The organism is Burkholderia cepacia, assembly GCF_001039005.1.
Taxonomy (GTDB): Bacteria; Pseudomonadota; Gammaproteobacteria; order Burkholderiales; family Burkholderiaceae; genus Burkholderia; species Burkholderia theae.
The window spans coordinates 1-57,150 of record NZ_LDWR01000073.1 but is presented as its reverse complement, the minus strand read 5'-3'; the positions used below and the strand labels follow the sequence as shown (position 1 = coordinate 57,150).

Genomic DNA, 57,150 nt, shown 5'->3' with positions numbered 1-57,150 from the left:
AGCAGACCGCGTACGCGCGCGTGCTGTCCGGCGAGATTCCGATCCTGCTCGACTACGACTTCGATGCGTATCGTGCGAAGTACAAGGACAGCGCGAACGTCGAATTCGTGATCCCGAAGGAAGGCACGATCGCGGTGCCGTACGTGATGAGCCTCGTGAAGGGTGCGCCGCACGACGCGAACGGCAAGAAGGTGCTCGACTTCGTGCTGTCCGACGAAGGCCAGAAGCTGTGGGCCAACGCGTACCTGCGCCCGGTGCGCGCGCAGACGCTCGGCGCCGACATCGCCGCGAAGTTCCTGCCGGCGAGCGAATACGCGCGCGCCAAGTCGGTCGACTTCGGCAAGATGGCGGCCGGCCAGCAGGCGTTCGGCCAGCAGTATCTGCAGGTGATGCAGTAAGCGGCGGAATGCAATCGATGCTCGACCTGACTTTCCCGCTGCGCTGGCGCGTCGCGCTCGTCGCGCCGGCGCTCGCGGTGTTCGCCGCGTTCTGGCTGCTGCCGATGGCGGCGCTCGTGCAGGTGTCCGCCGACGGCGCGTTCTTCTCGCAGTACGCGGCGCTGCTCGGCAATGCGCGCTACATGAAGAGCCTCGGCGAGACCGTCGCACTGTCCGCCGGCGTCACGCTCGCGACGCTCGCGCTGTCGACGATCTCCGGCCTGCTGCTCGCGCGCCGCGAATTCGCGGGCAAGCGCGTGCTGCTCGCGCTGCTCACGTTCCCGCTCGCGTTCCCGGGCGTCGTCGTCGGCTTCATGGTGATCATGCTCGCCGGGCGCCAGGGGCTGATCGGCATGCTGTCCGCGAAGCTCACGGGCGACAAGTGGGTATTCGCGTATTCGGTCGCGGGGCTGTTCGTCGGCTACCTGTACTTCTCGATTCCGCGCGTGATCGTCACCGTGATCGCGGCCGCGTCGAAGCTCGACGCATCGCTCGAGGAAGCCGCGCGTTCGCTCGGCGCATCGCCGTGGCGCATCTTTCTCGACATCGTGCTGCCCGCGCTCACGCCGGGCCTGATCGCGGCCGGCGCGATCTGCTTCGCGACCGCGATGGGCGCATTCGGCACCGCGTTCACGCTGGCCACCGACCTGAACGTGCTGCCGATGACGATCTATACCGAGTTCACGCTGAACGCGAACATCGCCACGGCAGCCGGCCTGTCGATCGTGCTCGGCATCGTCACCTGGGCCGTGCTCGCGCTCGCGCGCCGGTTCACGGGCCACACCGCCGCCGCCGCGGCCTGAGGATTCCTTCATGCAATCGCTTTCCGGCTCTTCCGCGCCGTCGCCGGCGCCCGCTCCCGCGCAGGCGAACGGTGTCGCCCGCCGCGCGCCGCGCGTCACCGGCGCGCGCGCGATCGCCGCGCTGCAATGGGGCGTCACGCTGCTGCTGTGCGCGTTCCTGATCGTGCCCGTGGTGATGTCGGTGCTCGCGGGCCTGACCGTCAATTATTTCCGCGGAATCTCGAGCGGCCTCACGCTGCGCTGGCTCGAACAGGTTTGGCAGCAGTATCACGGCTCGGTCGCGCTATCGCTTTACGTCGCGTTCGCGACGCTCGCGATCGTGCTCGTCGTCGGCGTGCCGGCCGGTTATGCGCTCGCGCGCAGCAAGAGCCGCATCGCGCGCGCGATCGAGGAAGCGCTCGTGCTGCCGGTCGCGCTGCCCGGCCTCGCGTCGGCGCTCGCGCTGCTGGTCGTCTACGGCGGCTTCACCGCGTTCCGGATGAGCCTGTGGTTCATCGTCGTCGGCCACGTCGTGTTCACGCTGCCGTTCATGGTGCGCGCGGTCGCGGCGGTCGCGGCCGGCGCCGACCTGCGCACGCTCGAGGAAGGCGCGGCGAGCCTCGGCGCATCGTTCGTCACGCGCTTCGTCACGATCGTGCTGCCGAACCTGCGCCCCGGCATCGTCGCGGGTGCGCTCGCGGTGCTCACGCTGTCGATCGGCGAATTCAACCTCACGTGGATGCTGCATACGCCCGACACCAAGACGCTGCCCGTCGGGCTCGCCGATACCTATGCATCGTTGCGTCTCGAAGTCGGCAGCGCGTACACGATCCTGTTCCTGCTGATGACGCTGCCGCTCCTCGTCGCGATGCAGTGGCTCGGCGTCGACCCGTCCGGCACACGCGCGCTCAAGCGCCGCCCTCGTTGAACCCACCATGAAACTCGATTCCACTCCCATCACCCTGACCGGCTGCGCGAAGACGTTCCGCGGCACGCGCGTGCTCGAACCGCTCGACCTGTCGATCGGCGCGGGCGAAACCCTCGTGCTGCTCGGGCCGTCGGGCTGCGGCAAGACGACGACGCTGCGCCTGATCGCCGGCCTCGACACGCCGGATGCCGGCGGCACGATCGCGTTCGGCAACGACGATGTGACGTCGCTGCCGATCGAGCGCCGGCAGGTCGGCATGGTGTTCCAGAACTACGCGCTGTTTCCGAACCTGACGGTGCGCGGCAACGTCGGTTACGGGTTGAAGATCCGCAAGACCGAACCGCGCGCGCTGCGCGAACGCGTCGACGAGCTGCTCGCGATGATGCGGCTCGACTCGCACGCGGACAAACCGGTCGATCAACTGTCGGGCGGCCAGCGCCAGCGCGTCGCGCTCGCCCGCGCACTGGCCGTGCGGCCGCGCGTGCTGCTGCTCGACGAGCCGCTGACCGCGCTCGACGCGAAACTGCGCGACGTGCTGCGTCGCGATATGAATGCGCTGCTGCGCGAGCTCGGCGTGACGACGGTCTACGTGACGCACGACCAGGCCGAAGCGATGGAGCTCGGCGACCGGATCGTCGTGATGGGCGCGGGCCGCATCGAACAGATCGGCACGCCGCGCGACATCTACTACCGGCCGGCGAACCGCACGGTCGCGCAGTTCATCGGCACGCTGAACCGGCTTGCGGGACAATGGCGCGATGGCAAGCTCGTGACGACGGGCGGCGCGATCGTCACGCCGCATGCCGCCGACGAGTGGTTCTTCCGCCCCGAGGACGCGCAACTCGCCGATCCCGCGCATGCACCGCTGCGCGGCGCGGTCGGAGCGTGCGCGTTCCTTGGCGAGCGCACGCGGCTCACCATCGAGCACGCGGCGCCCGATGCGCTCGTGATCGACGTGCCGGGCCGCATCGCGCTCGCGCAGGGCACGGCGGTCGGGATTACGATCGCACCGGAAGGCCTGATCGCGCTCGGCGCGTGATGCAACAATCACGCAACACCCAAGTCATACTCAGGCATCACCCATGCACCACCCCACCGCGGCGCACGACGCCGCCCCCACAATAACCAGACGATTCCGAGGAACGACGATGCTGCTTGCTCAAATCAGCGATCTCCACATCAAGCGTCCGGGCCAGCTCGCGTACCGGCGCGTCGACACGGCGGCCGCGCTCGCGCGCTGCATCGCGAAGCTGAACGCGCTCGAGCCACGCCCCGATGCCGTGCTCGTCACCGGCGACCTGACCGACTTCGGCCACGACGAGGAATATGCCCACTTGCGCAACCTGCTCGCGCCGCTCGAGATTCCGTACTACCTGATGATCGGCAATCACGACGACCGCGCCGGGCTGCGCCGCGCGTTCGCCGATCGCGCCGAACTGCAGGACGGCGAATTCGTGCAGTACGCGCTCGACCTCGGCGCGGTGCGCGTGCTCGCGCTCGATTCGCAGGTGCCCGGCGCGAGCCACGGCGACCTGTGCGACGCACGGCTCGGATGGCTCGCCGCGCAGCTCGACGCCGCGCGCGATCGCCCGGTGATCGTCGCGCTGCATCACCCGCCGTTCGTATCGGGGATCGGCCACATGGATGCGCTGCGTCTCGCACCCGCCGCCGCCGCGAAACTCGACGCGCTGCTGCGCGGTTATCCGAACGTCGAGCGCGTGCTGTGCGGCCACGTGCACCGCACGATGTTCACGCGTTTCGGCGGCACGCTCGCGTCGGCGGTGCCGGCGCCCGCGCACCAGGTCGCATTCGACCTGCGGGCCGATGCGCCGTCCGCGTTCCGGCTCGAACCGCCGGCGTTCGCGGTGCATCGTTATGCGCCGGATACGGGAATGACGTCGCACCACGTGTATGTGGACGAAGGCGCCGGGCCGTATCCGTTCTATGAACCGACGGGCGAGCTGGTCGACTGACGGTCTGAAACACGCACGATGACGGGCGGCGGCCGGCGGGTCGTGCCGGTTTGCCGCCTGCCCGGCAGGATTCACGGTGCTCCGGTAAGATCGACAGCCTCGACCGGCAACCGGCCCACCGGCGCACCCGACGCGTGCGCCGCACGCCGCGCCGTCCAACTCCGCCCGCGCTGCCATGTCCACCGCTTCCACCGACCGCCCGACCGACGCCGCCTCGCCCCACTACTCGCGCAGCCTGCTGTTGTTGCTCGCGACGATCGCGGGCGTATCGGTCGCGAACATCTACTACAACCAGCCGCTGCTCGACAGCTTCCGCGCAACCTTTCCCGACGGCGCGTCATGGATCGGCGCGGTGCCGACCGCGACGCAGCTCGGCTATGCGGCCGGCATGTTCCTGCTCGCGCCGCTCGGCGACCGGTTCGACCGCCGCGGGCTGATCCTGATGCAGATCGCCGGCCTGTCGGTCGCGCTGATCGTCGCGGCCACCGCGCCGTCGCTGGCCGTGCTTGCCGTCGCGAGCCTCGCGATCGGCGTGCTCGCGACCATCGCGCAACAGGCCGTGCCGTTCGCCGCCGAAATCGCGCCGCCGGCCGAACGCGGACACGCGGTCGGCACCGTGATGAGCGGCCTGCTGCTCGGCATCCTGCTCGCGCGCACGGCCGCCGGTTTCGTCGCCGAGTATTTCGGCTGGCGCGCGGTATTCGCCGCGTCGGTCGCGGCGCTCGTCGCGCTCGCCGCCGTGATCGTGCTGCGGCTGCCGCGCAGCTCGCCGACGTCGACGCTGCCGTACGGCAAGCTGCTTGGCTCAATGTGGCATCTGGCGGTCGAACTGCGCGGGCTGCGCGAGGCCTCGCTGACGGGCGCCGCGCTGTTCGCGGCGTTCAGCGCGTTCTGGCCCGTGCTCACGCTGCTGCTCGCCGGCGCGCCGTTCCATTTGGGCCCGCAGGCGGCCGGCCTGTTCGGTATCGTCGGCGCGGCGGGCGCGCTCGCGGCGCCGTACGCGGGCCGCTTCGCGGACAAGCGCGGCCCGCGCGCGATCATCTCGCTCGCGATCGCGCTGCTCGCGCTGTCGTTCGTGATCTTCGCGCTGTCGGGTTCGAGCCTCGTCGGGCTCGTGATCGGCGTGATCGTGCTGGATGTCGGCGTGCAGGCCGCGCAGATCTCGAACCAGTCGCGCATTTATGCGCTGAAGCCCGAGGCGCGCAGCCGCGTCAACACCGTGTACATGGTGTGCTATTTCATCGGCGGTGCGCTCGGTTCGTCGGCCGGCGTCGCCGCATGGCACGCGTTCGGCTGGATCGGCATGTGCGCGGCCGGGTTGCTGTTCACCGCGCTCGCGGGCTGGTTCCACCATCGCGGCGGCCGGCACGGCTGAGCGCGACCGGCCACGGCGGCGTCACGCGTCGGCGCGGCGCGCGGCCGGTTCGTCGGCGGGCGGCGGTGCGAACGCCTGCGCCGGGTCCATCACGGCCGCGGGATCCATCACGGCAGCCGGAACCGGCACGGCAAGCGGGACGGCCGAAGGCGTCAGGATGGGCGCCGCATCCGGTATCGCGATCTGCTCGGGCGCCGACGAAATATCCGCAGCTGGCGCGGCCGCTACGGTCGCCACCGCCGGCGAACTTACGGCCGCCGCGCGCGCCGCGGGCCGGCGGGCCGGATCGAACAGGAACGACAGCCCGACGCTGCCGAGGATCGCGACGGTCGCGACCACGGTCGCCATCGTCACCGGTTCGCCGAGCAGCAGCGCACCGAGCGCGACCGCGACGATCGGGTTCACATACATGCAGCTGCTCGCGATGATCGGGCTCGTGTGGCGGATCAGGTAGCCGTACGCGACGTACGCGGCCATCGTGCAGAACACCATCAGGTACAAAAATGCGAACACCGGCCCGGCCATCACGTGTTCGATGCGTTCGCCGATCAGCCATGCGACGAGCGTCGAAATCAGGCCGCCGAGGCCGATCTGCAGCGACGTCGACAGAAACAGGTCGGACGGCAGCTTGAGCCGCGTCGCGAGGTGCGCGCCGCCCGCCCAGAACAGCGCACCGGCCAGCACGCAGATCGTGCCGAGCGCCGAATTCCGGGCCGCTGCGCCGCCCGAATTCAGCACGACGATGCCGACCATCCCGAGCGCGATGGCCGCCCACTCGCCCTTCGTCACCGGCCGCCCGGCGACCGCCGCGATCACGGTCGCGAACAGCGGCACCGTCGCCACCATCACCGCGGCCGAGCCGCTGCTGACCGAGCTGATCCCGAGCGCGATCGTGCCGGACGACAGCGCGACGAGCATTGTGCCGACGATCCCCGCATTGCGGATCTCCAGCAGCGTCGGCCATTCGGGCTTGCGCCTCAGCGCGAAGATGAACAGGCCGATCCCGCCGAGCAGGTTGCGCAGCCCCGACAGCAGCAGCGGCGGGAACGACTGCAGCGCGAAATGCAGGCCGCTGTAGGTCGAACCCCAGACGAAATAGATGAACACGAGCGCCAGCGCGACGCGGCCGCCGCGGCTTTGCGGCAGGCGGATCCGGAACGAAAGGCGGGCGAGGAAATCGAGGAGGCGGTCGAGCGGCGTCATCGTGCGACCCGCCCGCACGTCGCGCCGCGTGCCCCGCTGAAAAACGCCGGCAATGCCGGCAAACGGTCCTGACGGGACCGGGAAGGCAGAGCGAACGTGCGGAACGACATGACGGTGCGAACGGCGACGAAAGAGAACCGGCAAGCGGCGGCAGAGGGACAAAAAAACGCGCGCAACCGTTTCGGCTGCGCACGCTCGGCATTATGGCATCAAGGATTCGAAAGCATCGTCAGACCTGTCTGAAAGGATAGGGACTGATGTTTCGGCGCGACATTATCCGGCCGGCGGGCTTCCGGTCGGCGGGCCGGTGAAATCCGGGGCCGGATTCACAATGCGCGCGCGTCGCCGGCGTCGATGCCGATTCCACTCGCAATCCATCGCAATCCGCCCCGCTCGAACCAACCATCGGCCGGACGGCCAATCATGCGCGCCGGCCGCTGCTTCGCGCTTATCGTGACGGTCGACACGCCCTCTTCTGGCGGCCCACAACCTCCATTCGAAACCCACACCATCCATACAAAATTTTGTATAATCCAACCATCCTTCCGCCGAAGCCGGTTGTTTTCGTCGGCAGCGCGCTTGACGATCTTCGTGGCTTCCCACTGCCCGCGCGGCGCGACGCCGGCCACCAGATCGACCAGGTACAGCGCGGCCTCGCGCCCGACGACTGGAAGCCGATGCGCACCATCGGCGTCGGCGTGCGGGAAATTCGCCTGCGCGATGCGAGCGGCGCGTTCCGGATCGTCTACGTCGCGACATGCGCCGATGCCGTCTACGTGCTGCACTGCTTCCGGAAGCAATCGGCACGCACGAGCAAACCCGATATCGACCTGGCCGCCCGGCGTTATCGCACGCTGATGATGGAGTTGAAACGATGACCAATGAACGCTACACCAACGTCTGGGACGCAATCGAAGGCCAGCCGGCCGAAGCCGAGAACATGAAGCTGCGCTCCGAGCTGATGATCGCGCTCAAGCAGCGCATCGCGCAGCTCGAGCTCAGCCAGGCCCAGGCTGCGCAACGGCTGGGTGTCACGCAGCCGCGCGTCTCCGACCTGCTGCGCGGCAAGATCAACCTGTTCGGGCTCGACGCGCTCGTGAACATGGCGGCGGCAGTCGGCCTGCGCGTCGATCTCCAGGTGCGCGAATCGGCGTGACGCGTGAGCGCGTCACGCGCGCCGCTTACGATCCGCCGAACCAGTTGTACCCCTGATCGACCCAGTAGCCGCCCGGATACGTATCGGTCACGAAGATTTCCATGATGTGCTTCGGGTTCTTGTAGCCGAGCTTGGTCGGCATCCGCAGCTTCATCGGGAAGCCGAATTCCGGCGGCAGCCGCTGGCCGTCGTAGTCGAACGCGAGCAGCGTCTGCGGATGCAGCGCGGTCGGCATGTCGATGCTCTCGTAATAATCGTCCGCGCACTTGAAGCCGACGTATTTCGCCCGTGTGTCGGCACCGACGCGTGCGAGAAACGCGCCGAACGGCGTGCCGCCCCAGCGGCCGATCGCACTCCACCCTTCCACGCAGATATGCCGCGTGATCTGTTCCGCGTGCGGCAACGCATACAGCTCGTCGAGCGTCCACACGCGCTTGCCCGTCACGCGGCCGGACAGCACGAGCCGATACGTCGACGCATCGACGTGCGGCACGTCGTCGATCCCGTAGAACGCGTTGAACGGGAACGGCCGCGTAATATCGGCTTCGGTGTAGGTCGGCGCGAGCCGTTCGCCGCTGAACAGCCAGGCCTGCACGCGATCGTTCATGCGCGACACTTTCTCGAGGAACGTGTTGACCGATGCGTCGTCCTGCAGCGTGCAGCCGGTGAGCATCGTCAGGCCACCGAGCGTCAGCACGCGCCGGTTGAAGAGGCGCCGCGACGGCATCTCGAGCTCGCGGCGCACATCGAGTTCGAGCGACTTCCGGTCGAGCGTCCAGCGCGGCTCGCCGCGCCTGTTTTCGGATTCCGACATGATGATTTCCTTCGCCCGCGGCTTGCGGGTCAGCGGCCGCGCAGCATCGCGAGCAACGAGCGCGGCACCAGCAGCGCCATCGCGACGTGGACGACAAAGAATGCGACGAGCAGCGACATCGCCCAGAAATGCACGACACGCGCGTTGTCGTAGCCGCCGAACAGTTCGCGCAGCAGCGGGAATTGCACGGACTTCCAGATCGTGAGCCCCGACAGCACCAGCACGACGAGATCGACGATCGCGGTCAGGTACGCGGCACGCTGCACCGCGTTGTAGACGCTCAGGTCGTTGTGCGACAGCCGCCCGCCCAGCGCGGCGCGCACGTCGCGCCACACGGACGCCGGCGTGACGGGCAGCATCTTGCGCGCGAAGCGCCCCGTCGCGATCGACATCGCGAGGTAGAACAGCCCGTTGCCGACCAGCAGCCACATCGCCGCGAAATGCCATTGCAGCGCGCCGCCGAGCCAGCCGCCGATCGTGATGCCGTGCGCAAACGTGAACGACGGATAGATCGGCGACGCGTCGTAGATGCGCCAGCCGGACAGCGCCATCAGGATCGCCGCGAGCGCGTTGAGCCAGTGGCTCACGCGCACCCACGGCGGATGGATCGGGCGCGCGGGTGGCGTCGCGGGCGCGCGATCCGTTGCGGGAACGGTTTGCATGATGAAGACTCCAGGGGTGATGCGACGGGACGCGATGCGCGCGTGCAGCCGGCTGGCCGCGCCCCGCGCGCATCCGTCAGTTCGACGGGCTCATTGCGTCCTTCTTCATCGCGTCGCCCTTCGACATCGCGTCGTGGCCCATCGCGTCTTTCTTCATGGCGTCCTTCTTCATCGCGTGCTTCTTCATGCCGTCCTTCTTCATCGCGCCATCCTTCGCCATCGCGTCGTGGCCCATCGCGTCCTTCGACATCGACGTGCCGTCCTTCGACATCGCATCGTTCTGCGCATAGGCACCCGTTGCGATCGTGGCAAGAGCGGCGACGCAAGCGGCAATCAGTACGTTTTTCATGACATCTCTCCGAAACATGGGTTTGAGGAGCCGAATAGACGGACGACGTCGCGGGAAATGACAGCCGCGCTGAAAATATTTTTTATGCCGGCCGGACAACCCGTCATGCTGCGCCGCTCGGCCGCCGCCGATCGGGCTGCCGGACCGAACGGCAAAGGCATGCGCTGCGGTGCACCCGGCCTGCCGCGCCGCCCGCCATGTTGCGGCTGCACCGGGATAACCACTCTACGCCCGGTTGAAACCGCCGCAAACCCGGTGTATCGTGTGCCCTTGCTAACGCGGGGGTCCTGCAATGCGCTCGGTCAAACAACCGGCATTGCGGGTGAGAAATACCCTTTGAACCTGATCTGGATAATGCCAGCGCAGGGAAGCGTACGGATTTCGCCGCCATCCTTCTGACGAAATCCGCCGCCTCACCAAGCCTCGTCTCCTGCTTAGCTCGAGCCCCACATACGTCAAGGGCTCCGGGCAAGCGCCGACGCGCCTGTCCGGCGCTCACACAGGAGATTGCATGAACGCCAATCCGAAGTTTCTGTCCGCCGACGCTCATGTCGACGCCGCCGCTGTCGCGCCGCTGCCGAATTCGCGAAAGGTTTATGTAACCGGCTCGCAGCCCGACATCCGCGTGCCGATGCGCGAAATCACGCAGGCCGACACGCCGACCGGCTTCGGCGGCGAAAAGAATCCGCCGATCTACGTGTACGACACGTCGGGCCCCTACACCGATCCGGAAGCCACGATCGACATCCGCGCGGGCCTGCCCGCGCTGCGCCAGGGCTGGATCGAAGCGCGCGGCGACACCGAAGGGCTCTCCGGCCTGTCGAGCCAGTACGGCCTCGAGCGCGCGGCCGACCCGGCCACCGCCGACCTGCGTTTCCCGGGCCTGCACCGCAACCCGCGCCGCGCGCAGGCCGGCAAGAACGTCACGCAGATGCACTACGCGCGCCAGGGCATCATCACGCCGGAAATGGAATACATCGCGATCCGCGAGAACCAGCGCCGCGCCGAGTACCTCGAGAGCCTGAAGTCGAGCGGCCCGAACGGCGCGAAGCTCGCCGCGATGATGGGCCGCCAGCACCCGGGCCAGGCGTTCGGCGCCGCGGCCTACGGCGCGAACGCGCTGGCCGAGATCACGCCCGAGTTCGTGCGCGACGAAATCGCACGCGGCCGCGCGATCATCCCCGCGAACATCAACCACCCGGAATCCGAGCCGATGATCATCGGCCGCAACTTCCTCGTGAAGATCAACGCGAACATCGGCAACTCGGCCGTCACGTCGTCGATCGGCGAGGAAGTCGACAAGATGACGTGGGCGATCCGCTGGGGCGGCGACACGGTGATGGATCTGTCGACCGGCAAGCACATCCATGAAACGCGCGAGTGGATCATCCGCAACAGCCCGGTGCCGATCGGCACGGTGCCGATCTACCAGGCGCTGGAGAAGGTCAACGGCAAGGCCGAGGACCTGACCTGGGAAATCTTCCGCGACACGCTGATCGAGCAGGCCGAGCAAGGCGTCGACTACTTCACGATCCACGCGGGCGTGCGCCTGCAGTACGTGCCGCTCACCGCGAACCGGATGACCGGCATCGTGTCGCGCGGCGGCTCGATCATGGCGAAGTGGTGCCTCGCGCATCACAAGGAAAGCTTCCTGTACGAACACTTCGAAGAGATCTGCGAGATCATGAAGGCGTACGACGTGAGCTTCTCGCTCGGCGACGGCCTGCGTCCCGGCTCGATCTACGACGCGAACGACGAAGCGCAGCTCGGCGAACTGAAGACGCTCGGCGAACTCACGCAGATTGCGTGGAAGCACGACGTGCAGGTGATGATCGAAGGCCCCGGCCACGTGCCGATGCAGTTGATCAAGGAGAACATGGATCTCCAGCTCGACTGGTGCAAGGAAGCGCCGTTCTACACGCTCGGGCCGCTGACGACCGACATCGCGCCGGGTTACGACCACATCACGTCGGGCATCGGCGCCGCGATGATCGGCTGGTTCGGCACCGCGATGCTGTGCTACGTGACGCCGAAGGAGCACCTGGGCCTGCCGAACAAGGACGACGTGAAGGAAGGCATCATCACGTACAAGCTCGCCGCGCATGCGGCCGACCTCGCGAAGGGTCACCCGGGCGCACAGGTGCGCGACAACGCGCTGTCGAAGGCGCGTTTCGAGTTCCGCTGGGAAGACCAGTTCAACATCGGTCTCGATCCGGACAAGGCGCGCGAATTCCACGACGAGACGCTGCCGAAGGATTCGGCGAAGGTCGCGCACTTCTGCTCGATGTGCGGCCCGCACTTCTGCTCGATGAAGATCACGCAGGACGTGCGTGAATTCGCCGCGCAGCAGGGTGTGTCGGAATCCGAAGCGCTGAAGAAGGGGATGGAAGTCAAGGCGGTCGAGTTCGTCAAGACCGGCGCCGAGATCTATCACCGTCAGTAAGCGAACGCGGCGATCCGCACCGGAAACGCATCGCACGATGCACGAAGCCCGCTCTCGAGCGGGCTTTTTTGCGCATGTCGCGTACCTGCGAACGTACGGGAAACAAATGATTACGAAACCGCGCGAGCCTTAACAAGTCCTTACAGCAGCGTCGCGGGGCGGCGCGTAGATTGGGTTCATGCGTGGCCGCCAGCCGGTCGCGCGTCCTCCATTCACACCCACAAGGACAACGATCATGAACTCGATTCGGCGTATTGGGGTATGTGCGCTCCTCGTTGCGACGGTGGCCAGTTTGTCGGCCTGCGATTCGATGTCGAGGCGCCAGCGTGACACGGCAATCGGTGCGGGGGTCGGCGGCGTCGCCGGCGCGGCGATCGGCGGTAGTGCGCTGTCGACGCTGGGCGGCGCGGCGGCCGGCGGCATCATCGGTAACCAGGTCGGCAAGTAAGCCGGCCACGCGCCGCGACAGTCGGCCGGGCGGCGTTTCCGCGGTGCGGAAGCGCCGTTTTCGCATGCGGTGCCGCGATACGCGCGGCAGTGGCCCGGAAATGATCCGTTACCGTTTTGCACACCGTGTCATCGGTGCGCGGCCTAAGCTTAAGCATCTGCCGATTGCCGGCTCCGCCGGAGAGACATCATGAACAGGACCTTCGTCGCAGCGGCGCTCGCCTGCGCGACGCTCGCCGGCTGCTACTACCCGTACGGCTACTATCCTGGCGGCTACTACACGGCCGCACCGGTGCAGCCGGCGCCCGTGTACGCCGATCCGGGCCCCGTCTACTACTACCCGGCGCCTGCGTATGCGCCCGCGTGGGGCGGTTATTGGGGACCGGCGCTATCGCTCAATTTCGGCTTCGGCGGACGCGGCGGCTGGCGCCATCACTGAGCGGGCAGCGCCGCCGTCAGCCGGTGAAATTCCCGTTTCTTGTCGTTTCATCGAATCGTGAAACGACGGCGAGGTAACGGGGTGTAAGATTCTCCGCATCCCGTCCTCCTCCGCCCCCTCGATCGATGTCGCCCAAGAACGCCATTCTGCTGACCGTGCTCGCTGCCCTGTGGGGCGCATCGTTCCTGTTCATCCGGGTCGGCGTCGTCGATTTCGGCGTCGCGCCGCTGATGGCGCTGCGAGTGGGCATCGGCGCGCTGTTTCTCACGGGCTTCGCGCTGACGCGCTTCAAACCCGCCGATCTCGGCGCCCGGCTGCGCCGTCACGCATGGCCGTTGTTCGTCGTCGGCGCGCTGAACTCGGGCATTCCGTTCTGCCTGTTCGCGTTCGCCGAACTGACGCTGTCGGCCGGCCTGACGTCGGTGATCAACGCGACGACGCCGCTCTGGGGCGCGCTCGTGGCGTACCTGTGGCTGAAGGACAAACTGTCGCTGCCGCGCGCGCTCGGCCTCGTGATCGGTTTTGCCGGCGTGCTCACGCTCGTGTGGAACCAGATCGCGAATGCGCACGGCGACACGGGCGCCAGCGCAACCGCACTCGCCGCCGCCGCGGCGCTCGGCGCGACGCTGCTGTACGGCATCGCGGCCAATTACACGAAGCGCAAGCTCAGCGGCGTCGATCCGCTCGTCAACGCGGCCGGCAGCATGATCGGCTCGACCGTCCTGCTGCTGCCGTTCGCGATCGCCACCTGGCCGGCCGCGCCGGTCAGCGCGCACGCATGGGGCGCCGTGCTCAGCCTCGGCGTCGCATGCACGGGCATCGCGTATTTCATCTTCTTCTACCTGATCGCGCACGTCGGCCCCGCCCGCGCGATTACCGTGACGTTCGTGATTCCCGTGTTCGGCCTGCTGTGGGGCGCGCTGTTCCTCGGCGAACACGTGACGGCCGTGATGATCGAAGGCTGCGCGATCGTGCTCGTCGGCACCGCGCTCGCGACCGGCGCGATCAAGCGGATTCCCGGTCTCGGGCCGCGAGGCGGCGAAGCGACCTGAGGATTCGGGCGCACGCCGCCCGCCTCACGGTGAGCGCCGACGGCCGAGCAAAGTCTGTTCGCCGGCATGCCGGCATTCTTCTGACGGTGACGCGCGCACGTGGTCGAGCCCCGCTGCGGGGATTTCCCGCACGACCTCACTCACGAAACGTCCACGGCGCACGGTCATGCCACCGCGATGCCGCCGGATTGTCATGCGCTTCGGCGGCGCCGGTCACCACTGCGTGCCGGCGCCGGCCATGGCCTCAGCCGCGCACCGGGTGCGTCTGGAATTTCCCTGATACGCGGGCCGCCGCATTCCAGTTACACTTCGAACACTCATCCGCAGAAGGCGGTCACGATGCCCCACGTTCTTTCGCGTCCACCTTCGCGTGCGACTGCTTCAGCGTGGCGGCGCAACGCAGCCCCGCCGCTCGCCCCTGGGCACCGTTGACATGAAGCCCGCCCGCGACCTATCCCTCGAATCCCTGCTCGAACGCCTCACGCCGACGCCCAGCGGCTGGCTCGCCACCTATCGCACCACGACGCTGCGCAGCGTGTTCCAGCCCGTGCTGTCGATCACGCACAAGCGCGTCGTCGGTTACGAGGCGCTGCTGCGCGTCGTCGACGCGAACGGTGCGCTGGTCTCGCCCACCGCCCTGTTCGACAAGACACGCGGCGAAGCCGATGCGCTGCTGCTCGATCGGCTTGCGCGCTGCCTGCACACGGCCAACTTCGTCGCCCAGGGCATCGGCGACGGCTGGCTGTTCCTGAACGTGACGCCGCGCGTGCTCGATTCGGGCCTCGTGCAGCGCGAGTTCGTCGAGGCGCTGTGCCGGCATTTCGCGTTGACGCCGAACCGGATCGTGCTGGAAGTCGTCGAACAGCCGTCACGCGACGAAGCCGCGCTCGCCCGCACGATCGACATGATCCAGCATCGCGACTTCCTGATCGCGATCGACGATTTCGGCACGGGCTTCTCGAACTTCGACCGCGTGTGGCGTGCGCGACCCGACATCGTCAAGCTCGATCGTTCGCTGGTCGAGCGCTCGACCGGATCGGCCGACGATCGGCGCATCATGCATCACCTCGTGTCGATGCTGCACCAGGCCGGCGCAATGGTGCTTGCCGAGGGCGTCGAAAGCGACGACGCGTTGCAGTCGCTGATGGAGGCCGACATCGATTTCGTGCAGGGCTTCCAGTTCGGCCAGCCCGATATGTCGATCGCACACGCGAGCGCGACGGCACCCGCGATGCTCGATGCCGCGTGGCAGCGCTTCATCGCCCGCCGGCACGCGCCGGCCATTGCCGAACAGCCGGGCTTCGACGCAATCGAGCGGCTCGTGCTCGCCGGCGCGGCCACGTTCTCCGCGAGCGGCAGCCTGCAGGACGCCGCGCAACGCGTGTTCGCGGTACCGGCCGCGCGCCGCGTGTTCGTCACCGACGAGATCGGCGAGCAGTTCCTGCCATCGATCGGTGCGCGGTCCGACGACGGCCAGCCGAACGTCGCCCGCCTCGCGCCGCTCTTTCCGGAAACCCACAGCAACTGGTCGCGGCGCCCGTACTTCCAGCGCGCGATCGCCGCCCCCGGGCGCGTCGCGTTGATGGGCCCGCACTTCTCGCTGACGGAAGGCCGCGATTGCTATACGGCCGCCGTCGCGATCCGCGCACAGAGCCGGCTCGTCGTGTTCTGCGTCGACTTCGTGCTCGACAGCGCGGGCACCGTGATGCGGTAGCCGGCGCCGCGGCGTGCGCGCGACCGCGATGCCCGCGGAACGTCCGGTCAACCGTGCGTCAGTCGACCACCTTCCCTCGTCCCGATTTCACCACGCTGCGGCGCGACTTGTGCTCGAGCCGCCGTTCCTTCGACGCGCGCGTCGGCCGCGTCGCGACCCGTGCGCGCGGCGTGTACGCGACGCTGCCGATCAACGTGTCGAGGCGCGCCAGCGCGGCGTCGCGGTTCTTCTCCTGGGTGCGGTATTCCTGCGATTTGATCACGACGATGCCGTCGCGCGTGATGCGCTGGTCGGACAGCGCGAGGAGCCGCTCCTTGATGACAGGCGGCAGCGACGACGCACGGATGTCGAAGCGCAGGTGAATCGCGCTCGACACCTTGTTCACGTTCTGCCCGCCCGCACCCTGTGCGCGCACGGCCGTCCATTCGACTTCGGCCGGATCGAGCGTATAGCGGATCATCATCGCGAAGCCTCCGTGCGGCGCCGTGCGAGCGCTTCGTCGACGCGTGCCGCGAGCCCCGAATCGCGCTGCGTGCGCGTCGCGACCGCCTGCGCCAGTACGCGCCGCGGCCCGATCACCTGCACGCGCGTACGTGCACGCGTCACGGCCGTGTAGACGAGTTCGCGCGTGAGCACACGACCGAACGATGCCGGCAGCACGAGCGCGGCTTCGTCGAATTCCGAGCCCTGCGATTTGTGGACCGTCAGCGCGAACGCGGTTTCGTGCGGCGGCAGCGCGGCCGGCGACACCGCGCGCACGGTGCCGTCCGCGCGCCTGAACCACACGCGCAGCACGCCGTGCGCGTCGGGCAGCGCGATGCCGATGTCGCCGTTGAACAGCCCGAGTGCATAGTCGTTGCGCGTCACCATGATCGGCCGCCCGGTGAACCAGTGCGCACCGACCGCGAGCGGCACGCGTGCCGCGTGCCGCACATGCGCGGCCACGAGCGCATTGACGTGCTCCGCGCCGCGCGAGCCGCTGCGGATGGCGCACAGGATCCGGAACCGGTTGAGCGCGTCGAACAGCGGCAGCGGATCGGGCACCGGCGCCGCCAGCGTGTCGCGCAATGCGTCGAGGTACGCGCCGAACCGCCGTGCGAGCCGCTCGACCGTCGCCGACGCGAGCGTATCGCCGGCATCGTCGTGGAACGACGCAGCGGCCGTGTCGTCGGCGGGCAGCGCGTCGAGCGCGGCCTGCACGTCGCCACTGCGGATCGCGAGCGACAGCCGCCCGATCGGCGAATCAAGACCGAAGCGGTAGTTGCGTTCGAGCCACACGACGCAGTCGGCGAGCGGCGCCGGTGCGGGTGCCGGCGTGGCAGATACGGCGGCAGCTTCGCCAGGCGCCGCCGCCGTGACCGATGCAAGCGCTGCATCCACTGCATCGCCCGCGTCGAACGGCGGCAGTTCGACGGTGTCGAGCCACGCGAGTTCGTCGGCCTCGATCCACGCGGGGGCGCCGCCCGCCTGACCTGCATCACCGACATCGGTCAGTGCCGGGCCTGCGGGAGGCAGCGCAGTGTCGACCGCGGCAATCTCGTCGTGCTGCGGTTCATCGTCGAAGAGCGATGCCTGTCGCGCATCGACTCGCCGCCGAGCCGCCGGCTTGCGTGTTGAAGCGGCGGCCGATGCCGATGGAGGCGCCGAGGCCCGCGCCACCGCGGAAACCGGATTCGCCGCCGGAATTGCTGCCGCTGCGGCTGCGGCTTCGTCCGGCACCGGCAATGCCGCGACGAATGCCGCCTCGTCGATGCCGAGCGCCAGCGCGATGCGCGTGCGCGCCGCGGCGGTAAACGCCGGCCGCGCGCTCAGTTCGGCGAACACGGCGCCCGCCTCGACCGCGGCCAATTGATCCTTGTCGCCGAGCAGCACGAGCCGCGCACCCGGCGCGAGCGCGTCGAGCAGATGCGCGGCGAGCGCGACATCGATCATCGACGCCTCGTCGACGACGATCAGGTCGTACGGCAGCGGATTGTCGCGATGATGCCGGAAGCCGGCCGCCCCCCCGCCGCCCAGCAGGCGATGCAGCGTGTACGACGTGTCGGGCAGGCGTGCCGCGAGTTCGGGCGGCAGGTCGCCGGCCCGCGCGTGCAGCGCTTCCTGCATCCGCTGCGCGGCCTTGCCGGTCGGTGCGGCCAGCGCGATGCGCAGCCCCGGGTGCGCGTCGAGCAAACAGGCCAGCACGCCGACGACGGTCGTCGTCTTGCCGGTGCCGGGGCCGCCGCTGACGATGGTCACGCGACCCGTCAGCGCGACGATCGCCGCGACGCGCTGCCAGTCGACTTCGCCCGTCGCGGGCCCGAAGTAACGCGCGAGGCTGTCGCGCAACCGGTCGGGCGACAGACCTTCGTCCGGCGCGGCGACACCGGCCTGCGCAACGAGCGCATCGGCCAGCCGCCGTTCGTAATCGAAATAGCGCGACAGGTACAGATGATCGTGCCGGTCGACGATCAGCGGCCGCTCATCGCCGCGCGCGAGCGTGCCGAACGCCACCACGCCGCTCGCGGCGAGCGCCGCGCGGATGTCGTCGAGCGGTTCTTCGTAGCGCTGCGCGAGCGCGCCGAGCGCGACGCATACGTGGCCGCCCGCGGTCGCGCGGCTCGTCGCGAACGCGGCGCGCGCCGCCCAGCGCGCGGCCGCAGCCGGCGCGCCCGCACGCCGCGCGAGGTCGCCGATGCGACGCGCGAAGCCTTCCGCGAGCGCGATGCCGAAATCGGCGGGCTCGGGCAGCCGCGCGACGAGGCCGCCGGTAAATTCGAGCGTGTCGTCGGATGCGTTCATGCGCGGCCCCCTTCCATCATCCGGTCGAGTGCGTCGACGAGCGCGCGCGCGGGCCGCCGCGCATGCACGCCGGCCGGCTCGCCGCCGCTGCGCCAGTCGGGCCGCACGCCGCGCACGAACAGGTACAGGTAGCCCGCGATGTGCGTGTCGTAGTCGTAAGCGGGCAGCCGCCCGCGCAAGTAGCGATGCAGCGCGACCGTGTAGAGCAGCGCCTGCAGGTGATACGCGTGATCGGCCATCGCGACGTCGAGCGCGCGCGGGCCGTAGGCGTCCGGCGTCGTGCCGAGATGGTTCGACTTCCAGTCGACGATCCAGAAGCGGCCGTCGTGTTCGACGATCATGTCGATGAAACCCTTGATGAATCCGGCGAGATTGCCCGCCTCCAGTGCAACGTCCGGGTAGCCGTGCGCGACCAGCAACCGGCGCAACGCCGTCAGGTCGAGCGACGGCGCCGGGAACAGGAAACCCATTTCGTCGAGCCGCTTCGCGGGATCGAGATCGGCGAGCCGCATACCCGGCACGAGCTCGGTGCGCACGACGTCGTCGACGAGCCGCGCCATCATCGACGGCAATCGCGTCGCGAGTTCCGGCTCGGCCTCGACCGGCCGGTCGTGCAGCGCACCAAGCGCGGCCTTGTGCCACGACTCGGGCTCGGTGAACCGGCTGAGTTCGAACAGGCGGTGCAAACACTCGCCGGCCGCCGCGCCACGCGGAAACACGAGGATGTCGTCGTCCGGCGGTTCGGGCGCGACCGTATCGGCCAGGATGAACTCGCCGTCCGGCACCACCTCGGCAAGCGCATCGTGATCGGGCCGCAACTCGTCGTCGGGCACGGCCGCGACGCCCGCTTCCTCGCGCGCCATCGACGCGGTCAGCGAGCTGAAGCTCGCCATGCGCCACGCATCGCGCAGCACGCGTGTCGCATGGCGCGCCGCGAGTGTTTGCGATGCATCGTGCCCGGCCGCGAGACGCTCGGGACGCGCGGGTGCCGGCAGCGGCGCGACGCTCACGGCGCCGCCCGCGAGTGCGCGCCACCCCGCGTCGAGCGCGGCTTCGTCGGGCGGCTCGTCGAGCCACGCATCGAACGACTGGCCGGCGCCTGCGACAAGCCAGTTGAGCACGCTGCGCCGCGCTTCGCGCGTCGAGCGCGACGACAGGTACGGCCCGGCAACGACGTAGCAGCGATAGACCGCGCGCGTGAGCGCCACGTAGACGAGCCGCGCGCGTTCCGCGGCCTGCTCGCGCATCGCCTGCCGCGCCGCGTGTGCGGCCGCCTCGTCGTCGCACCCGTAATGCAGCACCGCGTCGCCCGCTTCGTCGTGATACTCGCGTGCATCGGGCAGCGCGGACGCGGGCGGCTCGCGCAGCCCGCCGTCGTTCAGGAACGGACAGAACACGATCGCGTATTCGAGACCCTTCGACTTGTGCACGGTCACGATCTGCACCAGATTGCGATCGGATTCGAGACGCAACTGCGCTTCCTCGCCGCCGCCGTCGAGCCGTTGCGCGGCGAGCCAGCGCAGCGTCGGCGCGATGCCCGGCTGCGCGGATGCGCGTGTCTGCGTCAGTTCGGCCAGATGGTTGATGTCGGTCACGCGGCGTTCGCCGTCCGCGCCGGCCATCAGCCGTTCGGCGATCCGCAGCTCGCGCGTGAACGTGCGCCACATCACCGCGAAACCGCGTTCGCGCCACAGCAGCCGATACCGCGAGAAGCGCTCGACCCAGCTCATCGCGTCGGTGCTGTCGGCCGCGGACGCTTCGCGCTGCGCATCGCCGTCGCCCTGCTCCATCCGCCACAGCCCCCCGGCATCGAGGCCGAACCAGTCGGCCGCGAGCGCCGCGCGCAGACGCCGCAGGTCGCCCGGCGCATCGATCGCCGCCAGCACGCGTTCGAGCTGCTCGGCGTCATCGGTCGAAAACACGGAGGCCTGCGCCAGTTCGACGCTGCCGATGCCCCACGTCGCGAGCACGCGCTTCACGAGACTGCCTTGCCGGTGCGTCTGCACGAGCACCGCGACGTTGCCCGGCGACAGCGGCGTGTCACCCAGCCGCACGCGCCCTTCGCGCGCGCCGCGCATCAGCCGCGCGATCTCGGCCGCGCAGGCCTGGGCGGCCTGCGCCTGCGCGTCGCGCTTGAGCAGCGTGCCTTCGCCGCCCGGCAATGCCCAGACGCGGAAGTCGCCGGCCGGGCCCGGATCGGTTTCGTCGACGAACGGCGCACGCACGCGCGTGCCGGCACGCACCGCGTAATAGTCGAGCCCGTCGAGCACGAACGCACGCGGATTCGACATGAAGAAGCGGTTGCAGGCATCGACGATCGCGGGCGTCGAGCGCTGGTTGACCGCGAGCGTGTAGCACGCGCTCGCACTCGCGCGCGCCGCCAGATAGGTATGCAGGTCGGCCGCGCGGAAACTGTAGATTGCCTGCTTCGGATCGCCGACGAGGAACAGCGGGCCGCCCGGCGCGAAGATCCGGTTGAAGATCGCGAACTGCAGCGGATCGGTATCCTGGAACTCATCGATCAGTGCGGCCGGATAGCGCGCGCGCAGCGTCTCCGCGAGCCACGGGTGCGCATGCAGTGCGCGGTACAGGTTCGCGAGCAGATCGTCGAACGAGACGACGCGCCGCGTGCGCTTGCGCTCGGCCAGCTCGCCCGGCGCCATGTCGAGCCACTCGGCGATCAGCACGAGCCAGCGCGCGCGCTGCGCGGCCTCGGCCGCCACCACGGCCGCTTCGAGCGCGTCGGCCACGTCGAAAAACGCATGTTCGGGGGTTGCGCCGCCTTTTTTCGTCGCCTTCACCAGCGCGGAATGCGTGAGCTTCAGTGCGGCTTTCGGCAACGCGGCCGTCGCGTCGCCCTGCGCGAAATGCGCGGCCCACGCGTCGAGCGCATCGGCAACCGCCTCGGGCTTGTGCGAGCGCTGGTTGAGCGCGGGCTGCGCGGTGCGCAGCAACGCATCGATCGCATCGCGCTCGGCCGCCCACATCCGCGCCGCCTCGGCGAAGCATTCGGCTGCGGCGGCCTCGGCCGACTCGTCAGGCTCGGTCACACCGTCCCAGCGCAGCGCGGCGAGCGGCTTCTTCAGCCGGCGCGCGAGCTGCGCATCGAGCGCGGCTGGGCCGGCGCCCGATTCGACGAGCCAGGTCGCGAAGCCCGGCCAGCGCGCGGCCGCCGGTTCGACGCGCGTGCGCCAGAAGTCCGCCGCGAGTTCGAAGCGCAGCGACGCATCGTCGGCCTCCATATCGAACGCGAACGGCATCGCGGCCGCGAACGGCGCCTCCTGCAGCGCGCGCTGGCAGAACGCGTGGATCGTATGAATCGCGGCCTGGTCGAACGCGCGCAGTGCGCGCCGGATCCGCTTCGCGGCCGTCTCGGGGTCGAGCGAGCCTGCTTCGCCGAGCGTCGTGTCGAGCAGGCGCGCGATGAACGGATCACCGCCATCGTCGCCCGTGTCGAGCACATGCGCGAGCTGTGCGAGCCGACTGCGAATCCGCTCGTGCAGCTCGGCCGTCGCCGCCTTCGTGAAGGTCACGACGAGGATTTCGTCCGCGCCGAGATCCTTTTCGAGCAGCAGGCGCACATACAGCGCGCAGATGTTCCAGGTCTTGCCGGTGCCGGCCGACGCCTCGATCTGGTTGACGCCGTCGAGCGGGCACGCGAACACGTCGAGTTCGAGCGCCTGCTGCGGCTGCGACACGGCGCTCATGCGACCTCCTTCAGATGCTCGACGAGCGGCTCGAACACGAGCCGCGCGAGTGTGCCGAACGGCTCGTCGAGCGACGCATGCGCGCCGCGCCATGCGATCGCGATGGCCGGATCGTCGGCTTCGCTCACAACGCGCTCGTTGATCCAGACGCTCGCGGCCTTGGCCTCGCCATCGGATACCCTCGCCCACGCGCTGCGCGGGAAAAACCGCAGCGGCATGCGTCGTCCCGCGCGAAACAGCGCGGCAAGCGGCGCGAGCCGCTCGAGCGGCGCCGCGACCGGCGTCAGCTCGAACGCGCCGCCGCTGCCGAACCACAGCGTGCGGCGCGGGCCGCCAGGCTCGACCGCGCAGTAGACGAGATGCGCCAGCCACGCGGACAGGTAGTCGCGCGCACTCGACCGCGCATAACGGTAGATGATCTGCCCGGCCGGCGTCAGCCGGTTCAGCGTGCCGTGCAGTTCGAGCGGCGCGCTCACCGCATCGCCCGACAGCATCGCGTCGTCGGCGCCGAACAGCGCCTGTTCCGTGTCGGGCCAGGCCGGCCTGACAACGAGCGAGAACGGCCGGCGCTCCATGCCGTCGGCCAGCGCGCGGCGTACGTTCGACGCAAGCTGCGTCATCGAGCCGAGCGCCTGGTCGCGCCACACGGCGCCCGTCGCGCCGCCCGGCAGTTCCGGGCTCGCGTCCGCGATGCGCAGTGCGTGATCGTGCACGGCCCCGTCGCCCGATTCGATCAAGAGCGGCAGCACGCGCTCGGCGAGCGCGTCGCTACCGGCGAAGTCGAGCGCGAACGGCTCCGTGTCGAGCAGTTCGGCCTGGGCATCGGCAAGCACGATGCCCAGCCGCGCGCGCAGCAGCGCCCGCGCGGGATGCCGCCAGAAGCGTTCGAATTCGCTGAACGCGACCGGCTCGACCGGTTCGGCCGGCAGAGGCTGCGCGAAGAACCGCAGCTCGCGCGGCCCGTCGCGCGATGCATCGGCGGCCAGCAGCGACGCGAGCGTCGCGCGCTCGGCATCATACGAAACGAGTTCGCTGCCGGGCTGGAAATAGGCGGCCGCGAACGGTTGCAGCGGATGCTCGACGATGAACGCGCGCCGCGCGGCATCGACCGCGTCCGGCGCGGCGTCGGGGCCGGCCGTGACGAGCGCGAGATGGTCGAGCAGTTCGTCGACGAGTGCCGCGGGCGGCAACGGCGCGTTGTCGCGGATGCTGCGGCCCGTATAGGCGATCAGCAACCGGTCGCGCGCTGCGAGCAGCAGGTCGAGAAACAGGTTGCGCTCGTCGTCGCGGCGCTGCCGGTCGCCAAGCTTCGGCAACACGGCCATCAGGTCGAATTCGTCCGCGCGCGCCAGGCTCGGCAGCACGCCGTCGTCCATTCCGAGCAGGCAGACGACGCGGTACGGCAGGCCGCGCAGGCTCGTCAGCGACGAGAACGTGACGCCGCCCCACGGCACCCCGCCGCGCGCGGGATCGTCGAGCGCCGCGGCCAACCCCGCACGGACGACGGCGGCCGGCAGCGCTTCGTCGGGCGCGCCCTCCGTCATCGCGGCCAGCATCGCGTCTAGCGCATCGCGCACGCCCGCAAGCGCGTCCGCATACGCGGCACCCGAATCGAAGAAACGCGCGAGCGTGTCGGCAAACAGTTCGCTCCAGCCGCGCGGCGTGTGCGATTCGGCGAGCCGCCGCGCGAAGCCGTCGAGATCGTCGGTAAAGCGCGCGAGCCGGCCGAGCAATTCGGCCTCGCTGCCCGTGGCCGCCTCGATCGGCAGCCACGCGCCGACCGGCGCCGCGCCTTCGGGCATCGCATAACCGAGAAAGAGCCGTGCGAGCGCATCGGAGAACGTATGACGCGGCGACGGCACGGCCGCGTCGTCGCTCGCGAGCGGCGACAGCCCGCGCCGCGCGCCGGCGGCCGCGAGCCACGTCTGCACCGTCTCGAGCGCGGCCGCGTCGATGCCGTAGCGCGCGGCCACCGCGTCGACGCGCAGCCATTCGACCAGCTCCGGCGCACCGACCTGCCGTTCCGGCAACGCGAGCCAGTCGAGCAGCACGCGCGCGACCGGGTTCGCCTGCGACGGCGGCAGCCCAGTGATCCGGTAAGGCACGCGCGCGCCGCCGCCACCGGCCGTGCCGAACACGGCATCGATCAGCGGCCCGGCCGCCGCGAGGTCGGCCACCGCCACGAGCACGTCGGACGGCTGCAGGCTCGCATCCGCGTCGAACCACGCGAGCAGCCGGTCGTGCAGCACCTCGAGCTGGCGCGCGAGGCTGTGACATACGTGCACCTCGATCCCGCGCTCGGCCGGTGCGTCGCCGGCTTCGGCCTCCGGCTGCAGGTCGAGGATCGCGTTCTGCACGCGCGCCAGCCACGTCGGCGCGGGATTCTCGACGAAACGCGCCGCGTCGCCTGACGCCGCGCTTTCAGTCAGTTCGTGCAGCATGTGCAGTTGCGCCTGCGTCTGCCTGCCCCATTCGGCGAGCAGCGGATGGCCGACTTCCTGGTAGTCGAGCCGCCCGGCCGCATCGAGCGCCTCGGCGTGCGCGGCGGTCACGATGTCGAACCAGAATTCGCGGCACGGGTTCAGCGCATAGACGCGTACGTCGATCCAGCGCGACAGCTCGCGCAACAGCGCGATATGCAGCGGCGGCATCGTCGGCAGCGCGAACACGCTGACCGATTCCGGCCAGTTGGCACGCTCGACCGTATCCGCATCGAGATGGCGCGCGTCGACGAGGAAACGATGCGCGGGCGGCGTGCCGCTGTCGCTCAGTTCGGCGAGCAGCGCGCGCCACAGCGCGGCCTGCCAGCGCTCGTCGTCGCGCGCGGCGTCGCTGATCCCGCGCGGCGCGCCGTCGCCGGCCAGCACGGATTCGCCGGCCTGCCATGCGGCCAGCCATTCGGGGCGATAAGTCAGGTAATGATCGAGCACGGCCGCGACGCGGTGCGCGAGTTCGTAGCGCATCGCATCGTCGGACGCGGACAGATACGCGGCAAGCCGCGGCGATGCGAGCCACGGCGCACCGCCAGCCGCCTGCGCGAACAGCCGGTAGCAGCGCCACACTAGGCGGTCGGGTGCGAACGGCGAACGTGCGGGCACCGTCAGCACGCGGCCGATCTGCGCCCACAGCCATTGCGCGAGATACGTGAACTCGACGTTCGCGCACACGCCGCTGCGCGCGGCGATGTCGAGCTCGAGGCGGCGGCGCAGCGCCGCGCTCGGCACGATGACCTGTTGCGGCGCCCACGGGCCGTTGCGGGCCGGAAACGCGGCCAGATCCTCGAGCAGCGCATCGGCCAGCGTTTCGTGACGGTTCGAATAGAAGAGATGGAGCATGAAGCGGGCGTCGGAACCTCGCACCGGCCGGGCCGGGCGAACAGGATCACCAAGGATAGCAAATGGACCGCCGCCGCGAAGGTCATCCGGAAAGCCAGGTTTTGCGGACCGCGAAATACGATAGACTCGTCGCCAGTCAACACGCCGCCCCCGGGCGTCTTCGTCTGCCATTCAGCCCATCGATGCGCTATTCGGTCGAAATCAGAAAATTTTTCTATAGCCAGTACTTTTTCGGCGGCCTGCGGATCGCGGTCGGCGTCTCGTTGCCGGCCGTGCTGTGCCTCATTGTGTTTCACAACCGGGAGCTCGGCTTCACGATCTCGACGGGCGCGCTCGGCGCTTGTGTCGTCGACATGCCGGGCCCGCTCAAGTACAAGCACAACGAAATGCTCGCGTGCAGCGTGATCGGCTTTCTGGCCGCGCTCGCGACCGGCCTCGCGACACCGAACATCTTTGCGCTGTGGCTCACGATCGTGCCGCTCACGTTCGTGCTGTCGCTGATCGTCGTCTACGGCAACCGCTGGCCGCAGATCAGCTTCGCGACGCTGTTCATGATGGTGATGACGCTCGAGGAGCAGTTCACGCCGCTGCAGGCCTTCATCAACGCCGGCTGGATTCTCGCGGGCGGCCTCTGGTACACGTACTGGGCGACGCTCGTGTCGCAATGGCAGGCGCGCCGGATCGAGCAGCAGGCGCTCGCCGAGAGCCTGTTCGCGTGCGCCGACTACCTGCTCGCGCGCGCGCAGTTCTACGATCTCGATGCCGATCTCGACGAGTGCTACCGCAATCTCGTCGCCAAGCAGATCACCGCGGTCGAAACGCAGGAAACCGCGCGCGACATCGTGCTGCGCAACCTGCCGAAGCTGCGCCGCGGCAAGCTCGATCCCGGCCGCACGACGATGTACAACCTGTTCATCAACAGCGTCGACCTGCACGAGCTGTTCGTCGGCGCGCACACCGACTACCCGCTCGTGCGCAACACCTTCGGCGGCTCGGATCTGATCATTTTCTACCGCGACCTGATCCGCAAGGCGGCCGCCGATCTCGAGGAGATCGGCCTCGCGGTGCTCGAGAACCGCGCGCCGCATTCGCACGTCAGCGTCAAGGCCGAACTGCGCGCGATCGAGTACGAGATCGAGCTGATGCGCAAGAAGAACTTCGCGGCCACCAATGCGGAAGCCTATGCGGCCGTGCTCGCGACGTTCAGGCGCATCTGGAGCGCGACGCGCCTGATCGACCGGATGCGGCGCAACCTGTCCGGCCATGCGGATCCGCAGCAAACCGAACTGAAGATCGACAAGGCGCTCGCGCGCTTCCTGCAGCGCCGCCGGATGTCGCCACTCCTGATCTTCTCGAACCTGAACATGAGCTCGCCGAGCTTCCGCCATGCGCTGCGCGTGACGATCGCGGTGGCCGTCGGCTTCTGGCTCGGCCGGCTGCTGCCGCTCACGAACGCGTACTGGATCGTGATGACGACCATCATCATCCTGAAGCCCGGTTATTCGCTCACCAAACAACGCAACGCGCAGCGGATCATCGGCACGCTGATCGGCTGCGCGGCGAGCATCGCGCTGATCTACACGGTGAAGGAGCCGCACCTGCTGATCGCGATCATGTTCGGGTCGATGGTGATGAGCTACAGCCTGCTGCTGTTCAACTACGCGGCGAGCGTCGTATTCACGTCGTCGTACGTGCTGCTGATGTTCCACCTGCTCGCGCCGGGCAGCATGCGGATCATCGGCGAGCGCGCGATCGACACGGTGGTCGGCTGCATGATCGCGATCGCCGCGAGCCGGCTGTTCCCGTACTGGGAATACCGGCTGATGGGCAAGCAAGTCACCGACATGCTCACCGCGACCCGCAAGTATTTCGAGGCCGTGTGGCGCGCCGGGCGTGGCGCGTCGCCGCCGCCCGTGCCCACCGCCGACGGCGCGGCCGTGGTGCCCGTCATCGCCGCGGCGGTCGAGACCCCGGCTGCGAGCCTCGACGACGACTATCGCTACCGCCTCGCGCGCAAGGACGTGCACATCGCGTTCGCGAACCTCGGGCAGGCATTCCAGCGGATGATGATCGAGCCGAAGGCGCACCAGCGCTTCGTGCCCGAACTGAACGACCTGCTCGTGCAGACGCACGTGCTCGGCGCGCAGATCACGGCCGCCGCGCCGCTGATCCGCAGCGCGTGTACGGTCGACGGCGGCCTCGTCCACGACGACGCGCTGCAGCGCGGGCTTGCCGCCGTGCTCGACAATCTCGAAAAGGCCGAAGCCGGCGAGCCGCCGCCCGCCGATCAGCTCGAGGCGTCGAAGCAGATCACGCGCGAGCTCGACGCGATGGTCGTGTCCGCGGAAAAATCCGAGGCGGTGGGCGCCGAGCTCACGCACGACCTGAAGGTGCTCGCGCACCAGTGCAAGCAGATGCTCGCGTCGTCGCTGCTGATCCGCAAGGACGCGAGCGTGATCCGCCTGCCGGCCTGACGTTCTCCGCCGGTGGCCGGCCCGCTCACGCCGCGGATCGGCCACCGGCGCGCCCCGATTCATCAGCCTCCCGAAGCATGACCCGCCCGCTTCACGCGGCCCGCCCGCACGCCGCGCGACCGCCCCACCCCCTATTGCGCTCATCGCGCCAGTCAGGGAATACCCGATTCCGGTCACCCGGCCCGGCTTGTTATCATTCGTTCACATTCAAGTTGTCTATACAACTTGAGCCAATCGGACTGGTCCCGCTCGCCCGGTCCGTCGCATAACGATATCGGAGACTCGATGAAAAACTTGCAGCGCCACCTGAGCGCGCGGCACATCCGCTTTCTCGCGCTGGGTTCGGCGATCGGCACGGGCCTGTTCTACGGTTCGGCGTCCGCGATCCAGCTCGCGGGCCCGGCCGTGATCCTGGCGTACATCCTTGGCGGCGCGGCCGTCTACATGGTGATGCGTGCGCTCGGCGAGATGGCCGTGCGCGAACCCGTCGCCGGCTCGTTCGGCCACTACGCAACCGAGAACCTCGGCCCGTTCGCGGGATTCGTCACGGGCTGGACCTACACGCTCGAAATGGTGATCGTCGCGATCGCCGACATCACCGCGTTCGGCATCTACATGGGCTTCTGGTTTCCGGACGTCCCCCAATGGATCTGGGTGCTCGGGGTCGTCGCGATCATCTGCGGGCTGAACCTGTGCCACGTGAAGGTGTTCGGCGAGCTCGAGTTCTGGCTGTCGATCATCAAGGTCGGCGCGATCGTCGCGATGATCGGCGGCGGCGTCGCGATCCTGTTGACCGGCATGCACTTCGGCCATTCGGCCGACGTGCCGACATTCGCGAACCTGTGGAACCACGGCGGCTTCTTGCCGAACGGGGTCGGTGGGCTGATCGCGTCGCTGTCGGTCGTGATCTTCGCGTACGGCGGGATCGAGGTGATCGGGATGAGCGCCGGCGAGGCGAAGGACCCGGAGCGCGTGATTCCGCGCGCGATCAACGCGGTGCCGGCGCGCATCCTGCTGTTCTACGTGCTGACGATGGTCGTGCTGATGTCGATCAGCCCGTGGACCGGCGTCGGCGGCGACGGTAGTCCGTTCGTGCAGATCTTCTCGACGCTCGGCGTGAAGTCGGCCGCGACGATCCTCAACCTGGTGGTGATCAGCGCGGCGATCTCGGCGATCAACAGCGACATCTTCGGCGCCGGCCGGATGATGTTCGGGATGGCGCGGCAGGGCCAGGCGCCGCGCGTGCTGATGACGACGTCGCGGCACGGCGTGCCGTGGGTCACCGTGCTCGTGATGGCGGGCGCGCTGCTCGTCGGCGTGGTGCTCAACTACCTGATGCCGAAGGACGTATTCCTGATGGTCGCGGCGATCGCGACATTCGCGACCGTGTGGGTCTGGCTGATGATCCTGCTGTCGCAGGTCGCGATGCGCCGCCGGCTGTCGAGCGCCGAAGTCGCGGCGCTGAAGTTCAAGGTGCCGTTGTGGCCGGTCGCACCGGCGCTGACGATCGCGTTCATGGGTTTCGTGATCGTGATGCTCGGCTGGTTCGAGGACACGCGCGTCGCGCTGTATGTCGGCGCGGCCTGGCTCGCGCTGCTGGCGGTCGTGTTCTACGCACGGATCCGCCCGAAGTTCGCGCCTGCGTCACGTTGACGCACGGCTGACCTGCCTGCGCGGCGTGCCGGCTCCGGCACCCGCGTCTTGCCCGGCTCCGCGCGGCGTCTGCCGCGCCGGAAGCCTCGGGCCCCCGCCCTTTCTCATGCACGCGCGCGCGACCCGACCGGGCCGCGCGCCGTCACGTCAGTGCGATGCCGCGCTCGCGGCCTCGGCCGGATGGGCCTCGTCGTACGCGCGCTTCTGCGAGATCGCGTTATACAGGATCGTCCCGATCACGAGCAGCACGGCCACGACGATCAGGATGCTCACGTTGCGGACAGGGTTCTTCTTGCGCTGATCGTTCATGGTCGGGCCAACTCCGTCAATTTCATCGAAGCGGGCATTCTACGCGCTTGCGCCCCCGCTGCGACGCCCCGTTTCCGTTCCCCCTCCCCTCCTTTTCCGCCGCCCGCCTCGATCTTTCATTTGATAATCGTTCCCATTTCGATCTAGAATTCGAAATCTTTCATTTTGTAATGTTCTGGATCGCTCGGGCGGCAGGCGCGCTCCGGAACGCTCCCTCGTCCACCTGCCCCACCGGAGTCTCCATGTCGAATCCGCGCACCCGCCTGCTGCCGCTCGCCGGCGCCCTTGCCCTCGCCACGGCCGCCTTCGCACCGCTTGCCCATGCGGCCGAGGAAGTGAGCCTGTACACCACCCGCGAACCGAAGCTGATCCAGCCGCTCATCGATGCGTTCACGAAGCAGAGCGGCGTCAAGGTGAACACGGTGTTCGTGAAGGACGGCCTGCTCGAACGCGTGAAGGCGGAAGGCGCGCAGTCGCCGGCCGACGTGCTAATGACGGTCGACGTCGGCAACCTGCTCGATCTGGTCGACGGCGGGCTCGCGCAGCCGGTGCGCTCGAAGGTGCTCAACGACGCGATTCCCGCGAACCTGCGCGGCGCCAACGGCGACTGGTACGCGCTGTCGCTGCGCGACCGCGTGCTGTACGTCGAAAAGGATCTCAAGGTCGACGCGTTCCGCTACGAGGATCTCGCCGATCCGAAATGGAAAGGCAAGGTCTGCATCCGCTCGGGCCAGCATCCGTACAACACGGCGCTCGTCGCGGCGATGATCGCGCACGACGGCGAAGCCGCGACCGAGAAATGGCTGCGCGGCGTGAAGGCGAACCTCGCGCGCAAGGCGACGGGCGGCGATCGCGACGTCGCGCGCGACATCCTCGGCGGCATCTGCGACGTCGGCCTCGCGAACGCGTACTACGTCGGCCACATGAAAAATTCCGAGCCGGGCACCGATGCGCGCAAGTGGGGCGACGCGATCAAGGTCGTGCGGCCCACGTTCGCGAACGCGAAGAGCGGCGGCACGCACGTCAACATCAGCGGCGCGACGGTCGCAAAGCACGCGCCGCACAAGGCCAACGCGGTGAAGCTGCTCGAATACCTCGTGTCGCCGGAAGCGCAGGCGCTGTACGCGCAGGCGAACTACGAATACCCGGTACGCGCGAACGTGAAACTCGATCCGGTGATCGCGAGCTTCGGCACGCTGAAGGTCGATCCGCTGCCGCTGGCGGACATCGCGAAGTATCGCAAGCAGGCGAGCCAGCTGGTCGACAAGGTCGGTTTTGACAACTGATGCAGTGCGCGCCGGCGCGCGCGGCCAGCCCGGCCGGCCGCGCCTGCGGCCACGTGCGGGCAGCCTGTGGCTGATCGCGGCGCTGGCGATCGCGGCCGCGGTCGCCGCGCCGCTCGCGGTGCTCGTGGCCGCCGCATTCGGCGCCGATCTCGCGCACTGGCGGCATCTCGCCGAATTCGTGCTGCCGCAGGCGCTCGTCAATACGCTGCTGCTGCTCGCGGGCGTCGGTGCGATCGTGTCGATCGTCGGCACCGGCTGCGCGTGGCTCGTCACCGCGTACGATTTTCCCGGTCGCCGGATGCTGACGTGGGCGCTGCTGCTGCCGCTCGCGGTCCCCACCTACATCGTCGCGTTCGCGTATCTCGACCTGCTGCACCCGATCGGCCCCGTACAAGGCGCGATCCGCTGGCTGCTCGGCTTCGACAGCCCGCGCCAGTTCCGCCTGCCCGACCTGCGCTCGCTGCCCGGTGCAATCTTCGTGCTCGGCTTCGTGCTGTATCCGTATGTCTACCTGAGCACGCGCGCGATGTTCGTCACGCAGTCCGCGAGCCTGCTCGAAGCCGCGCGCACGCTCGGCGCGGGACGCATCGCGACGTTCTGGCGTGTCGTCGTGCCGCTCGCGCGGCCCGCGATCGCGGTCGGCGTGAGCCTCGCGCTGCTCGAAACGCTGAACGACATCGGCGCGTCGGAATTCCTCGGCGTGCAAACGCTGACCGTCTCCGTCTATACGACATGGATCACGCGCTCCGATCTCGCCGGCGCCGCGCAGATCGCGCTCGCGATGCTCGCGATCGTCGTCGGCATGATCGTGCTCGAGCGCTATGGGCGCCGCCGCCAGCGCTACGCGCATGGCCGGCGCATGCGGCCGATCGCGCCGCGCCGCCTCACCGGCGCGGCCGCGTTGGGCGCTGCCGTGCTCGGCTGGCTGCCCGTGCTGTTCGGCTTCGGCGCGCCGGCCGCCTACCTCGCGGTCGAGACCGGCAAGCGGCTGCATCTCGTCGGCGGCGTATCCGCGCAATTGATGACGGGGCTGGCCAACACGCTGACGATCGCCACCGCCGCTACCGCCGCGACGCTCGCATGCGGGCTCGTCGTCGCATGGGCCGCGCGCGCACAACGCGACAGCGCACGAGCGGGCCCTGCCCGCGTGTGCGCGCGGATCGCGAGCCTCGGTTATGCGGTGCCGGGCACCGTGCTCGCGATCGACCTGCTGATCCCGTTCGCGGCGGCCGACCGGCTGTTCGGCGCGGCGCTCGGCCGCGACGGGCTGCTGCTGATGGGTTCCACGGCCGCGCTCGTGATCGCCTATACCGTGCGCTTTCTCGCGATCCCGGCCGGCAGCATCGAGGCCGGCCTCGCACGCATTCCGCCGTCGCTCGAACAGGCGGCACGCTCGCTCGGCGAGACGGCCGGCGGCACGCTGCGCCGCGTGCATCTGCCGCTGCTGCGGCCCGCGCTCACGACGAGCGCGCTGCTGGTGTTCGTCGACGCGATGAAGGAATTGCCGGCGACGTTGCTGCTGCGCCCGCTGAACTTCGACACGCTCGCAACCTGGCTGTACGCGGAAGCCGCGCGCGGCACCTACGAAGAAGGCGCGGTCGCCGCGCTCGCGATCGTGCTGGCCGGGCTCGTGCCCGTGATCCTGCTCGCCCGCACCCGCCACAAGATCGGAGCCTGACACCGTGAACCTGCTTGAACTCGACGACCTCTGCGTCGCCTACGACACGCCACATGGCCGCCGCACGGTGGTCGACGGGCTGAGCCTCGCGCTGCCGCGCGGCGACATCGGCTGCCTGCTCGGCGCGTCGGGTTGCGGCAAGACCACCGTGCTGCGCGCGATCGCCGGTTTCGAACCGGTGCGGATGGGACGCATCGTGCTGGACGGCGTGCCCGTCGCGGCGCCGTCGCTCGACGTGCCGCCCGAGCGGCGACGCATCGGCATGATGTTCCAGGATTACGCGCTGTTCCCGCACCTGAGCGCGGCCGACAATGTCGCGTTCGGCCTGCGGCGCATGCCGAAGGACGAACGGCGCATGCGCGTCGCTGACATGCTCGAACTCGTCGGCCTCGCCGATTCAGGCGGCGCGTATCCGCACGAGTTGTCGGGCGGCCAGCAGCAGCGTGTCGCACTCGCGCGCGCGCTCGCGCCGTCGCCGGAACTGCTGCTGCTCGACGAGCCGTTCTCGAATCTCGACGTCGATACGCGCGAGCGGCTCGCGTTCGAGCTGCGCGACATCCTGAAACGCACGGGCCACACCGCGATCCTCGTCACGCACAACCAGGCCGAAGCGTTCGCGATCGCCGACCGGGTCGGCGTGATGAAGGACGGCCAGCTCGCGCAATGGGATACGCCGTACGCGCTGCATCACCATCCGGCCAGCCCGTTCGTCGCGGATTTCGTGCGCCGTGACGCGCTGGCCGACGAACGTGCGCGCGCACTGGCGCGCGGCCGCTGAACCCGCGCTGCCGTCCTCGCCACGCGGCGCGGGCAGCGCCCTTACCGCGTCAAGCAGGCTCGGAAAGATCGCGCACGGGCAGCGCGGTCGAATATTTGATCTGCTCCATCGCGAACGACGAACTGACGTCGAACAGCGGCACCGCGCGAATCAGTTGCTTGTAGACGCGGTCGTAATCGTCGATGCCGGCCACCACCACGCGCAGCAGGTAATCGGTCTCGCCGCTCATCCGGTAGACCTCGACCACTTCCGGCATGTCGCGCACCGCCTGCGTGAACCGCTGCGCCCATTCCTCGGTGTGCTGGTTCGTGCGGATCGCAACGAACACGGTCGTGCCGACCCCGAGCTTGCGCGGATCGCACAGCGCCACCTGCGCACGAATCGCGCCGGTTTCCTTGAGCCGCTGCACCCGCTTCCAGCACGGCGTCTGGGACAGGTTCACACGCTGTGCCAGCTCCGCGATCGGCAGCGTGGCATCCGCCTGCAACAACTCCAGCAGCTTGCGATCGATGGCGTCCATTTCTCCAGTCCCTCGTAGATAGAAATTTATTCTATGCATCCTGCACAACGGGGAACAATATGGAAACCACCCCACCACGTCGACCGGTATAAATACCAATCCGGGACGCGCGCGGCACGAACGAATCCGCCCCGTGCACGATCCCGCCGGCAATCGCCGCTCTCCAAACGAAACAGGCGACACCACCCGTCAAGGTGGCGTCGCCTGAAGTTCGCGCGAGTTGCGGCTGGCGCGCCGTACCCGGGCCGGCGCTTACGCGCCGCCGGCCGTCACGCCGCTCAATACGCGACCGTCGCGATCTCGCGCACGAAGCTGTCCTGCTCGAGCACGTCGACGAACGCGGCCGCGTAGTCTTCCGCCGAGATCTTGCTGTTGCCTTGCGCGTCCACGATCAGCTTGCCGGCGCCCGTGCGGAACGTGCCCGTCCGCTCGCCCGGTGCGATCAGCGCGGCCGGCGCGAAGAACGTCCAGTCGAGATCGCCGACGGTCTTCAGGTAGTCGAGCGCATCGCGGTGCGCGAGCGCGACCGGCTTGTACGCGTCCGGGAAACCTTCGCTGTCGACGAGTTGCTTGCCCGGCGCGACTTCGAGCGAACCGGCGCCACCCACCACCACGAGCCGCTTCAGGCCCGCCTGACGCGTACCGGCGACCAGCGCCTTCGCGACGGCGACAACCTTCGCCGCATCTTCCTGCTTCGGACCGTACGCGCTCGCGACCACGTCATGACCCGGCAGCGCGGCCGCGATGCTGGCCGCGTCGAACAGGTCGGCCGCCTTCGCGGTGATGCCGTCGCCGGCCGCGCCGGGATTGCGCGACAGCGCGGTGACACGATGGCCGCGTCGGGCCGCTTCCGCCGCGATACGCGAGCCGATCATGCCGGTGGCGCCAAACAGCGCGATGTTCAAGGTACGTTGCGTCATCTCGATTCTCCAGAAAGAAAAATGTGTAACATCTTCGATTGCATATAAGGCCGAAAAAACAGAGCGAACCAACCGTTGCGCCGATTGCGGCACCGCCCGCCGCCCAACTTCCTACCCTGCCTGCCGTCGGTCACCCGCCGACGCGTGCTGTGTGTTACGTGCGCTGCTCCAGATCCAGCATGTCGGCCGTGACGTCAACCAGCGTGCGCGTGGAGAGCGATGCCTCCATCGCGCGCTGCGCGTCGCCGATGTAGTCGGTCAGCACACCCTGGATGTGCCGCCCGACCAGACACGCGGGGTTCGGCGCCTCGCGGTGCAGCGCGAACAGTTGCGCATCGTCGACCGCGCGATACACGTCGAGCAGCGTGATCTCGCCGGGCTCGCGCGCCAGCAGCGCGCCACCGCCCGCGCCAAGCTGCGACGTGGTCAACCCCGAAGCCGCCAGCATCGACAGCAGCCGGCGGATCAGGGCCGGATTCGTGTTCACGCTGCCCGCGATGATGTCGGACGACAACGGCACACCTTCCTGCATCGACAGCAAGGCAAGCACGTGAACGGCAAACGCGAACCGGCTGCTGGTATTCATTCCTCACCCACTCGGCAACGCCGACCCGTACCGCGGCCGGCGATATATGTAACTATGATAATTACAATTTACGGATTATGCAAGCCCGCGTCATTGGCCGCTCGCGGGCTTGGCACCCGCGGCGTTCTGCTGGCTCCACTGCTGGAGCTTCTTGCCGGCTTCCGCGATCTTCGCGCCTGCCTCGGAAGCCGCATGCGCGACGACCGCGGAAGCCGCTGCGTCGATCTGCGCCTGCGCGGCGGATGCGAGGCCGCTCGCGGACAGCGGCGGCACGGCCGACGCCGCGGACGCGATGCCGGCTTTCGCGGCGTTGAGCTGCTGGTTGACGGTGCTCGCCACCTGGTCGATCGCCTTGGCCGCATTGTTGGCGGCATCGGCGGCCGCGCTCGCGGCCGTATCGGGTTGCGTGGCCGGTGCGCCGGATTTCTCGCAGCCGGCGAGCAACAGCAACGCACCGGCGGCGACGGCCGCCAGTGCGGAGCCGGGCACGCGACGTGCCCGCGAAGTCTTCATGTTCATCAGCAATCTCCGGCCGCGCGTCGCACGGCCTCGTGGTTGTACCGACGTCGATGATACCGCCTGTGGAACACGCCAAATAACGATCCGTGATGAGAAACGCCTTTCAATTTCGGATTCGTCTGATTCAATCGCAGGCGCTACACCACTAAAGTGGGCACGCTTCAATCCGCTTCGTACGTGTCCCCTTTTTCTCATGGCTTTCCTCATCGACTGGTTCATCGCGCTGGCCGCACTGCTCGCCGCCACCCTGTTCCTGTGCCTGCGTCCGCCGTCGGCGCGCCGCCTGGCCGAAGCCGGGCGCCCGCGCCGCGTCGCGTCCGCGCGCCTGTTCACGCAGGCCGTGATCGGCTTCTGGACGGCCGCGCTGATCGTCGCGCAAGGCATCCTCGGCCCCGACGGCGACGGCCAGTCGCTTGCGGGCTTCGCGGCGCTCGCGTTCGCCGCGCTCGGGCTGGCAACCGTCGCCGCGTACTGGTCCGCGTGCGCGCTGCGGCTGCGCCGGCCGCGCACGCTGTTCGTACGTCACTGACGCGCCAGATCGGTGCGCAGCGACGCACCATTGCGCACCACATCGCATCGTTGCACCCGCCGCACGCACCAGTTCCGCACGCGCCGCACCACGCACGTGCACCCGATGCAGCCGCCGGCGCCTGCCGGCCGCGCCCCCGGACCGTGCACGATTCACCGGAATGCCGCATCGCGCGGGGCCTGAGCACCAACTCCACGCAGCCGTTCACCAAGTTGGCTCGATACTTGCGTTCCTTGCCCGTTTTTTGCGCAAGGAAGCCACGGCATGGATGGTCTGAAATCCGGCGTCGACACACTGTTCCTGTTGATCGGCGCCGTCATGGTGCTCGCGATGCACGCGGGCTTCGCATTTCTCGAACTCGGCACGGTCCGCAAGAAGAACCAGGTCAATGCGCTCGTGAAGATCCTGGTCGACTTCTCGGTGTCGACGCTCGCGTATTTCTTCATCGGCTACACGATCGCCTACGGCGTCGAGTTCTTCGACGACATCGGCACGCTGTCGCAGCACAACGGCTACGCGCTCGTGCGCTTCTTCTTCCTGCTGACCTTCGCGGCGGCGATCCCGGCGATCGTGTCCGGCGGTATTGCGGAGCGTGCGAAGTTCAACCCGCAGCTGGTCGCGACGCTGATCATCGTCGGCTTCATCTATCCGTTCTTCGAGGGGATCGCGTGGAATGAGCGCTTCGGCGTGCAGGCGTGGCTCACGCATGCGTTCGGCGCACCGTTCCACGATTTCGCGGGCTCGGTCGTCGTGCATGCGTTCGGCGGCTGGGTCGCGCTGCCGGCCGTGCTGCTGCTCGGCGCACGTCACGGCCGTTATGCGAAGGACGGCCGCATCGCCGCGCACCCGCCGTCGAACATCCCGTTCCTCGCGCTCGGCGCATGGGTGCTCGCGGTCGGCTGGTTCGGCTTCAACGTGATGAGCGCGCAGACGCTCGACAAGATCAGCGGCCTGGTCGCCGTGAACTCGCTGATGGCGATGGTCGGCGGCACGCTCGCCGCGTGGATGGCGGGCCGCAACGACCCGGGCTTCACGTACAACGGGCCGCTCGCGGGCCTCGTCGCGGTGTGCGCGGGCTCCGACGTGATGCACCCGATCGGTGCGCTCGTCACCGGCGCCGCGGCCGGCGCGCTGTTCGTCGCGATGTTCACCTGCGTGCAGAACAAGTGGCGCATCGACGACGTGCTCGGCGTGTGGCCGCTGCACGGGATGTGCGGCGCGCTCGGCGGCCTCGCGGCCGGCGTGTTCGGGCTGCCCGCGCTCGGCGGCCTCGGCGGTGTGTCGTTCCTGTCGCAGCTCGTCGGCACGCTCGGCGGCATTGCGATCGCGACCGCGGGCGGCACGCTCGTCTACGGCGCGCTGAAAGCGACCGTCGGGCTGCGCCTCGATCGCGAAGCCGAATTCGACGGCGCCGACCTGTCGATCCATCGCATCTCGGCAACGCCCGAACGCGACTGAGCACCTGACGGACGCCCGACGAAATATTACGTTTTCAATTCAAAAAACTTTCATCGAGCGTCCTTACACTTCCGTCTAGTTTTCAATTTGCCTTCGCGAAGCTTGCCGATCGCCTGCTCCCGTTTCGCGAAGGCCATTCTTCCAACAACTGAAACTGGACTCCACATGCCCGCGTTGCCCAATGCTGCCCGTCGTCAGGCCCTGAAGATCCTCGCCGGCGCGCCGATGCTGCCTCTTTCCGGCCTCGCGCTGCCGGCCCTGCTGACGGGTTGTGGCGGCGACGACAATCCGGCGTCGACGCCGGCCCCGGTCGCTGCCGCCTATACGTCGGCGGCGTTCTCGGCGATGGCCGCGCCCACGCTCGACAACGCGGCCGCGATGGCCACGACGACGGTCGGCTCGACGCTGTCGGTGTCGTTCTCGGACGGCTCGGCGCGCAACTTCAAGCTCGCGTACCGGCCGTTCTTCGTGACGGGCGACCTGGTGCCGGACGGCAAGGGCGGCACGACGCTCGCGGGCGGCTACTACGACATCAACAACCAGCCGATCATCGACCGTTCGGTGGCCGGCAAGGAGCGCCAGTTCTATTCCGACTGCCCGGACGGCAGCTCGCTGCTCACGCTGAAGAACGCGAACGTGCCCGGCGTGAAGGGCAACACGGTGTTCGCGGTCGTGCAGTTCGAATACACGACGCGCGACCAGGCGAGCGCATCGCAGTACGGCCAGCTGCCGTCGCCGATCGCGGTGCTCACGCTCGACCAGGATCCGGCCAACGGCGCGCTGAAGGTCGTCAAGTACCACAACGTCGACACGTCGAAGGCGCACGGCCTGTGGATCACCTGCGGCGCGAGCCTGTCGCCGTGGGGCACGCACCTGTCGAGCGAGGAATACGAGCCGGACGCGACGAAGGTCGCGACCGACGCGCAGTTCAAGGCGTTCAGCAAGAACACGTTCGGCGACGAGACGAAGGCGAACCCCTACCACTACGGCCACCTGCCCGAGATCACCGTGAACGCGGACGGCACGGGCACCGTGAAGAAGCACTACTGCCTCGGCCGCATCTCGCACGAGCTGATCCAGGTGATGCCGGACCAGCGCACCGTGATGATGGGTGACGACGCAACCAACGGCGGCCTGTTCATGTTCGTCGCCGACAAGGCGGCCGACCTGTCGGCCGGCACGCTGTACGTCGCGAAGTGGACGCAGACGTCGTCGGCCGGCGCGGGCACCGCGACGCTCACGTGGATCAAGATCGGCCACGCGACCAGCAGCGAGATCGAAGCGCTCGCGAATACGCTGAAGGCGTCGGACATCATGGACCTGACGACCACCGATCCGAACGACGCGAGCTACGCGAAGATCCACTTCGGCGGCAAGTTCAACTGGATGCGCGTGAAGCCGGGGATGGAAAAGGCGGCCGCGTTCCTCGAGACGCACCGCTACGCTGCGCTGCTCGGCGGCAGCATGGCCTTCACGAAGCTCGAAGGCACGACCGTGAACGCGAAGGACAAGATCGTCTATACGGCGATGTCGCGGATCGAGACGTCGATGGTCAAGGGCAACGCGGTGTCGCGCGACGTCGCGGTCGACAAGAAGATCGCCGCGGGCGCCGTCTACGCGCTGAACCTGAAGGGCAGCCAGCGCGACACGACAGGTAGCGCGATCGACAGCGAATGGGTGCCGGTCGACATGGGCGCGCCGGCCGCGCTCGTCGGCGAGGATCTCGCCGCGGCCGACGGGCTCGGCAACCTCGCGAACCCGGACAGGATCGCGAACCCCGACAATCTGAAGTTCTCCGAAAAGCTGCGCACGCTCTTCATCGGCGAGGACTCGGGCATGCACGTGAACAACTTCCTGTGGGCCTACAACGTCGACACGAAGTCGCTCGTGCGCGTGCTGTCGTGCCCGGCCGGCGCCGAATCGACGGGCCTGCACGCGGTCGACGAGATCAACGGCTGGACCTACATCATGAGCAACTTCCAGCACGCGGGCGACTGGGAATCGCCGCTGCACGACAAGGTCAAGCCGACGCTCGATCCGCTCGTGCGCGCGAACTTCAAGGATCGCTTCGGCGCCAGCGTCGGCTACCTGACGGCCGAGCAGACCAGCATCAAGCTCGCGAAGGCCTGACCGATTCGCGCGAGGGGGGGGCTTGCTCCCCTGGCCGGGCGCCCCTGGCCGGGCGTCCCTAACCGGGCGTCCCTTTCTTCATCACCGTTCATTCGTCGGCGCTCCACGCCGGTTTGTGCGCGATGCCCAATGCGGGCATCGCGCCTTTTTTTGCGCGCACGCCAGCGCGCGCGGCGACCGGTCGACCGTCAACGCAGGCCGGACGGCGACTGCCCCGGCAGGGAGCCGCCCGCGAACCCGGACAGGCTCGGGAAGCTCGCCGCCTGGGCAGGCACGGCCGCGGACGCGGACACCGGGGCCGCGTCGCTGGCCGGCAGGATGAGGCCGGGCGCGAGGTACAGAAACTTCCACTTGCGGTAAGTCTCCTCGCCCTCGAAGTCCATGTATCGCAGCGGAAATCCCGCCCGCTTGACCGTCGCCTGATCCGAGTTGCTGTAGACGCCATAGAAGCGATCGTCCCGCCACAGAAACGCCCAGTCGTTCTGTCCGGTAATCGGATCCGGATAGGCGCGGCGCAGATGATGCGCCGGCTTGACGAACCGGTTGTCGTCCAGCAGGTCGTCGACCGTTTGCGGGTACACGCGCGCCAGACGGTAGTAGCGGACGATCGCCTTGCGGTACTGATCGCCGGCGAACAGCAGTTGCCGCTCCTCCTCGCGGCGCCGTTGCAGCGACCAGACATCCAGCGCCCCTGCCAGTGCGATCGACATCAGCATCAGCGCGATCAGCAGCGCCAGCAGCACGAGCCCGCGCTGACGCGCGGCACGCGGGCAGCCGCGCATCGCGCGCGCCGTCCGGCCGGCCCGGCTCATTTCGCCGCTCCGGCCGCGCTCGGCGGCGCACCCTGCGGGCTGCTCGCGGGCACCACGTCGTAGACGCCCGGCTTCGACTCGTCCGGCGACGCGACCGCTGCCCATTTGTCGTCGCCATTCACCGGATCGAGCGGGACCGAACGCAGATAGTGCTTCGCGACCAGTTCGTCGAGCGTGTCCGGGTACTGGCCGTTGTCGCCGTAGTATTGGTCGATCGCATTGCGCATCACGGCGATGTTCTGCTGCCGGACCTGTTCCTTCCCGCGCTCGATGCTGTGCATGTAGCGCGGCACGGCCAACGTCAGGAGCAGGCCGATGATGGCCATCACGACCACGATCTCGATCAGCGTGAAGCCGCGGGACCTGCGCGTGCGAGCGTGTTTCATGTTGCACCGTCACCATTGTTTGTACGGGATGCCGTTGATGCCGACGACCGCGGATTTCGACGTCACGTCGAACACGTCCTTGCCGGCCTCGGCGCTCCCGGATGCGTCGCCAGCCGGCGGACCGCCGGCCGCCGGATCCAGCGGCGTGCCATAGGCGCGCACGTCCCAGGTCTCCTCGGCGGGCGTGTCGGGATCGCCCGCGAAGAACGGATCGCGCGGCACCCGACGCAGGAACATCAGCAGGCCGCCCTTCGGATCCCGGGCGTTTTTCACGCCGGTCACCAGTACGGTCAGCGACGGCGGATAGCCGGACGCTTCCGCTTCCTTTTCGATCTGCCCCGCATCGCTTGCGTCCTTGTACGCGTCGAGCGCGGTGCGGATCTCGCGCAACGCAGCGCTCAGCTCGTGCTCCTTCTGGCGCTGCACGACCAGCTCGGAAAACGGCATGACCGCGAGCGCGAGGATCGCCACGAGCGCGAGCGTGATCACCATCTCGATCAGCGTGAAGCCACGCTGCCCGGGACGGCCGGTGCAGCCGCTGCGCGTCGTGCCGGTCCGGGTAGCCACGATTCAATTCCCGTTCTGAATCGGATGAAGCGGGTTATCGTTCGGGATATCGCCCGCCGGCATCTGCAGCGTCGGAGGCGCCGCCGCTGGCGCGGCCGGTGCAGCCGGCGCGGCAGCCTGCACGGCCGGCGACGCCACCGGCGTCACGGTCGTACCCGGGGCCGGCGCGACTTCGTTGCCCGCCGGCCCGGCCGCCTGCGCCGCGCCATCCGCGGGTGCCGCGCCCGCCGCGGGCGCGGGCAGCGCGGGCTGCGGTCTCGCGAAACGCCCGCCGTACGGTTCGGGCGGCGGCGTCGTGCGAGGCGCGGCAGGCATCTGCCCGAACGCGCCGCTCTCCGGCGACGGCTGCGCCCGGATCGCCGCCGCCTCCAGCGGCGACGGCGCCCTGCCGCCCGTGGTGCCGCCGCCCACGCTGCCGGGCATCGGCTTCGTCGCGGGCGTCGCGGCCGTGGCCGCGGCATCTTCCGCGTTCAGCGCCACCGGATCGAGCCGCAACTGGTCGGCATGCACGTTGACGTCGGTGCCCGACCACACTTCCTGCGTGTCCGCGTCCGCCGCGACCTGCGGCCGGACGATGTGCGGCGTGATCTGCAGCACGATCTCGGTCTTCTTGTGATCGCCCTCATGATCCGAGAACAGGCGGCCGAGCAACGGCATCTGCCCGAGCCCCGGCACCTTGTTCGCGTTGCGGCGGTCCTCGTCCGAGATCAGCCCGCCCATGATCTGGGTTTCGCCGTCCCGCAGGCGCAGGCTCGTCGACGCGCTGCGCGTGCCGATCTGGTACGCGAGCGAGTTCAGCCCTTGCGAATTGCTGCTCTGGATCGTATTGGTGATGTTGCTGACCTCGAGATTCAGCTTGATGCCGACGTCGCCGTCGCGATAGACCTGCGGCTCCACCTCGAGCTTGATGCCGACATCGAGGTACTGGATCATCTGCGTGAACGACGGACCGCTCGTGCTCGGCGTGCTCGAGCTCGAGATCACCGGCACCTTGTCGCCGATCATGATGCGCGCCTTCTCCTTGTTGCGCGTGCGGATGCGCGGGCTCGCGAGCAGGTTCGCATCGGTGTCCGTGAGCTTGAAGTCCGCGGTGGCGGACAGGCCGCTGACATTCAGCGCATTGACCGGCAGATGATGCAGCGCGCCCCAGGTGCTCGCCGTGCTCGGCGTCGATACCGTGAACGAGTTGGGCCAGTTGATGCCGAGCTGCGACATCCGCTCGTGCGACACCTCCAGCACCTCGACCTCGAGCATCACCTCCGGCTCCGGCAGGTCCTGGGCCGCGATCATCTCGTCGGCGACCTTGATCATGTCCGGCGTGCCGCGGATCGTCACGGTGTTCGCGTGCTCGTCGATCACGGCCTCCTTCACCTTCAACAGGCTCTTGAGCAGCGACTGGACCTGCTTCGCGTCGACGTTCGACAGCTGGAACGTGCGCACCTTGAGCTCCTGGTACTCGAGCTCCTTCGCGGGCGTCGCCGGGTAGATGAACAGCGTGTTGGCGTTCATCTGCTTCTTGTCGAGCTGGTTCTGCAACAGGATCATGTCGACCGTGTCCTGCAGCGACGCGTTCTGCACGAAGATCGTCGTCTTCAGGTCGGCGCGCACGTCGCGGTCGAAGATGACGTTCAGCCCCGACGTCCGCGACAACGCCTCGAACACCATCCGCACGTTCGCGTCGCGGAACTGCAGCGACACCGGCGTGCGCATGATCGACGAAGCGGCGAGCTTGTCGTCCCGTTCCGAGTGCTGCTGCCGGCGCTTGTCGTCGAGCTCCGATTGCATCCGCTCGGCCATCGCATTGCTCGGGTCCTCGACCAGCACGCGATGCACGCGTTCGGCCGCCTGCGCGTACGAGCCGCGCTTCATCATGCGGTCCGCTTCCTGCAGGATCGCCAGATGCTTGCGGTCCTGCTCGATCATCGTGCCGATCCTGCGGGCGCGCTCGCTCGACGGATCGAGCTGGGTCGCCATGTAGTCGGACCGGGCCGCATCGTCGAACTGGTTCTGCTTGCGGAACTGGTCGGCGTTATCGAGCAACTGGTTGACTTCGGCGTCGCGCGCGTGCAACGCGTCGATCCTCACCTGCGCGTTGGTCGGATCGTCCTGGACGTTCGGCACATGCGCGCAGCCGCCGCACGCGAGCAGCGCCACGGCGATCGCCAGCGCGCGTTTCGTCGCGATCCGGCTCGCCGGCGCGTGCCGGAAATCGAACGGCGTGAAGGGCGAAAGGCATGTCGATGGGCCGCTGTCCCCAGCGCGGCGCGCACCCCGTGTGCATGAGGTTTTCATCTACTTTTCCCTTGGAATGGCCACCACCTGCACCTGGTTCAGCGGCAGATAGGTCAGCACCACGTTCGACTCCGAAACCGACTCGACGCGATACTGGCCATCGATCACGTCACCTGGCGAAACGATCAGCAACTGATCACCGTTGCTGAGAAACACATGCGGCTTCGCCGCCTTGGCGTCCTGCTCGCCGACATAGGTGAACGGGACCGGCGGCGCCGACGGTGGCGCCGGGCGCGTGTCGGGCAGCGTCGGCACGACGACGGGCGCCGGCGGCAGCCATGACGACGCGGTGAACGGGTCGTGCGCCGCTTCGATGGACACCGGCGCGCGCAACGCGGCGAGCTTCTCCTGCGGCGTCGCCGCTGCCGCGCCGGCCGACGCAGGTCGTGGCGCGGACACGGACACGGACGCGGGCACCGCGGCGTGCGCGGCGGTCCGCGCCAACGGCGTATGCTCGCCGTCGCGATGCAGGCCGCCGAATGCCGGGACCGCTGCCGGCTGCTGCATCGCCGCGACCAGCACGCGATACCCGGCGCTGGCAACGAGGACACAGCACAGCGCCAGCGCGATGCGCCGGTGCGACGCGGGCTTCATGACGGCGGAAATCATGGCTGGGCGCTCCGGTAGATGAGCTCGAAGCGCACGCGCGCATCGAGGATGTTGCTGCCCACCGCGGGGCGCTCGACGTGGATTTCCTGCAGCGCCGCGTTCGGCACGTGATTGAGCACCGACGCGAGAAATTGCCGGATCGCACCGTACTGGTCCTTGACCGGCAGCAGCACCTGATAGCGCGCGAAGTGCGCGCCCGACTCGGTCGTCACCTGATACTCGGCCGAACCGAGCGTCAGATGGCTGTCGCGCGCCTGTGCGAAGATCGACGCGATGTCGTCCGCGCTTTGCGAGAACCGCGGGAACAGCTCGGGCAACGTGTCGAGCGCTACCGCGTCCGCCTGCGCGCCGCGCGCCGCGACCGGACGATGGCCGCGCGTCGCCCGCACGACCCCGGCCGGCGCCTGCATCGCGCGCGTATCGGCTTCCAGGCTGGCGATTGCCGCGACCGCGATGGCCGCCGCGCCGATCAGCAGCAGGCCGACGAGTCCCGGCAGACCGAAGGCGCGCCGCAACTCGAAACGCAGCGTGGCCAGGCGGTCCGTCAACCGATCGGTTTTCATGACGTCCTCCAGACGGCCGTGATCTGGAAACGCACCGGCTTGCCCGGAACGTTGTCCTCGACGAGATGACCGTTGAGCACCGCTTCGCGCAGCACGACGCTCGTCTGCAGATACTTCAGGTACGCGATCATCGCGTCCGGATTCTTCGCTTCGGCAGTGATGCGGATCTGGCCTTGCGCCGGGTTCTGGTCGATGCCGATCAACGCGACGTCATGGTCGGGATAGTCCTCGACGAGCGCGAACAGCGTCTGCCACGGCACGGTCAGTTCGCGCAGCACCGCCTGGCTCTGCTTTTCCGCGAGCTTCGCGGCCGCCGTCGGCGGCGGCTTCACGACGTGCCGCTGCGCGAGCGTCCGATGCTCGGCGGCCTCCGCGTTCGCCCGCGCGCGGTCGTTCTCCGCATAGGTATGCCACAGCCATGCGCCGCACGCGGCGCACAGCAGCACGGCGACGCCCAGCAGGATCACCCCGCTCGTCCCGGTGCGGGCACCGCGCCGGCAAAAGTCGATATCGAGCATCGGCATCATGGCGCGTACTCCATCAGCCGGCTCGCGGACGAGCCGGCGAGCGCCGGCCCTGGCAGCCGTACCGCGGCCGCGAATCGCGCATCGAACGGCGCGAAGTCCATGTCGATCCCGGTCAGATAGACCGGGCAGTCCTCGCACTTCAGGCCGGTCCGCGTTGCCGAACGTTCGAACAACTGCTCCGCGAGTTCGGCCAGCCGCGACGCGTCGCCGGACTCGCCGGGAAAGAGGCGCTGCGCATCGTAGGCGGCCCAGCCGCCTCGCTCGATCATGATCGCCTGCATCAACGCATCGGCGACGACAATCAGCAGCCCATCGGCGCCGGCTTTCACCGCGATGCGATTCAGCGTCTCCGGCAGACCCGATCTCAGGCTGCGGATGCGGACCCGGGCGGATGTCCCCGCGTCATGGATGCCGTCGTGCAGCGTGCGCGACAGCGCGCCGGCGAAAAGCGCGCGGCCGCCCTGCTGCACGCAGAAGCGCACGACCAGCGATGCACCGTCGATCCCGTATGTGTCGGAGAAATGGGCGAGCACGATTTCTTCAAGTTCGCGCATGCGCAACGCGCGGAAGTCGCCGCGCAATATCGCGTGGTGGCACCAGAAATCGTCGAGCACGACGTGCGCGCCGCGCGCCTGCCCCTGCGTGGTGGCGGCATCGGCCGCGCCGCCGGGTGTCGTGCCGGTCGCGGCCAGCGCGGCGCGCAGCGCGTCGAGCACGCCCGTCTCGCTGCCGAACTGCGCGTCGGGAATCGCGACGCTGACCGGATCGGCGGCGAACGCGCGCTTGCGCAGTCGCCACAGTGCGGGCGAACGGACGCCGACGACGATCTCGCGCGTCCCGACGCCGATCGCAAGCGGGTTATTCAACCATCGTGACACGATTGATCTCCTCGAGCGTCGTTTCGCCGCGCCGCACCAGTTCGATTGCCGCCGATCGCAACGTCGTCATCCCGTGGCGCAGCGCCGCCGCCTTGATGTGCCCGAGCGGCGCGCGCTCCGACAGCAGTTGCCTCAGCTCGTCGTTCATGCGCAGCGCCTCCGCGATCGCGCGCCGGCCGCGATAGCCGCTGCCGCGGCACATCGCGCACCCCGTGCCGCGACGAAACAGGTAGCTGCCGGCCGAATCCGGGTCGATGCCCGAGCGGGCGAGCGCATCCGCGTCCACCGCGTCCTCGGCCAGGCAATCCGGGCAGCACTGGCGCAGCAGCCGCTGCGCGATCACGCCGTTGAGCGCGGAGACGAAGCTGTACGGATCGACCTCCATGTTCGTGAAGCGGCCGATCACGTCGAACACGTTGTTCGCGTGCACGGTCGTGAACACCTGGTGGCCGGTCAGCGCGGCCTGCACGGCGATCTGCGCGGTTTCCGGATCGCGGATCTCGCCGACCATGATCTTGTCCGGGTCGTGCCGCAGGATCGACCGCAGCCCGCGCGCGAAGGTCAGGCCCTTCGCCTCGTTGACCGGAATCTGCAGGATTTCGCCGAGCTGGTATTCGACCGGATCCTCGATCGTCACGATCTTCTCGAGACCGTTGTTGATCTCGGTGAGGATCGCGTAAAGCGTCGTGGTCTTGCCGCTGCCGGTCGGCCCCGTGACGAGCAGCATCCCGTACGGCATCGACGCAACCGAGCGCATGAAGCGCGTATCGCCCGGCTGGAAGCCCAATGCCTCGAGCGTCAGGCCGCCCGCGGCCTGGGACAGCTGGTAGCGGTCGAGTATCCGCAACACCGCGTCCTCGCCGAACTGGTTCGGCATGATCGACACGCGGAAATCGATCTCGCGCCCGGCGTACATCGCCTTGAAGCGCCCATCCTGCGGAACGCGGCGCTCCGCGATATCGAGCTCGGAGATCACCTTCACGCGGGACAGGACCTGGTCGGCGACATCCCGGCCCTCGACGCGGCCCACCACGGTGAGCACGCCGTCGACACGGCACTTGATCATCAGGCCGTTCGCGCGGCATTCCAGGTGGATGTCGCTCGCGAGCATCTTGAGCGCGTCGTAGATCGTCGAATTGAGCAGGCGCACCACCGGACTGTCGTCGCTGCTGATGCCCTGCAGCGTCAGCGCGAGCGACGCCGGATCGGGCGCGTTCTGGATCGGATCGTCGAACGCGAGCGAGTCCATCGCGCGAATATCCTTCTCGCGCACGGTCAGATACGCGTTGAGATCCCCGGCGCTCGCAAGCGCCCAGCCGTACGGCACCGCCGGTCGCGCACGCATTCGGTGTTCGACCCAGCCGCGCGTGCGTGCATCGAGCGGATCGGCGATCGCGAACAACCGCGCGTCGCCGCCGTCGGGATCGCGGAAGCACACGCACAGGCGCGCCGTCGCATCGACGAACGGCACCGTGTCGAAATCCGGCTCGAGGCGGCCCAGCTCGCGCATCCCGATCGGCTTCATCCGGAATTGCGCGGCGAGCTGCGCGCGCATCTCGTCCGCGCCGAGCGCCGTCTGCACCATCAGCACTTCGAGTGCACGAATGCCGGAGCCGTGCTGTTTGCCGAGCGCGCGCAGGGCGTCGCGCAACGCGGGGCCCGCGTCGGGGAAGTCTTCCGGTGGGGGGGTGACGGTATCCACGCGTGTCTCCAGGGCAGCCTACTGAATGCTCGACGCGATCTCGAAGATCGGCAGGTACATCAGCACAACGATGCCGCCGATCACCACGCCGATCACGATCATCATCGCGGGCTCGATCAGTCGCGAGATCAGATCGATCGTGCGCGACACCTGTGCTTCCTGGAACGCGGCGATCCGGTCGAGCACGGGCCCGAGGCCGCCGGTTTTTTCGGCGACCGTCAGCAGGCGGTAGCCGATCGCGTTCGCGAGGCCGGCCTGCTGGAACGCATCGGAGATCCTCGCGCCATTGCGGACCTGCTGCAGCGCGCCCGCGAGCGCGGCCTGGTCCGCGCGGCCTACCAGGCCGCGCGCCAGATCGAATGCGCGAACGGCGGGAATGCCGCCGTCGACCAGCATCGCCGTCGTGCGATAGAACTGGGACTGGCGAAACACGCGGAAATGCTGCCCGATGCCGGGCAGCGCCAGCAGGCGATCGGCGATCCAGATCCTCAGCGCCGGCCGGCGCAGCGCAACGCCGGTTGCCACGGCCAGCACCGCAAACGCGGCCGCCAGCCCGGCGCCGTGCGCGTGCACCATGCCGCCCCACGCCATCAGCAGCCGCGACATCAGCGGCAGTTCGCGGCCGCTGTGTTCGAGGAGCGACGCGAACCGCGGCACCACGAAACCGAGCAGAAACAGCACGACGGCCGCGCCGACGAACAACAGCACCGTCGGATAGATCGCCGCCGACACCACACGCGCGCGCAACTCGTGGAGCGTCGCGCTATTGCGCGAGTAACGGGTCAGGCTGTCGGCGAGGCCGCCGGTCTGCTCGCTCGCCTTCACGCACGCGATCAGCACCGGCGGGAAGATCGGGCTCGCGTGCTCGAGCGCCGCCGACAGCGACTGCCCCTCCTCCAGTTGCCGCAGCAGGTCGCGATACACCTGCGCGGACGCTTCGCGCCGCACGTTGCCGCCGAGCGTGCGCAATGCGTCGACCACGCCGACGCCCGCGTCGAGCAGCGCCGCGAGCTCGCGCGCGAACATCGCGACGTCGAACCGCGCGCCCGGCATTCCGAACCGGCGCGCGCCGCGCCGCTGCCGCCGCGCGTCGGTGCTCACCGACACGACCCGCAGGCCGCGCGAGCGCGCGAGCGCCGCCGCGGTCGCCGGCGAGTCGCTGTCGAGGCGAAGCGTCTGGACCGAGCCATTCGTATCGAAGACACGCAGCACGAACTTCACGTCGACTCTCCTTGCTGACTGCTCACGACAGGCACGGCCGCCGGGCCGCGCCGCCCTACCACGACGAGATCGTCACGTTCTCGCCGGTGCCGCCGCCGCGCCCATCCTTGCCGAGCGAATACAGGTCGTAGTCGCCGTGCTCGCCGGGCGAGCGATACTGGTACGGACGGTCCCACGGATCCACCGGAACAGCCTTCTGCAGATACGGGCCGCTCCACCGCGGCGCGCTCTGCGGCTTGTTGACGAGCGCATCCAGCCCTTCCTCGGTCGTCGGATAGAAACCGACGTCGAGCCGGTACTGATCGAGGGCCTGGCCGAGCGACACGATCTGCGCGCGGGCGATCTTCACGTTCGACTTGCCGACCTGTTCGAAATACCGTGGCGCGACGAGTCCCGCCAGCAACCCGATGATGACCATCACGACGAGCAGCTCGAGCAGCGTGAAGCCGCGGTTCGCACGGATGCGGCGAGCGAGCCCGCCGCCCTGCCGCTGCAGCCCCGGCATGCCGGGCCGGATCGAGGACAATTCGTCGCGCACGGCTTTCTCCCTGTATCGCCTGCCGCTTCAGCAACGCTGAAGCCGTTGATTGCATTCTTGTTCAGGGCGATACGCGTCAGAAGTAGGGAGGGCCGTCCATCGACATGGGTAGATCCCCCCCAGTTGCGCCATGGCGCGATGGAGGGTTTTCACACACGGTCGTCGTCGGTCAGCGCGAGCACGCCGATGTCGATCGCGAAGTGCACGAGGCCGGTCAGGTTCACGATGCCGAGCTTGCGCATCAGGTTCGCACGATGCTTTTCCACCGTTTTCGGGCTGAGCTGCAGGCACTCGCCGACCTGCCGGCTCGTGTGCCCCTCGACGACGAGACGCAGCACCGTGCGCTCGCGGGTCGTCAGCGCATTCCACAGGCGCGCCTTGTGAGCGCTCGCCTCGCGCAGCCCCTGCAGGCCGGCGCGGGCCCGATACGCGTCCAGGCTGATCACGCACTTGCCCTGCATCACGAAGCGCATCTCGCGGACCAGGTCGGCGAACGACGAATCCTTGACGACGTAGCCGTCCGCACCGGACGCGAACGCCTCCCTGACGTTGTCTTCGCTGCGATGGACGGAGAGGACGATGATCCGCGTACGCGGCGCATCGCGCTTGATCGCGGCAATTGCTTCGAAGCCGCTGCCGCCCGGCATCGACAGATCCATCAGGATCAGGTCGGGCAGCGTCTGCGCGGCGAGACGGCAGGCCTCGAACCCGCCGCTCGCCTCGCCGACAATGCAGTAGTCGTCCAGCTCGGACACCATGTGGCTGAGACCGAGCCGCAGCAGATGCTGATCCTCGACGATCAGCACGCGATGCTTCTTTTCCAATTTCGACGCTCCCTGACGGACGCGTTGCACCTAGTGCAGCGTTCGGCGCTAATCGGCACTTATGTGCTGCGCCTTCGCGCCCGTGGCTGCGTGGCAAATCCTCGCGATGTCACTGGGCATTGCTGCGGTTCGCGCCTTGCCACGAGCACGAATCCGCTGGCACATAAGCACTGCTTAGCACCGGACACTACGCTAGTTGGAAGCGACGACGTCGCGATAGGCCGCGAGCAGTTCGGTCGGCGTCGCGAAGCCGTCGATGCGCAGCCACGGCTGGCCGGGTGCGGCCCGCATGAACGTCACCGGCGTGTGAGCCATCTTGTCGCCGCGAAAGACGTTGAACGCGCGCTGCGCCGCGATGCTCGCCTCGACCGTGCCCGTGTAGTGCTGCCATTCGGGCCCGGCTTCGAAGTGCGCGGCATAGGCCTTGAGCCGCTCCGGCGTGTCCTGCTCCGGATCGATCGAGATCGACACGATGTGCACCTTGTCGCGGTCGGAGCCCAGCTCGCCCTGCAGCCGCTCGAGCGTCTGGCTGATCATCGGGCAGATGGTCGTGCAGGTGGTGTAGATGAACGTCAGGATCACCGGCCTGCCGTCGTCCACTTCCTTGACCAGCGATACGGTCTTGCCGTCGTCGCGCACGAGGTCGACCGACGGCAGCGTGTATTGGGCCGTCGTGTGCATCGTGCCCGGCATCACGACGTGATGCATGTGCATGCCGGCTGCTTCGGGTGCGGTCCCGGCGGTGGCTGGCGCCGCGTTTTCCGTGGCGGGTCCGGCGGCGTCCCCGGTGCTGCTTTCCGCGGTTTTTCCGGGCGTGCTTTCGGTTGTGCTTTCATCAGCTTGCTTGACCGCGCTCCCGGCGGCGCCCTGCGCGTCGTGCTCCATGACGTGCCCGACGGCGTCCGGCATCGCGTGGTCGTCGGGGCTCGCGGCAGTGTCCGGCATCGTGTTCTCGCCGGCACTCGCGGCGGCACCCGGCATTGCGTGGTCGTCAGCGTTCGCGGCAGCATCCGGCATCGTCGGCATCGCATTTTCATCGACACTCGCGGCGGAATGCTCGCCAACGTGCTCGCTGACGTTCTCGCCCACGCCCTCGGCGACGCTATCGACGGGCGCGCACCACGCGGCGGTCGCGGCGATCGTGACACCCGCCACCACGAATGCCCCCATCGTCGATCTGGCAATCCGTTTCATACCGACCTCCCCTGACGATAAACAAGACAATGGCCGTTTCCGTGCCTCGTCAGCGCAGTGTCTTGAATTCGGTCCCGAGCGTCATGGGATGACGCCCCCCAAAGGCCGGTAGGGTATGTCCGCTTGCTGGATTACCCGCTGGCGGGTGCCGGGATGTCCCCATGCTCCACCCCCGCATTCCCCTTGTTGCGGCGTGCGTCGGTCGCGTCCTAGAATGGACGCAATCTTACGATTTCCTGAAAACTGCGCATCGGGAGCTCCCATGATTGAACGCCAGCCCGCCAGGCCACAAATCAGGCTGCTCGATCTGATCGATGCGATGCGCAAGCTTCGCGGTGCGGTGCGCGCGGGCGATCGCGGCGACGGTATCGTCACCGATGCACGCGGCGCCGCCCTTGCCATTCTCACGGCCGACGGCACCTTCGTCTCGGCGAATCGCAGCGCCACGGCGCTGTTCGGCTATTCGAGCGCCGAGCTCGTCGGCAAGCATCTGTCCGACATGGCGCTCGACGATGCCCACGCCGAATTGGCAGACGAATTGTCCAGAGGCGCCGCCCTTCCCTGTCATTCGTTCACCACGATGCTCAGCGGTCGAACCGGCCATCCCGCGCAGTTCATGGTGCACCAGCAAGCGCTTCCCGCCACGACAACCAGCGAGCGCCTGTTGCTGACGCTGTTCGAGGAACCGCCGGCCCTCGAGCCCGAGCCGCGCGATGCAGCCGCGGAGCACTACGCGGGCGCGCCTGCCCGCCACGCCTATCTGCTGATGGGCCAGCAGAAGGAGCGCTACCGGCTTGCCGCGGAATTGCACGATGGGCTCGGTCAGGCGTTGACGCTCATCAAGCTGATGAATGAAGACGCGCTGATGCGCATTCGTCGCGGCGAAATCGACGAGGCGGCGAATCTGCTCGATTCGACGGTGCTCCGGATCCGCGAAACGATCGGCGAAGTACGGCAGATATGCGGTGAATTGCGGCCGCCGATGCTCGACAAGCTCGGCCTGTCGGCAGCCCTCGCTTCGCTGTGCCGGCGCATCGAGCGTGACGTGAACACGCTGACGGTCGAGTTCAATTGCGATGTCGACGACGACGACATACCCGACCATCTGAAGGCGGACATGTTCAGGGTCGCGCAGGAGGCGCTCAACAACATCGTCAAGCATGCGGAGGCCACCAAGATTTCACTCGGCTTGCGCCACGACGCCGACGGCCTGCTGCTGACGATTCGCGACAACGGCATCGGCTACGAGCATCGCACGCTGACGACGGAAGACGCGCACACGGACGGGCTCGGCCTGATCGGCATGCAGCACCGCGTCGAGTCGCACGGCGGCACGTTCTCGATCCAGTCGTCGGCCGCCACGGGCACGCTCATCTCGGCAAGCTGGGCCTGCTGACGTGCGCGATCGCAGTCGGTCAAGCAGTCAACCCCGCCGTCAATCGCGCGGTTAATCCCGCGGTCAATCCTTCATGCCGCCGAGCGGATAATCGTCCAGTCTCGCATGCGCGCCGGCGTCTTCCGGGGCCCCGACGTCGTCGATCGATTGAGTCGGCACGTCGTCCGCATCCGGCTCCGCGCACTTCGCCGCGAGCGAGGTCAACAAGCCCATGCTCATCGCGACCAGCACCAGTTCCGTCACGTTCGCGAGATGGAGCTTGTGCATCATGCTCGCCCGATACTTCTCGATCGTCTTCGGGCTCAGATTCAGGTATTGGCCGACCTGTCGGTTGGTGCGCCCTTCGGCAATCAGCTTCAGCACACTACGCTCGCGCGCGGTGAGGATGTCCCAGGCCTTTCGCGGCGCAGGCATTTCGCGGCCGGTCACAAACGAGTCGACCATGTAGCCGTACACGTCCGCGCTCAGATGCTTCTTCCCCTGCCTGACCATGCGCATCGCGAGGAGCAATTCGTCGAACGAAACGTCCTTGAGCACGTAACCGTCGACCCCCGCCCGCAGCGCCTCCCGCACGTACTCCTCGCTCTGGTGAACCGTGAGCGCGATGATCCGGACCGTCGGCGTGCGCCGCTTGATCGTTGCGCTCGCATCGATGCCGTTCATCCCGCGCATCGACAGATCCATCAGGATCAGATCGGGAGCCAGCGCCAATGCCTGATGACACGCCTCCTTGCCGTCCCGTGCCTCGCCGACGACGTCATAGTCGCCTTGCGCGCACAGCATCGACCGCAGGCCATTTCTCAGCAGGTCATGGTCCTCTGCAATTACAACGCGACATTTGGTATTCACGACGATCCCCCGTTCCTCCATTCCTGCGCGGCGTGTCGCACCGACACATCCTGCGCAGTTCCGGAAACGCTCGCTGCGTGGTTTCCCCTGCCCGAATTGATGATTGAATTTCGTGACAACCAACAGCCATGCGTGTCGCTACAGCAAGGATCGCGCCATCGCGCCACCAGCCTGCGGCGGCGGCGATCCGGATTCCGCCTGTCCGCGGCGCATCCTCGCCGCCCTCCGGAAATGTTTCAGAACTGTATCGATTTCATGTTTTTCAGCGCGTCAGTGTGAATACCGATGGCGGGAATGTCACTCGCGTTTCAACATGAATGAAAACATTCCCGCCGCGACTACGCCAAATCGAGAAAAAACCAACGGCACGTAGTAAGGATTGTTAATCTTCTCCGGTTACCGCCCGTTACCCGCCGTTACGGGAGTAACAACTTTGCACCGTTTTTTGCGGCCGCCGTTTTGGCCGCCGTTTTGGCCTCGAAGTGTAGGGAGGTGCCCCATTGCCGGTCCGATTTCCCGTCGCCGACAATCCAGGTGCAGGAGACCTGGAAGATGCACCGCCGACCTTTATCCGGATTGGGAATCGTGATCGCTGCCGCATGCGTGGCACTCGGCTCGGCGTGGTCGTGCGCCGCGAACGCGCAGATATTCGGCACGGTGACCAGCAATGGGGCGATCATCCTCACCAACGAACTCGGCACGGCCGGCCTGAAGGTGATCGTCGCGAGCAACGCGCCCGCCCCACCCGACATGAAGCACGCCGCATCGAAGCTGGCCGGCGGCGCGCTGCCCTCGTTCGCCGACGTGATCGAGGAAGCGAGCCGCGCGTTTCGCGTACCACCCGAACTGTTGCGCGCGGTGATCGACGTCGAATCGGGATACAACCCGAAGGCGGTCTCGGACAAGGGCGCGCAAGGGCTCATGCAGTTGATGCCCGACACCGCGCGGCGTTTTTCGAGCGGAGACATGTTCAATCCGCGCGACAACGTGCTGGCCGGCGCGCGCTATCTGCGCTTTCTGCTCGACATGTTCAAGGACAACGTCGAACTCACGCTGGCCGCCTACAATGCCGGAGAAAATGCCGTGATTCGCGCCGGCTATCGCATTCCGTCCTCGCCGCAAACGCGCGTGTATGTCCCGCGCGTGCTCGCGCGCTACAAGCGGCTCCTCGATTCGAGTTGATGTGTCCGGCTGATGTTTCCGGCAATCCGCGCCGCGGCGCCGCAGTCCGTGCGCACAGACGAACGCGTTGCCGGATATCGCGCTGCCGCGATGCCCGGCAACATGTGCCGACCCACTCCGGCCGGCCGACGGTTCAGGGAAACGCGGGAACGGTCGGATCTTCGCCTTCGAGATGCGCGTCCGCGTGGTGAAGCGTGATCAGGTGCTCGATCTCGTGGACCCGGTCCTTCGGAACGTCGACGATCAACAGCAGCTCGCCGCGCTCGATGCCTTCCTCGAAACGCCTCAGGCGTGTACTCGGCACGTTGACGCCGATCATCGACGCCGCCCAGGCACCGAAGCCGGCGCCGGACAACGTGATCGTCACGAACGCGCCACCGGCGATCGGCAAGCCCGCGGGCGGGAACACCAGCGCGATCAGCCCCAGCAGCACCCCGGTCGCGCAACCGACCATCGTGCCGCGTGCAAGCGACGGCAGCAAGTCGCTGCGCTGCGTCAGCGTGGCCTCCTGCAAACCATCGCGCACGACGCCGTGATTCGCGATGAAATGAATATGCCGCCACTCGATACGCAGCAACAGCAACTCGTCGACGATCGACAGCGCGCTTTGCGGCGTCGGCAACAGAAAATAAATGCGTCTCATGGTGACTCCCCCCATCTCAAGTCAGGCATGCATTGGCCCCGCTGATGACATTCTTGTTCGGCGCGCACCCCGCTTGAAGTGGGAATACCCACCGAAATACATGGGTAGAAAGCGGTAGGACATCATGCGTGCGCATCAAAGTTTCCCGTAGCTGTGCAGCCCGGACAGGAACATGTTGACGCCGAGGAACGCGAACGTCGTCACGAGCAGGCCGGTCAGTGCCCACCACGCGGCAACCGCGCCGCGCAGGCCCTTCATCAGCCGCATGTGCAGCCACGCCGCGTAGTTCAGCCACACGATCAGCGCCCAGGTTTCCTTCGGGTCCCAGCTCCAGTAACCGCCCCATGCCTCGGCCGCCCACAGCGCGCCGAGAATCGTCGCGATCGTGAAGAACGCGAAACCGACCGCGATCGACTTGTACATCACGTCGTCGAGCACCTCGAGGGTCGGCAGGCGATCGGCGAGCATGCCGCGCTCCTTCATCAGGTACGCGACCGACACCATCGCGGACAGCGCGAAGCTGCCGTAGC

51 protein-coding genes, 1 pseudogene and 1 riboswitch (1 of these 53 only partly in view) are annotated in these 57,150 nt (G+C 68.2%); of the genes and pseudogenes, 23 read left to right on the top strand and 29 right to left on the bottom strand.

Features of this window, described 5'->3' with window-relative positions; translation table 11 throughout:
- The 6 genes from VL15_RS34725 to VL15_RS34700 all read left to right on the top strand — a co-directional run.
- Nucleotides 1-398 carry the final stretch of an ABC transporter substrate-binding protein gene (locus VL15_RS34725; protein ID WP_048251319.1) on the top strand. Its footprint begins 631 nt before the window's first position, so only the last 398 of its 1,029 coding nucleotides appear in the window; its start codon lies beyond the left edge, outside the window; its stop codon occupies nt 396-398.
- A gap of 17 nt (nt 399-415) precedes the next feature.
- Complete coding sequence (locus VL15_RS34720) at nt 416-1,240, top strand: ABC transporter permease (RefSeq protein WP_048251318.1); 825 nt, start codon at nt 416-418, stop codon at nt 1,238-1,240.
- Between the two features lie 10 nt (nt 1,241-1,250).
- Nucleotides 1,251-2,147: an ABC transporter permease gene (locus tag VL15_RS34715; protein ID WP_048251317.1), complete on the top strand. Its 897-nt coding sequence runs from the start codon at nt 1,251-1,253 to the stop codon at nt 2,145-2,147.
- A gap of 7 nt (nt 2,148-2,154) precedes the next feature.
- Nucleotides 2,155-3,186 carry an ABC transporter ATP-binding protein gene (locus VL15_RS34710; protein WP_048251316.1) on the top strand — a complete coding sequence of 344 codons (1,032 nt, stop codon included), beginning with the start codon at nt 2,155-2,157 and terminating at the stop codon, nt 3,184-3,186.
- Between the two features lie 109 nt (nt 3,187-3,295).
- The gene (locus VL15_RS34705) at nt 3,296-4,120 is read left to right on the top strand and encodes a phosphodiesterase (RefSeq protein ID WP_048251315.1); all 825 of its coding nucleotides are present in this window, start codon (nt 3,296-3,298) and stop codon (nt 4,118-4,120) included.
- Between the two features lie 175 nt (nt 4,121-4,295).
- A complete protein-coding gene (locus VL15_RS34700; RefSeq protein ID WP_048251314.1) occupies nt 4,296-5,495 on the top strand; it encodes an MFS transporter in 1,200 nt (399 codons plus the stop codon).
- A gap of 21 nt (nt 5,496-5,516) precedes the next feature.
- On the opposite strand, the gene VL15_RS34695 is transcribed toward VL15_RS34700, so the two are convergent.
- Complete coding sequence (locus tag VL15_RS34695; RefSeq protein WP_048251313.1) at nt 5,517-6,698, bottom strand: EamA family transporter; 1,182 nt, start codon at nt 6,696-6,698, stop codon at nt 5,517-5,519.
- A gap of 524 nt (nt 6,699-7,222) precedes the next feature.
- Between VL15_RS34695 and VL15_RS34690 the strand changes: the two genes are divergently transcribed.
- Together VL15_RS34690 and VL15_RS34685 are read left to right on the top strand one after the other, a co-directional pair.
- Entirely contained in the window at nt 7,223-7,576 is a 354-nt protein-coding gene (locus VL15_RS34690; protein WP_048251312.1) for a type II toxin-antitoxin system RelE/ParE family toxin, read from the top strand.
- A complete protein-coding gene (locus VL15_RS34685) occupies nt 7,573-7,854 on the top strand; it encodes a helix-turn-helix domain-containing protein (protein WP_048251311.1) in 282 nt (93 codons plus the stop codon). The genes VL15_RS34690 and VL15_RS34685 overlap by 4 nt, the downstream gene beginning before the upstream one ends.
- 25 nt (nt 7,855-7,879) lie before the next feature.
- Here the strand turns inward: VL15_RS34685 and VL15_RS34680 are convergent, their stop codons facing one another.
- The 3 genes from VL15_RS34680 to VL15_RS34670 form a co-directional block, all read right to left on the bottom strand.
- Nucleotides 7,880-8,668: a molybdopterin-dependent oxidoreductase gene (locus tag VL15_RS34680; RefSeq protein ID WP_048251310.1), complete on the bottom strand. Its 789-nt coding sequence runs from the start codon at nt 8,666-8,668 to the stop codon at nt 7,880-7,882.
- Between the two features lie 29 nt (nt 8,669-8,697).
- Entirely contained in the window at nt 8,698-9,330 is a 633-nt protein-coding gene (locus VL15_RS34675) for a cytochrome b/b6 domain-containing protein (protein WP_048251309.1), read from the bottom strand.
- Nucleotides 9,331-9,406: 76 nt separating this feature from the next.
- Entirely contained in the window at nt 9,407-9,679 is a 273-nt protein-coding gene (locus VL15_RS34670; protein ID WP_048251308.1) for a pentapeptide MXKDX repeat protein, read from the bottom strand.
- A 270-nt stretch (nt 9,680-9,949) separates the two neighbouring features.
- Nucleotides 9,950-10,066, top strand: a riboswitch (TPP riboswitch).
- A gap of 124 nt (nt 10,067-10,190) precedes the next feature.
- Here VL15_RS34670 and thiC point away from each other — a divergent pair.
- From thiC to VL15_RS34645, 5 genes are all read left to right on the top strand, one after another.
- Entirely contained in the window at nt 10,191-12,122 is a 1,932-nt protein-coding gene (gene thiC, locus VL15_RS34665; RefSeq protein ID WP_048251307.1) for a phosphomethylpyrimidine synthase ThiC, read from the top strand.
- Between the two features lie 235 nt (nt 12,123-12,357).
- Nucleotides 12,358-12,570 carry a glycine zipper 2TM domain-containing protein gene (locus VL15_RS34660; RefSeq protein WP_048251306.1) on the top strand — a complete coding sequence of 71 codons (213 nt, stop codon included), beginning with the start codon at nt 12,358-12,360 and terminating at the stop codon, nt 12,568-12,570.
- A gap of 189 nt (nt 12,571-12,759) precedes the next feature.
- A complete protein-coding gene (locus tag VL15_RS34655; protein ID WP_048251305.1) occupies nt 12,760-13,008 on the top strand; it encodes a hypothetical protein in 249 nt (82 codons plus the stop codon).
- 125 nt (nt 13,009-13,133) lie between these two features.
- Nucleotides 13,134-14,060: a DMT family transporter gene (locus VL15_RS34650; protein WP_048251304.1), complete on the top strand. Its 927-nt coding sequence runs from the start codon at nt 13,134-13,136 to the stop codon at nt 14,058-14,060.
- Between the two features lie 433 nt (nt 14,061-14,493).
- A complete protein-coding gene (locus VL15_RS34645; protein ID WP_048251303.1) occupies nt 14,494-15,774 on the top strand; it encodes an EAL domain-containing protein in 1,281 nt (426 codons plus the stop codon).
- A gap of 58 nt (nt 15,775-15,832) precedes the next feature.
- On the opposite strand, the gene arfB is transcribed toward VL15_RS34645, so the two are convergent.
- The 4 genes from arfB to recC are packed head-to-tail and all read right to left on the bottom strand — an operon-like array spanning nt 15,833 to nt 25,597.
- The gene (gene arfB, locus VL15_RS34640) at nt 15,833-16,237 is read right to left on the bottom strand and encodes an alternative ribosome rescue aminoacyl-tRNA hydrolase ArfB (RefSeq protein ID WP_048251302.1); all 405 of its coding nucleotides are present in this window, start codon (nt 16,235-16,237) and stop codon (nt 15,833-15,835) included.
- The gene (locus VL15_RS34635) at nt 16,234-18,555 is read right to left on the bottom strand and encodes an AAA family ATPase (RefSeq protein WP_048251301.1); all 2,322 of its coding nucleotides are present in this window, start codon (nt 18,553-18,555) and stop codon (nt 16,234-16,236) included. The genes arfB and VL15_RS34635 overlap by 4 nt, the downstream gene beginning before the upstream one ends.
- Entirely contained in the window at nt 18,552-22,262 is a 3,711-nt protein-coding gene (gene recB, locus VL15_RS34630) for an exodeoxyribonuclease V subunit beta (RefSeq protein ID WP_048251300.1), read from the bottom strand. The genes VL15_RS34635 and recB overlap by 4 nt, the downstream gene beginning before the upstream one ends.
- Entirely contained in the window at nt 22,259-25,597 is a 3,339-nt protein-coding gene (recC, locus tag VL15_RS34625) for an exodeoxyribonuclease V subunit gamma (RefSeq protein ID WP_048251299.1), read from the bottom strand. The genes recB and recC overlap by 4 nt, the downstream gene beginning before the upstream one ends.
- A 182-nt stretch (nt 25,598-25,779) precedes the next feature.
- Here recC and VL15_RS34620 point away from each other — a divergent pair, with 182 nt between their 5' ends.
- Nucleotides 25,780-28,071: an FUSC family protein gene (locus VL15_RS34620; protein WP_048251298.1), complete on the top strand. Its 2,292-nt coding sequence runs from the start codon at nt 25,780-25,782 to the stop codon at nt 28,069-28,071.
- A 285-nt stretch (nt 28,072-28,356) separates the two neighbouring features.
- On the top strand, nt 28,357-29,724 hold the full coding sequence (locus VL15_RS34615; RefSeq protein ID WP_048251297.1) for an amino acid permease: 1,368 nt from the start codon (nt 28,357-28,359) through the stop codon (nt 29,722-29,724).
- Nucleotides 29,725-29,871: 147 nt separating this feature from the next.
- Here VL15_RS34615 and VL15_RS42290 read toward each other — a convergent pair whose 3' ends face one another.
- Complete coding sequence (locus VL15_RS42290; RefSeq protein ID WP_009688068.1) at nt 29,872-30,033, bottom strand: hypothetical protein; 162 nt, start codon at nt 30,031-30,033, stop codon at nt 29,872-29,874.
- 242 nt (nt 30,034-30,275) lie between these two features.
- Here VL15_RS42290 and VL15_RS34610 point away from each other — a divergent pair, with 242 nt between their 5' ends.
- Genes VL15_RS34610 through VL15_RS34600 form a run of 3 tightly spaced genes read left to right on the top strand, consistent with a single transcriptional unit; the run spans nt 30,276 to nt 33,775 of the window.
- Nucleotides 30,276-31,319: a Fe(3+) ABC transporter substrate-binding protein gene (locus VL15_RS34610; RefSeq protein WP_048251296.1), complete on the top strand. Its 1,044-nt coding sequence runs from the start codon at nt 30,276-30,278 to the stop codon at nt 31,317-31,319.
- Complete coding sequence (locus tag VL15_RS34605) at nt 31,309-32,997, top strand: ABC transporter permease (protein ID WP_048251295.1); 1,689 nt, start codon at nt 31,309-31,311, stop codon at nt 32,995-32,997. The genes VL15_RS34610 and VL15_RS34605 overlap by 11 nt, the downstream gene beginning before the upstream one ends.
- A gap of 4 nt (nt 32,998-33,001) precedes the next feature.
- Nucleotides 33,002-33,775: an ABC transporter ATP-binding protein gene (locus tag VL15_RS34600; protein WP_048251294.1), complete on the top strand. Its 774-nt coding sequence runs from the start codon at nt 33,002-33,004 to the stop codon at nt 33,773-33,775.
- A gap of 49 nt (nt 33,776-33,824) precedes the next feature.
- Here the strand turns inward: VL15_RS34600 and VL15_RS34595 are convergent, their stop codons facing one another.
- From VL15_RS34595 to VL15_RS34580, 4 genes are all read right to left on the bottom strand, one after another.
- The gene (locus tag VL15_RS34595; RefSeq protein ID WP_006754321.1) at nt 33,825-34,295 is read right to left on the bottom strand and encodes an Lrp/AsnC family transcriptional regulator; all 471 of its coding nucleotides are present in this window, start codon (nt 34,293-34,295) and stop codon (nt 33,825-33,827) included.
- A gap of 278 nt (nt 34,296-34,573) precedes the next feature.
- A complete protein-coding gene (locus tag VL15_RS34590) occupies nt 34,574-35,215 on the bottom strand; it encodes an NAD(P)-dependent oxidoreductase (RefSeq protein ID WP_048251293.1) in 642 nt (213 codons plus the stop codon).
- A gap of 154 nt (nt 35,216-35,369) precedes the next feature.
- On the bottom strand, nt 35,370-35,801 hold the full coding sequence (locus VL15_RS34585; RefSeq protein ID WP_048251292.1) for an Rrf2 family transcriptional regulator: 432 nt from the start codon (nt 35,799-35,801) through the stop codon (nt 35,370-35,372).
- A 90-nt stretch (nt 35,802-35,891) separates the two neighbouring features.
- Complete coding sequence (locus VL15_RS34580; RefSeq protein WP_048251291.1) at nt 35,892-36,320, bottom strand: hypothetical protein; 429 nt, start codon at nt 36,318-36,320, stop codon at nt 35,892-35,894.
- A 193-nt stretch (nt 36,321-36,513) separates the two neighbouring features.
- Here VL15_RS34580 and VL15_RS34575 point away from each other — a divergent pair, with 193 nt between their 5' ends.
- The 3 genes from VL15_RS34575 (at nt 36,514) to VL15_RS34565 (ending at nt 40,437) form a co-directional block, all read left to right on the top strand.
- Nucleotides 36,514-36,849: a hypothetical protein gene (locus VL15_RS34575; RefSeq protein ID WP_048251290.1), complete on the top strand. Its 336-nt coding sequence runs from the start codon at nt 36,514-36,516 to the stop codon at nt 36,847-36,849.
- A gap of 264 nt (nt 36,850-37,113) precedes the next feature.
- Complete coding sequence (locus VL15_RS34570) at nt 37,114-38,307, top strand: ammonium transporter (RefSeq protein ID WP_048251289.1); 1,194 nt, start codon at nt 37,114-37,116, stop codon at nt 38,305-38,307.
- A gap of 165 nt (nt 38,308-38,472) precedes the next feature.
- Nucleotides 38,473-40,437 (top strand): PhoX family protein, encoded by a 1,965-nt coding sequence (locus tag VL15_RS34565; protein ID WP_048251288.1) that lies wholly within the window; start codon nt 38,473-38,475, stop codon nt 40,435-40,437.
- A gap of 188 nt (nt 40,438-40,625) precedes the next feature.
- On the opposite strand, the gene VL15_RS34560 is transcribed toward VL15_RS34565, so the two are convergent.
- The 13 genes and pseudogenes from VL15_RS34560 to VL15_RS43390 form a co-directional block, all read right to left on the bottom strand.
- Nucleotides 40,626-41,249 (bottom strand): hypothetical protein, encoded by a 624-nt coding sequence (locus tag VL15_RS34560; protein ID WP_048251287.1) that lies wholly within the window; start codon nt 41,247-41,249, stop codon nt 40,626-40,628.
- On the bottom strand, nt 41,246-41,635 hold the full coding sequence (locus VL15_RS34555) for a type II secretion system protein (RefSeq protein WP_048251286.1): 390 nt from the start codon (nt 41,633-41,635) through the stop codon (nt 41,246-41,248). The genes VL15_RS34560 and VL15_RS34555 overlap by 4 nt, the downstream gene beginning before the upstream one ends.
- 9 nt (nt 41,636-41,644) lie before the next feature.
- Complete coding sequence (locus VL15_RS34550) at nt 41,645-42,202, bottom strand: type II secretion system protein (RefSeq protein ID WP_048251285.1); 558 nt, start codon at nt 42,200-42,202, stop codon at nt 41,645-41,647.
- Nucleotides 42,203-42,205: 3 nt separating this feature from the next.
- On the bottom strand, nt 42,206-44,494 hold the full coding sequence (locus VL15_RS34545; protein WP_048251284.1) for a secretin N-terminal domain-containing protein: 2,289 nt from the start codon (nt 44,492-44,494) through the stop codon (nt 42,206-42,208).
- Complete coding sequence (locus VL15_RS34540; RefSeq protein ID WP_048251283.1) at nt 44,495-45,103, bottom strand: hypothetical protein; 609 nt, start codon at nt 45,101-45,103, stop codon at nt 44,495-44,497.
- On the bottom strand, nt 45,100-45,666 hold the full coding sequence (locus VL15_RS34535) for a hypothetical protein (protein ID WP_048251282.1): 567 nt from the start codon (nt 45,664-45,666) through the stop codon (nt 45,100-45,102). The genes VL15_RS34540 and VL15_RS34535 overlap by 4 nt, the downstream gene beginning before the upstream one ends.
- Nucleotides 45,663-46,193 carry a hypothetical protein gene (locus VL15_RS34530; RefSeq protein ID WP_048251281.1) on the bottom strand — a complete coding sequence of 177 codons (531 nt, stop codon included), beginning with the start codon at nt 46,191-46,193 and terminating at the stop codon, nt 45,663-45,665. The genes VL15_RS34535 and VL15_RS34530 overlap by 4 nt, the downstream gene beginning before the upstream one ends.
- The gene (locus VL15_RS34525; RefSeq protein ID WP_048251325.1) at nt 46,190-47,071 is read right to left on the bottom strand and encodes a hypothetical protein; all 882 of its coding nucleotides are present in this window, start codon (nt 47,069-47,071) and stop codon (nt 46,190-46,192) included. Before VL15_RS34525 ends, VL15_RS34530 begins: the two co-directional genes overlap by 4 nt.
- Nucleotides 47,052-48,773 (bottom strand): GspE/PulE family protein, encoded by a 1,722-nt coding sequence (locus VL15_RS34520; RefSeq protein ID WP_048251280.1) that lies wholly within the window; start codon nt 48,771-48,773, stop codon nt 47,052-47,054. The genes VL15_RS34525 and VL15_RS34520 overlap by 20 nt, the downstream gene beginning before the upstream one ends.
- Before the next feature lie 18 nt (nt 48,774-48,791).
- The gene (locus VL15_RS34515; protein WP_048251279.1) at nt 48,792-49,994 is read right to left on the bottom strand and encodes a type II secretion system F family protein; all 1,203 of its coding nucleotides are present in this window, start codon (nt 49,992-49,994) and stop codon (nt 48,792-48,794) included.
- Between the two features lie 55 nt (nt 49,995-50,049).
- The gene (gspG, locus tag VL15_RS34510; protein WP_048251278.1) at nt 50,050-50,499 is read right to left on the bottom strand and encodes a type II secretion system major pseudopilin GspG; all 450 of its coding nucleotides are present in this window, start codon (nt 50,497-50,499) and stop codon (nt 50,050-50,052) included.
- A gap of 182 nt (nt 50,500-50,681) precedes the next feature.
- Nucleotides 50,682-51,356 carry a response regulator gene (locus VL15_RS34505; protein ID WP_048251277.1) on the bottom strand — a complete coding sequence of 225 codons (675 nt, stop codon included), beginning with the start codon at nt 51,354-51,356 and terminating at the stop codon, nt 50,682-50,684.
- A gap of 192 nt (nt 51,357-51,548) precedes the next feature.
- Nucleotides 51,549-52,112: pseudogene (locus VL15_RS43390) on the bottom strand (SCO family protein); the annotation flags it as partial.
- Between the two features lie 700 nt (nt 52,113-52,812).
- On the opposite strand from VL15_RS43390, the gene VL15_RS34495 reads away from it, so the two are divergent.
- Nucleotides 52,813-53,946, top strand: a complete 1,134-nt coding sequence (locus VL15_RS34495; RefSeq protein ID WP_048251275.1) for a histidine kinase — start codon at nt 52,813-52,815, stop codon at nt 53,944-53,946.
- Between the two features lie 63 nt (nt 53,947-54,009).
- Here VL15_RS34495 and VL15_RS34490 read toward each other — a convergent pair whose 3' ends face one another.
- Complete coding sequence (locus VL15_RS34490; protein WP_048251324.1) at nt 54,010-54,795, bottom strand: response regulator; 786 nt, start codon at nt 54,793-54,795, stop codon at nt 54,010-54,012.
- Between the two features lie 552 nt (nt 54,796-55,347).
- Here VL15_RS34490 and VL15_RS34485 point away from each other — a divergent pair.
- The gene (locus tag VL15_RS34485) at nt 55,348-55,977 is read left to right on the top strand and encodes a lytic transglycosylase domain-containing protein (RefSeq protein WP_048251274.1); all 630 of its coding nucleotides are present in this window, start codon (nt 55,348-55,350) and stop codon (nt 55,975-55,977) included.
- Between the two features lie 133 nt (nt 55,978-56,110).
- Here VL15_RS34485 and VL15_RS34480 read toward each other — a convergent pair whose 3' ends face one another.
- Together VL15_RS34480 and ccsA are read right to left on the bottom strand one after the other, a co-directional pair.
- Entirely contained in the window at nt 56,111-56,620 is a 510-nt protein-coding gene (locus VL15_RS34480) for a hypothetical protein (RefSeq protein ID WP_048251273.1), read from the bottom strand.
- 135 nt (nt 56,621-56,755) lie between these two features.
- Nucleotides 56,756-57,150: cytochrome c biogenesis protein CcsA (ccsA, locus tag VL15_RS34475; protein ID WP_048251272.1), on the bottom strand; the 395-nt coding region annotated here is incomplete at its 5' end.

What these genes read in the sequence shown, in the direction of transcription:
- VL15_RS34580 (WP_048251291.1), bottom strand. Translation starts at nt 36,320, where the DNA reads ATGAACATGAAGACTTCGCGGGCACGTCGCGTGCCCGGCTCCGCACTG.
- VL15_RS34575 (WP_048251290.1), top strand. Translation starts at nt 36,514, where the DNA reads ATGGCTTTCCTCATCGACTGGTTCATCGCGCTGGCCGCACTGCTCGCC.
- recC (WP_048251299.1), bottom strand. Translation starts at nt 25,597, where the DNA reads ATGCTCCATCTCTTCTATTCGAACCGTCACGAAACGCTGGCCGATGCG.
- VL15_RS34560 (WP_048251287.1), bottom strand. Translation starts at nt 41,249, where the DNA reads ATGAGCCGGGCCGGCCGGACGGCGCGCGCGATGCGCGGCTGCCCGCGT.
- VL15_RS34675 (WP_048251309.1), bottom strand. Translation starts at nt 9,330, where the DNA reads ATGCAAACCGTTCCCGCAACGGATCGCGCGCCCGCGACGCCACCCGCG.
- VL15_RS34650 (WP_048251304.1), top strand. Translation starts at nt 13,134, where the DNA reads ATGTCGCCCAAGAACGCCATTCTGCTGACCGTGCTCGCTGCCCTGTGG.
- VL15_RS34555 (WP_048251286.1), bottom strand. Translation starts at nt 41,635, where the DNA reads ATGAAACACGCTCGCACGCGCAGGTCCCGCGGCTTCACGCTGATCGAG.
- VL15_RS34645 (WP_048251303.1), top strand. Translation starts at nt 14,494, where the DNA reads ATGAAGCCCGCCCGCGACCTATCCCTCGAATCCCTGCTCGAACGCCTC.
- VL15_RS34485 (WP_048251274.1), top strand. Translation starts at nt 55,348, where the DNA reads ATGCACCGCCGACCTTTATCCGGATTGGGAATCGTGATCGCTGCCGCA.
- VL15_RS34700 (WP_048251314.1), top strand. Translation starts at nt 4,296, where the DNA reads ATGTCCACCGCTTCCACCGACCGCCCGACCGACGCCGCCTCGCCCCAC.
- VL15_RS34680 (WP_048251310.1), bottom strand. Translation starts at nt 8,668, where the DNA reads ATGTCGGAATCCGAAAACAGGCGCGGCGAGCCGCGCTGGACGCTCGAC.
- VL15_RS34710 (WP_048251316.1), top strand. Translation starts at nt 2,155, where the DNA reads ATGAAACTCGATTCCACTCCCATCACCCTGACCGGCTGCGCGAAGACG.
- gspG (WP_048251278.1), bottom strand. Translation starts at nt 50,499, where the DNA reads ATGCCGGGGCTGCAGCGGCAGGGCGGCGGGCTCGCTCGCCGCATCCGT.
- VL15_RS34685 (WP_048251311.1), top strand. Translation starts at nt 7,573, where the DNA reads ATGACCAATGAACGCTACACCAACGTCTGGGACGCAATCGAAGGCCAG.
- VL15_RS34610 (WP_048251296.1), top strand. Translation starts at nt 30,276, where the DNA reads ATGTCGAATCCGCGCACCCGCCTGCTGCCGCTCGCCGGCGCCCTTGCC.
- VL15_RS34535 (WP_048251282.1), bottom strand. Translation starts at nt 45,666, where the DNA reads ATGAAAACCGATCGGTTGACGGACCGCCTGGCCACGCTGCGTTTCGAG.
- VL15_RS34720 (WP_048251318.1), top strand. Translation starts at nt 416, where the DNA reads ATGCTCGACCTGACTTTCCCGCTGCGCTGGCGCGTCGCGCTCGTCGCG.
- VL15_RS34545 (WP_048251284.1), bottom strand. Translation starts at nt 44,494, where the DNA reads ATGAAAACCTCATGCACACGGGGTGCGCGCCGCGCTGGGGACAGCGGC.
- VL15_RS34480 (WP_048251273.1), bottom strand. Translation starts at nt 56,620, where the DNA reads ATGAGACGCATTTATTTTCTGTTGCCGACGCCGCAAAGCGCGCTGTCG.
- VL15_RS34590 (WP_048251293.1), bottom strand. Translation starts at nt 35,215, where the DNA reads ATGACGCAACGTACCTTGAACATCGCGCTGTTTGGCGCCACCGGCATG.
- VL15_RS34660 (WP_048251306.1), top strand. Translation starts at nt 12,358, where the DNA reads ATGAACTCGATTCGGCGTATTGGGGTATGTGCGCTCCTCGTTGCGACG.
- VL15_RS34620 (WP_048251298.1), top strand. Translation starts at nt 25,780, where the DNA reads ATGCGCTATTCGGTCGAAATCAGAAAATTTTTCTATAGCCAGTACTTT.
- thiC (WP_048251307.1), top strand. Translation starts at nt 10,191, where the DNA reads ATGAACGCCAATCCGAAGTTTCTGTCCGCCGACGCTCATGTCGACGCC.
- VL15_RS34615 (WP_048251297.1), top strand. Translation starts at nt 28,357, where the DNA reads ATGAAAAACTTGCAGCGCCACCTGAGCGCGCGGCACATCCGCTTTCTC.
- VL15_RS34570 (WP_048251289.1), top strand. Translation starts at nt 37,114, where the DNA reads ATGGATGGTCTGAAATCCGGCGTCGACACACTGTTCCTGTTGATCGGC.
- VL15_RS34635 (WP_048251301.1), bottom strand. Translation starts at nt 18,555, where the DNA reads ATGAACGCATCCGACGACACGCTCGAATTTACCGGCGGCCTCGTCGCG.
- VL15_RS34595 (WP_006754321.1), bottom strand. Translation starts at nt 34,295, where the DNA reads ATGGACGCCATCGATCGCAAGCTGCTGGAGTTGTTGCAGGCGGATGCC.
- VL15_RS34530 (WP_048251281.1), bottom strand. Translation starts at nt 46,193, where the DNA reads ATGATGCCGATGCTCGATATCGACTTTTGCCGGCGCGGTGCCCGCACC.
- VL15_RS34540 (WP_048251283.1), bottom strand. Translation starts at nt 45,103, where the DNA reads ATGATTTCCGCCGTCATGAAGCCCGCGTCGCACCGGCGCATCGCGCTG.
- VL15_RS34655 (WP_048251305.1), top strand. Translation starts at nt 12,760, where the DNA reads ATGAACAGGACCTTCGTCGCAGCGGCGCTCGCCTGCGCGACGCTCGCC.
- VL15_RS34695 (WP_048251313.1), bottom strand. Translation starts at nt 6,698, where the DNA reads ATGACGCCGCTCGACCGCCTCCTCGATTTCCTCGCCCGCCTTTCGTTC.
- VL15_RS34565 (WP_048251288.1), top strand. Translation starts at nt 38,473, where the DNA reads ATGCCCGCGTTGCCCAATGCTGCCCGTCGTCAGGCCCTGAAGATCCTC.
- VL15_RS34705 (WP_048251315.1), top strand. Translation starts at nt 3,296, where the DNA reads ATGCTGCTTGCTCAAATCAGCGATCTCCACATCAAGCGTCCGGGCCAG.
- VL15_RS34495 (WP_048251275.1), top strand. Translation starts at nt 52,813, where the DNA reads ATGATTGAACGCCAGCCCGCCAGGCCACAAATCAGGCTGCTCGATCTG.
- recB (WP_048251300.1), bottom strand. Translation starts at nt 22,262, where the DNA reads ATGAGCGCCGTGTCGCAGCCGCAGCAGGCGCTCGAACTCGACGTGTTC.
- VL15_RS42290 (WP_009688068.1), bottom strand. Translation starts at nt 30,033, where the DNA reads ATGAACGATCAGCGCAAGAAGAACCCTGTCCGCAACGTGAGCATCCTG.
- VL15_RS34670 (WP_048251308.1), bottom strand. Translation starts at nt 9,679, where the DNA reads ATGAAAAACGTACTGATTGCCGCTTGCGTCGCCGCTCTTGCCACGATC.
- VL15_RS34715 (WP_048251317.1), top strand. Translation starts at nt 1,251, where the DNA reads ATGCAATCGCTTTCCGGCTCTTCCGCGCCGTCGCCGGCGCCCGCTCCC.
- VL15_RS34585 (WP_048251292.1), bottom strand. Translation starts at nt 35,801, where the DNA reads ATGAATACCAGCAGCCGGTTCGCGTTTGCCGTTCACGTGCTTGCCTTG.
- arfB (WP_048251302.1), bottom strand. Translation starts at nt 16,237, where the DNA reads ATGATGATCCGCTATACGCTCGATCCGGCCGAAGTCGAATGGACGGCC.